Consider the following 40,877-nt stretch of genomic DNA (forward strand, 5'->3'; position numbering starts at 1 on the left):
GTTCAAGACGGTATCTACAGGTTTCGCGTCCTCTGTAGGAGCTGCTGCGATCTTTTAGCTCAGGCGCTTCTGGAAGAAGAAGTGCTTGTGCCCCGGCGGGTAATCGGCAATGTGCCCGATCTCGCTGTAGCCGCACTTCTTGTAGAACTCCGGCGCCTGGAATTCGAAGGTTTCCAGCCACAGACCGACGCATTCCTTTTCGCGCGCAAGGTCTTCGGCCATCTGCATCAACCTGGTGCCCATGCCTTGTCCCCGGGCCTGTTCCGGCACCGCCAGCAAGTCTATGAACAACCACTGATAAAACAACCGGGCGTAAACGCCGCCGACGATTTCGTCGTTGTCGTCGCGTATCAGCAAAGCGATATGTTCCGGTGGCGGGCTTGCAGACTTCGAGGCGTTGTAGGCGCGCAACGGCACGAGGATCGCCTCGCGTTCTTCGGCGCTGGGGTTGTGCTTGCGTTCGATACGCAGGTTCATGGCTATATCCTTATGGCAGTGAAGCCGCAGCCTATCCCGGTTGCCGTGATTGTTCCATCCCCGGGAAAGTTGAACCGTCGCCAGCGCCCAGCTGTCATTCCTTAAGACGCGTCACTCCAGACGCCGCTGATGAGGACAACGCCCCGTGAACATTTTTGAAGCCTTGCGCGAAAGCCACGAACGCCAACGGACCTATGCCAAGGCGCTGATCCATACCAGCGGCGATACGCCTGAGCGGGTCGAGGCGTACAAGCAACTCAAGTCAGAATTGCAGGCTCACGCCACGGCCGAAGAGCGGCATTTCTACATTCCGCTGATGAAGTTCGACAACGGCGTCGACCTCAGCCGTCATGGCATCGCCGAACATCACGAAATGGACGAAATGATGGAGGCGCTCGATGACACCGAAATGTCCAGCCCGGCCTGGCTGGTGACCGCGAAGAAGCTCTCGGAGACGGTGCATCACCACCTCGAGGAAGAAGAGCAGAAGTTCTTCCAGATGGCCGGCAAGTTGCTCGACGACAAACAGAAAGAGTCGTTGGCCGGGCAATACGAGAAGGAGTACAAGGCGCAGCTTGCTTGAAGAGGCGGGTTTTCACCTAACATGTGCACTCTCTGACAAATAACAGGACGCGTTGTCATGTCGAACACAGCCGAGCGGGTCAACATCCTCGAGTCCCAGGTGTTGTCCCACGACTGGTACCTGCTGAAGAAAATCACCTTCGATTACCAACGCAACAACGGCGAGTGGCAACGCCAGGTGCGGGAGGTCTACGACCGTGGCAACGGCGCGGCGATTCTCTTGTACAACCGCGAAAAGAAAACCGTGGTACTGACCCGGCAATTTCGCCTGCCGGTATTCGTCAACGGTCACGACGGGCTGTTGATCGAAGTGGCGGCGGGGTTGCTGGAAGGCGCGGCGCCTGAAGACCGCATCCGTGATGAAGCGGAGGAGGAAACGGGTTACCGCGTGCACCATGTGCAGAAGGTGTTCGAGGCGTACATGAGCCCCGGTTCGGTGACGGAAAAACTGCACTTCTTCATTGCCGAGTACGACGCCAGGTCGAAAGTCAGCGACGGTGGCGGGCTAGAGGCGGAAACCGAAGAGCTGGAAGTGCTGGAGTGGGCGTTCGACGACGCCCTCGAAGCGTTCTACCGTGGCGAGATCTGCGACGCCAAGACCATCATGCTGTTGCAGTATGCGGCGATGAAAAACCTCTTCAATCAACCCTGATCTCCCCCGTAGGAGCTGCCGCAGGCTGCGATCTTTTGATCTTTTCAATGCAAGATCAACAGATCGCAGCCTGCGGCAGCTCCTACAAGGTCAAAAGCCGGGCAGGCGTGCGGTGCCGGGCGTTTGCCCGCCTTCAAGGGTGAGCAACAACGCCTTCGCCTCCAGCCCACCGGCAAACCCGGTGAGCTTGCCCGACGCACCAATCACCCGGTGACACGGCGCCACGATCGAAATCGGGTTCTTGCCATTCGCCGCACCCACCGCCCTGACCGCCGCCGGGTTGCCGATCTGTTCGGCGATCTGGCTGTAGCTGCGGGTCTCGCCGAACGGGATGGTCAGCAGCGCCGCCCAGACCTTTTTCTGAAATTGCGTGCCGGCAAAGTCCAGTTCCAGTTCGAAGCGATCGCGGGTGCCGGAAAAATATTCGCGCAGCTGCGCGGCGGTACGCACCAGGATCGGGTTGTCCGGCGCCTCGCTCATCGGGCCGAGGCGCACCCGCCCGGGTTTGTCGTTTTCCCAGAGGATGGCTGCCAGTCGCGAACCGTTCGCCACCAGCTTCAACTGGCCGACCGGGGAAGCCACGGTGATGCAGGTATAGGTCATGCCAGGGCTCGCAGGAAATTGCTGAACAAGCGTTAAGGATACTGCCTCGACGAGGAGGCGCAATACGTAATCCCGACCATACTTGCTCACTGCTTTTGAAGCGTTCCCCCTGGTTAATAAAAAGAAGAGACCGACTCATGAAGTACGAACCTTTTGCCAAATCGCTGATTGCGACCTCATTGGCTCTCAGCTGCCTGACTGCTCACGCTGCCTCCGTAGCCCCGGCGACGGGGGAAAACGGCATGGTGGTCACCGCCCAGCACCTGGCCAGCCATGTGGGCGTGGATGTGCTCAAGAGCGGCGGCAACGCTGTCGACGCAGCGGTCGCGGTCGGCTATGCGCTGGCGGTGGTGTACCCCGCGGCAGGCAACCTCGGTGGCGGCGGTTTCATGACCATTCAGTTGGCGGACGGGCGCAAGACCTTCCTCGACTTCCGTGAAAAAGCGCCGCTGGCCGCCACCGCCAACATGTACCTGGACAAGGACGGCAACGTCGTTCCCGACCTGAGTACCCGTGGCCACCTGGCCGTGGGTGTGCCGGGCACCGTTTCGGGCATGGAACTGGCGCTGTCCAAGTACGGCACCAAGCCGCGCAAGGAAATCATCGCCCCGGCCATCAAGCTGGCCGAAGACGGTTTCGTGCTGGAGCAGGGCGACGTCGATCTGCTGGACTACGCCACCGACATGTTCAAGAAGGACATCAAGGATTCCGGCTCGATCTTCCTCAGCAACGGCGAGCCGATGCAGGTTGGCCAGAAGCTGGTGCAAAAGGACCTGAGCAAGACCCTGCGGGAAATCTCCGAGAAAGGCGCCGACGGGTTCTATAAGGGCTGGGTGGCCGACGCCATCGTCACTTCCAGCCAGGCCAACAAGGGCATCATCACCCAGGCCGATCTCGACAAATACAAGACCCGCGAACTGGCGCCCATCGAGTGCGACTACCGTGGCTACCACGTGGTCTCGGCACCGCCACCGAGCTCCGGCGGCGTGGTGATCTGCGAGATCATGAACATCCTCGAAGGCTATCCGATGAAGGATCTGGGCTATCACTCGGCCCAGGGCATGCACTATCAGATCGAAGCGATGCGCCACGCCTATGTGGACCGCAACAGCTACCTGGGCGACCCGGATTTCGTGAAGAACCCGATTGCCCACCTGCTGGATAAAAACTACGCGACCAAGCTGCGCGAAGCGATCAACCCACAAAAAGCCGCGGTATCGAGTGAACTCAAGCCCGGCGTAGCGCCCCATGAAGGCAACAACACCACGCATTACTCCATCGTCGACAAGTGGGGCAACGCGGTGTCGGTGACCTACACCCTCAACGACTGGTTCGGCGCGGGCGTGATGGCGAGCAAGACCGGGGTCATCCTCAACGATGAAATGGACGACTTCACCTCGAAAATCGGCGTGCCGAACATGTACGGCCTGGTGCAGGGCGAGGCCAACGCCATCGCACCCGGCAAGGCGCCGCTGTCGTCCATGAGCCCGACCATCGTCACCAAGGACGGCAAGGTGGTGATGGTGGTCGGCACTCCGGGTGGCAGCCGCATCATCACCGCGACCTTGCTGACCATGCTCAACGTGATCGACTACGGCATGAACATCCAAGAAGCGGTGGATGCACCGCGTTTCCACCAGCAGTGGCTGCCGGAGGAAACCAACCTGGAAGCCTTCACCACCAGCCCGGACACAGTGAAGATCCTCGAAAGCTGGGGGCACAAGTTTGCCGGTCCGCAGGACGCCAACCACCTGGCGGCGATCCTGGTCGGTGCACCGTCCCTGGGTGGTAAGCCGGTGGGCAAGAACCGTTTCTACGGGGCGAACGACCCACGGCGTAACACCGGGTTGTCGCTGGGTTACTGAGGGTTGTGTCCGGAGGGGGACGGGCTTATGTTCGTCCCCTGAACCATCGACCGTTCAAGGAAGGAAATCATGACCACTGCGTTGTTAATCATCGACGTCCAGCAGGCTTTGTGTTCCGGTGAGTACGAGTGCTTCGAGATCGGCCGGGTCATCGACACCATCAATGACTTGTCTGCGCGGGCGCGCAAGGCCGCCGTGCCCGTGGTGCTGATCCAGCACGAAGAAGTGGGCAGCCCGCTGGCGCATGATGTTCCCGGCTGGCAACTGGCCGCAGGGCTGCAAACCTCGCCGAAGGATCATCGCGTGCGCAAGACCACCCCGGATTCGTTCTACAAGACCCACCTGCAAAAACTGTTGCCGGTGCAAGAATTCGAGCGCCTGGTCATCTGCGGCTTGCAAACCGATTACTGCATCAATGCCACCGTGCGCCAGGCCCTGACACTGGGCTACGACGTGGTGCTGGCGAGCGACGCACACTCCACCGTCGACAACGGCAACCAGACCGCCGAAGACATCATCGCCGAACACAACAAGGACCTGAAGCGCCTGACCGGCTCCGTGGCGCGGATTGATGTGATCCCGGCCAAGGACATCCATTTCTGAAACCACCACATTTCCCCTGTGGAAGCGAGCTTGCCCGCGATGAGGCCAGCACATTCAACATTGATGCTGGCTGACCCACCGCCTTCGCGAGCAGGCTCGCTCCCACAGTAATCCCGGTTGCCCGCAGATGTTGCGTACACCCACCACCCCCTGTGGGAGCGAGCTTGCTCGCGATGGCGTCATTACAGCCAGAATCTGTGTTGGCTGACCCACCGCTATCGCGAGCAAGCTCGCTCCCACAGTAATCCCGGTTGCTGGCAGATTTTGCGTACACCCACCAACCCCTGTGGGAGCGAGCTTGCTCGCGATGGCGTCATTACAGCCAGCATTGATGTTGGCTGACCCACCGCTATCGCGAGCAATCTCCCACAGTAATCCCGGTTGCTGGCAGATGTTGCGTACACCCACCAACCCCTGTGGGAGCGAGCTTGCTCGCGATGGCGTCATTACAGCCAGCATCGGTGTTGGCTGACCCACCGCTATCGCGAGCAAGCTCCCACAGTGATTTCGGTTGCTGGCAGATGTTGCGTACACCCACCCCCCCTGTGGGAGCGAGCTTGCTCGCGATGGCGTCATTACAGCCAGCATTGATGTTGGCTGATACACCGCTTTCGCGAGCAAGCCCGTTCCCACAGGGCCCTACACCGCTCCGAAAATCTCGATCAGCTCGTTGAGGAACGCACTCACCAGGTCCTTCTGACGAGACGAATGCCGCACCGCCGCATGAAAGCTCACCTCATAACGCAGCAGCTCCGGGTTCAGCGGGTGCAATTGCCCCAGCTGTTCATGCCGGGTCGCGTAGTGCTGCGGCAGAAACCCCAGGTGCTGGCCGGACAGGATCAGCAGGGCCGCGCCGTCCATGCTGTCGGTGAGCACGGTCAGGCGTTCGATGGAGGTGGGGGCCGGCATCTCCGGCAACGGATGGCTCGGCCAGACCCAGTCAAAGCCGCTGACGTCTTCACGGGTCAGTGCGCCGACCTGGCCGAACAGCGGATGCGAGGGTGCGCAGTAGGCAATCTGGGTTTCCGGGAACAGCGGGAAGTAATCGATGCTGGGCAAGCGGTGCCAGAAGTAACCAATGGCCAGGTCGATATGGCCGTTGATGATTTTCTCTTCCAGCAGGGACGACGACAGCTCGGTGAAATGGAAGTACAGCCCTTCGTGCCGAGCCCGCAAACGGGCAATGGCCAGGCCGATTTTCTTGTTCGCCACCGGATCGATTTGCCCCAGCAGGCCGATGTTGATGCTGCCCGAGACTTTGCGGTTGATGTGCTGCACCTCGACCCGGAAACCTTCGGCCGCCGCCAGCAAGCGTCGGGCCGCCTCGATGAACTGCGTGCCTTTGGGCGTGACGGAAAACCCGCCACGCCCGCGCTCGCACAGACGGAAACCGACCCGCGCTTCCAGCGTCGCCAATTGCGCGCTGATCGTCGGTTGCGTGGTGTTGAGGGCGGTTTGCGCCGCCGAGATGCCGCCCGCCTCGACGACGGTCAGAAATACCCGGATCAGGCGCAGATCCAGCTCCGTTACAGTTCCCAGCATGAGGGCTCCCGATTGTCGATTACATAGGTGCTGATCTATGTGAACAGTGTGCCTGCGATATTTTATTGCCCGGACTCACGCCCTACATTGCCGTGAAACCAGCGTCATCGTCAGATTTTTATGGAGTTTCACCCGATCTGGACGTCGTAGCGAGCGCTGTAACCACAAAAACAACAAACACCAGCATAGGAACAATCGTATGTCAGGTTCCCCAGTGTCTGCGCGCGCCGCCGAGGCGAGTGGCGGATTGGCCATCGAAGGCCACTCCATCGATTACATTCCGGAAAACGAACGTCACGCCAAACTCAGCAGCCAGGGGCCGTTCTGGTTCCTGGGCAACTTCCACTTCTTCACCATCTCCATCGGTTTTGTCGGCCCGAGCCTCGGCTTGTCCGCGCTGTGGACCATGCTCGCCGGTGCCCTGGGCATCATGTTCGGCACCATTTTCATGGCGTTCCACGGCTCCCAGGGCCCGGAAATGGGCCTGCCGCAAATGATCCAGTCCCGCGCCCAGTTCGGCTATCGCGGGGTGATCCTGGCGTTGATGGCGACCATGTTCGTGTTCGTCGGATTCAACGTGGTGAATATCTCGCTGATCATGAACGGCCTGGAACATGTGTTCGGCATCGACCCGACCATCGTCGCCGTCACCGTGGTGCTGATCGGTGCGCTGTTGTCGATCTACGGCCACGACCTGATGCACAAGGCGTTCAAGTGGGCCTTGCTGGCGACCTTGCCGCTGTACGCCCTGGTGACCATCGCCCTGATGTTCGGTGCGGGTCAGGAAGGTGTCACGCCGGCGACCGATCTGGGCTTCAACTGGGTGGCCTTCGCCACGCTGTTCGCCATCGGTGCCAGCTACAACATTTCCTATGCGCCCTACGTGTCCGACTATTCCCGTTACCTGCCGAAAAACACCAGCCGGGTGAAATTGATCGCGGCGGTGTTCATCGGTGCCTCGTTGTCCGGCAGCTGGATGATCGGCCTCGGCGCCTGGCTGGCGCAGCAGTTGAAAGCAGCGGATGCACTGGTGGCGTTGAACCAGGTCGGTTCATCCATGGTGCCGGGGTTGGGTAATCTGCTGGTGATCGTCTCGGTGGCGGGCTTCTTGCCGATCATCGCGCTCAACACCTACAGCGCCATGCTGACGCTGCTGACCGGTGTCGACTCGATCAAAAAAATCTCCCCGACACCCCGCGCCCGCGTGCTGTCGATCAGTGTGATCAGCGTGATTCTGTTGACCTGCGTGCTGTCGATCAAAGGGGACGGCATCGCGCTGCTGAACACCTTCCTGGTGCTGTTGCTGTACTTCCTCGTGCCGTGGACCGCCGTCAACCTGGTGGACTACTTCTTCGTGCGCAAGGGCCGCTATGCGATCCCGCATTTCTTCACACCGAAGGGCATCTACGGCGCCTGGCAATTTCGCGGCATCGTTTCGTACCTGATCGGCTTCGCCGCGATGGTGCCGTTCTTCTACATCTTCGATGCCGCCGCCGGCAAAGAGGTGTTTGTCGGCCCGCTGGCGCGGGTACTGGAAGGCGTGGACATCGCCTGGCTGGTGGGCCTGGTGGTGTCGGGGCTGACCTATTACCTGCTCAGCCGTTCGATTGATCTGGCCGCCGAACGCCGGGTGATCGACGCCCTGAGCGAGAGCGACATCGTCGCCATGACCCATTCATCTGCGGAGGCAGGGCGTTGAACAACGCAAAAAATACCGTGGTCGCTTGTTGCCAACTGGCACCGAAAATAGGTGACCTGACCTATAACCGCACACTCACCGAGCGCGCGATTCGCCAAGCGGCCTTTCAGGGGGCGCAGGTCGTGGTGTTGCCCGAACTGGTGCAGAGCGGCTATGTGTTTGCCGACCGCGACGAAGCGCTGAGCCTGGCGGAAACCGTTGACGGTCCGACCTTGCAGTTGTGGCAGGCCCTGGCCCGTGAGCTGAATCTGGTGATCGTCGGCGGCTTCTGCGAACGCCTGCCCGGCGATGAGCTGGCCAACAGCGCGGCGATGATCGACGCCCAGGGCCTGCGCGCGGTGTACCGCAAGGCGCATCTGTGGGATGCCGAAAAGGACATCTTCACCGCCGGCGATGCGCCGCCGCCGGTGGTCGAAACGCTGCATGGACGGCTCGGCATGCTGATTTGCTACGACCTGGAATTCCCTGAGTGGGTGCGCCTTCCGGCGCTGGCCGGCGCCGATCTGTTGTGCGCGCCGGTCAACTGGCCCGACGGTCCGCGGCCGCAAACCGAGCGCCCGGCGGAAGTCCTGCGGGTGCAGGCCAATGCCTCGGTGAACCGCCTGTTCATTGCCGCGTGCGATCGCTATGGCCATGAGCGCGGGGTCGGCTGGGTGCAAGGATCGGTCATCGTCGATGCCGACGGTTACCCCTTGGCCGGTCCGGCGGAGCAGGGCGGCGAGCAGATCCTGCTGGCGACGCTGAACCTCGCCGAAGCGCGCAACAAGCGCATCAGCGCCCGCAACGACCTGCATCAGGACCGCCGGCCACAGCTGTACGGGCTGCACAGCACTTTGTAACCGATGATGTCATTGCGTGCTGGACGCCCGTCAGGGGCCTATGGCATCGTCGAAACGAAAGGCCATGCAGTGAACGGGATCTCAATGATGGGGGCGGGAAATAAAGTCGACGGTGACGCAACGATGGTCACGCTCAAGGCGTTCAATCATTGCGTACTGCACCTTGGCCGGCTGGCGCGGGAGAGCGGGGCGTCGCGATTCATCGCCGATGGCCTGCAGGCATTCGGTCAACTGGTGCCCTTCGCCTCTGCCTGGTGGGGCGAAATGTCTGCGCCAGGTCCTGAGGTGCCCATGCAAAGCTGGATGCATGGCAGCATCAATCTTCCTGAATCCTTTGCCGCCGAATGGCATCCGGTGGCGGCCAACGATCAGTTCTCCTACGCCACGCTCAATCGTCCCGGTGAAGTGGTGCGCGACAAGGGTTTCACCGACCCTTGCGAGGCAGTCAATGATTTCGCCCGGCGCTTCGATCTCTATCACTTGATGAGCATCACCTACGAATTGCCCGAAAGCGGCCTGATGTTTTTCGTCTGCCTCTACCGGGGTGAGGATGAACAGGCGTTCGAGGAGAACGAAGCCGAGCTGTTTTTGGCGTTCTGCGATCACCTGTTCCAGCTGTGGCGGTTTCAAGTGCAGGACATGATTCGCTTCGACAGCGAAAACGGCGCGAGTGATTTTGGCATCGCGCGCATGGACGGCAGTCTGCTCTATGTGGGGGCCAGGTTGTGCGTTGCCATCCAGCGCGAACTGCCCGGCTGGAGCGGTTCCACGCTGCCACCCGAGGTGATCGCGCAACTGTCCAGAGCCCCCTGCGTGATCCGTCTGGGCCGCTGCGCCCTGACCCTGAGCCCCAACGCCGAACACGTCATCCTGTCCCTCGAAGCCCCCTCGGGCGGGGACGGCCTGGCACCTCGGGAGCGCACGGCGGCGATGCTGTTCGCCGCTGGCCACTCCTACAAGGAAATCGCCAGAATGCTCGCCTTGAGCCCGTCTACCGTGCGGACCTACCTGCGCAATTGCTACTTGCAGCTCGGTGTGAAAAGCAAGGTGGAGCTGGGCTCTGTCCTGCGTTCGCCGGGTGCGCTGACGGAGTCCGTGCGCCGGGATTAATCCCTGCCGTTTCAATTATTTGCCTGACCCCTCCTCATTTGCAGAGGTCCATTCGAACGCTGCGCCCTATAGGGTAGGCCCTGTCTATGCAAGGGCTTGTGCAGCCGTTCGGGCCGCTTCAAAACAATAAGAACAGGGGTGAGGCATTTGAGACTTTCCAGGCTTTTTGTCGCCATTGCGGCGACCACGACATTTTCCGGCATGGCGTTGGCGGCGACACCCGCCGACACGGTCATGCGCAATGGTTACGTCTACACGGTCGATGGCCAGAATTCCGTGCAGCAGGCCATCGCCATTTCGGGCGGCAAGATCGTCTACGTCGGCAGCGATGCCGGGGTCGACGGCTACATCGGCAAGCAGACACAACTGATCGACCTGGCCGGGCGCATGCTGATGCCGGGCTTCGTCGATGCGCACATGCACCCGGGGGATGGCGGTCGCGCCATGACGCTGTGCGACCTGAAATACCAGACCATGACCCGCGCGCAGTTTCAGGCGAGCATCCAGGCCTGCCTCGATGCCGAGAAGGACAAGGGCCCGGATGTCTGGCTCGAAGTCGGCAGCTGGGACCGGATGGGTATGACCGGGCTTGACGGCGACGCCGACAAATCGACCCTGGACGCGCTCAAGACCCAGCGTCCGATCCAGGTGCGCTCCACCGATTTTCACACCGTGCTGACCAACTCTCGCGGCCTGGAACTGGCCGGGATCAACAAGAACACCGCCGACCCCGAAGACGGCAAGTACCGACGTGACAGCGCCGGCAACCCGAACGGCATCTGCGAGGACGGCGCCGCCGAGTCTCTGGCCGCCGTGGTGCCGCCCGCCACCGACGCGGAAAAACTCAACCAGACCCGTGCGGCCCTCGACGCCATGCGCCAGCAGGGCATCACCAGCTTCTTCGATGCCCTGTCGGGGCCGGAAAGCGGCAAGGCCTTCACCACTCTGCAAAAGTCCGGCGAACTGACCGCCCGGGCCTTGCTGGCGATCAAGCTGGACCCGGCCGCCGCGGCCGCCGACCCGGTGAAAACCATCGCCGAGGCCAAGGCCCTGGCCAGCACCTACGACCAGGGCGAAGTGCGTGTCGCGCCGGGCGTGAGCATGCGCCACGTCAAACTGTTCATGGACGGCATCATCAATGCCCCGGCGGACACCGGCGCCATGTTGACCCCGTACCTGCACAACAGCGGCACCGACAAGGCGCCGAAGTGGACGCCGGGCAAGAACCTGGGCGAGCTGTACTTCCCGCCGCAGGTGCTCAATCCGTTGGTGCTGCAAGCGGTCAAGGCCGGTCTCGATCCGCACCTGCACGCCACCGGCGAGCGCGCGGTGCGCGATGCACTGGACAGCGTCGCCTATGTGCGCAAGGAACTGCCCGGTCAGGACTTCCGTCCGGCCATTGCGCACGCCGAGTCGGTCGATTCTGCCGACTATCCACGCTTCAAGGCACTGGACGTCACGGCCACCATGTCGTTCCAGTGGGCGCAGCAGGCGCCGTCCACGGTCGACGGCACCAGCGATCACCTCGGCGCCGAGCGTTTCGAGCGCATGGAGCCCTCGGGCAGCATCGCCCATGCCGGCGGCCGTGTGGCGTTTGGCAGCGACTGGCCGGTCGATCCCCTCGATGAGTTCCTGGCGCTGAAAGTCGGTGTCACCCGCTCCGGCGACCCCACCAATCCGCACAGCTATGGACCTAAATATGCCGGGCGACTCAACAGCGATCCGGCCATGTCGCGAGCCGAGGTGCTGCGCAGCATCACCCTCAATGCCGCCCAACAGCTGAAGCTGGAGGCGGTGCTGGGCTCGGTCGAAGTCGGCAAGTTCGCTGACCTGATCGTGCTCGACAAGAACTTCATGCAGGTGCCCGAGGAGGAACTGGGTCGCAATGACGTGCTGCTGACGCTGGTCGGCGGCAAGGTCGTGTGGGCCAAGGCGCCGTTCCTGGGGCTTGCGCCGCACGTGGTTTCCCAGGCTGTTACTTCCCGATCCGCCCAATAAAAACTAGAGAGCGTTCCGATGCGATTGATTCCAAACCTGTTGGCCGCCGCGCTGGCCTTGTCGTCGGTGCAGGCCATGGCCGCCGCTGACCTGGTGTTGTTCAACGGCAAGGTCTTTACCGCCGAACCCGGCCAGGCGCTGGTGCAGGCTGTTGCGGTGCAAGACGGCAAGATTCTGAAAGTCGGCAGTAATGCCGAAATCAACGCCCTGGCCGATGCCGGGACCCAGCGCATCGACCTGGCGGGCAAGGTGTTGATGCCAGGCATGATCGACACCCACAGCCACCCGGTGGTGGGGGCGTTCGACAGCATGAAGGCCAACCTGCTGGACGAAGTCAAACCGCTGCCCGAACTTGAGCAGTGGTTGATTGAAGAGGACAAGGCCGGGCGCGCCCGGGCTGGCGATGTGATCAGCGTCGCCGGGGTCAGTTCGGCCTATTGGGAAAAAAGCCGTGAACTGGGCAAGGTGTTCAATCAGGGGCGCTGGGCCGATCAGCCTGTCGTATTCAGCGGCATCGACGGCCACACCGGTTGGGCCAACAACGCGATGCTCAAGCGTCTGAACATCGACGCGGCACTGGTCAAGAGCCTGCCGGAGAAAGAGCGCGGTTACGTCGGCCATGAAGCGGACTTCACGCCGAATGGCTACTTTGCCGAATCACGCTGGGACGTGGTGCGCAGCGCAATTCCCGCGCCCAGCCAGGAGACCATGCTCAAGGCCGCGAAAGAGGCGGTGCGGGTCAACAACCAGTTCGGCATCACTGCGTGGATGGACGCCGCGGCGAACGGCGGCAGTGAAGACTCACTGTTCGATTTCCATGCCACCGCCGAAAGCGTCGGCGTCCTGCCGTTGTACAAGGCGCTGGCGCAGAACGGCGAACTCAGCGCCCATGTCGCCGCGTTGATGGTCACCAACCCGAAGAGCAAACCGGCCGACCTGGAAGTGATCGCCACGGTGATGAAGCAGTTCGAGGGCGTGCCTAACCTGACGTTCCCCGGCATCAAGGTCTTTGTCGACGGCATCCTCGAGTTCCCGGGGCAAACCGCTGCGGTCATCGTGCCGTACAAGAACAGCCACAAGGACGGACAACTGCTGACCGACCCGGCGCACTTCGGTGAACTGGTGGTGGCGGCGGAAAAACGCGGCTGGATCGTGCACATGCACGCCGTCGGTGACCGCGCGGTGCGTGAAGCGCTCAATGGCGTGGCCTATGCGCGCAAGCTCAGCCCGACCCCGGTGCCGCACAGCATCGCGCACCTGCAACTGGTCAATCCCAAGGAGTTCCCACGCTTCAAGCAACTGGGCGTGATCGCCTCGATGCAACTGCTATGGGCCACCGGTGAGTCCTACACCGTCGAACTGGTCAAGCCCTACATCAGTGCCTTTGCCTACGGTTACCAGTATCCCGCGCGGTCCCTGCATGACGCCGGTGCAACGATTGCCGGTGGCAGCGACTGGCCGGTGTCGAGCGCCAATCCATTCAACGCCATTGCCCAGGCCAGCACGCGCAAGGGGCCGTTGGGCGTACTCAATGCCAAGGAAAGCATCGACCGCCAGAGCATGTTCTATGCCTACACCCTCAACGCGGCGAAAACCCTGCGCCTGGACAAGCAGATCGGTTCGCTGGCACCGGGCAAGCAGGCTGACCTGATCATCCTCGACCGCGACGTGTTCAAGGTCAGCGATGACGACCTGTTCGACACCAAAGTCCTGAACACCTTCTTCGCCGGCAAGCAGGTCTACGCCCCCGCGTCCTGACCTGCGAACACCCGACACACGCAAAAACCGCCAGCCCCTCGCAGCGCGAGGGGCCTGGCATCGCCATGCCTGAAATTCCCCGTACGCCATAACAACAAGAGAACTGTATGAACGCACTTTCAGCATTGACCCTCGCCGCCCTGGCATTGGCCCCCCTGAGCAGCCACGCCCTGGCCCTCAACGATGACTTCAGCCTTGACATGACCCTGGGCGTCGTCAGCGACTACCGTTCCCGTGGCATCTCGCAAACCCTGGGTGATCCGGCCGTGCAGGGCGGGGCAACGCTGCTGCACAGCAGTGGCCTGTACATCGGCGCCTGGACCTCCAACGTGGATTTCGGTGGCGGCTTCGATACCCGGCAGGAGCTTGAGTACTACGCGGGTTACTTCTGGCAGGCGACCGAGGCCATCAGCCTGGACCTGGGCTACATCAAGTACGACTACCCGAAAAACTCCGAATTCAACCTCAGTGAGGTGTACGCCATTGTCGATGTGTATGGCGTCAAGCTCGGTGCCTATTACTCAAAGGACACGCCGAACTTCTTCGGCGAGGACCAGGACACCCTTTACACCTACCTGGGCTACAAAATCGATCTGCCGGCTGAAGTCGGCCTGGACCTGCGCTTTGGACGCAACGATGTGAAAGACCCCGCGTTCTGGTCCGCCAGTGGCGATAACCGCGAGTCTTACTACGAGTGGGAGGCCAAGCTGACACGCGACTTCGTCGGCGTGACCTGGGGCCTGAGCTACGTCGACACGGACTTGTCGAAAAGCGAGTGCAGCAGTTGGTATGGCTATGATGACCTGTGCTCGGCCACGGTCGTTGCCAGCGCCACCAAGACCTTTTAAATACACCCCCCGACAACAAAAACAGTTCCTCAAAGGAAACACCGTCATGAGTGCGCAACGCAGTCCCCTGATCGAGACCCGCTCGATCGATTTCATCCCCGAGGCCGAGCGTCACGGCAGCCTCTACAGCCAGTTCACCCTGTGGCTTGGCGCCAACCTGCAAATCACCGCCATCGTCACCGGTGCGCTTGCCGTGGTACTGGGTGGCGATGTGTTCTGGTCGCTGATCGGTTTGCTGATCGGACAGGTGCTCGGCGGCGCCGTGGTGGCGCTGCACGCGGCGCAAGGGCCGAAGCTCGGGCTGCCGCAGATGATCTCCAGCCGCGTGCAGTTCGGGGTGTATGGCGCGGCGATCCCGATTGTCCTGGTGTGCCTGATGTACCTCGGTTTCAGCGCCACCGGCGCGGTGCTGTCGGGGCAGGCGATCGCGCAGTTGATCAGTGTCAGCGACAGCGCCGGCATCCTGATTTTCGCGGCGTGCATCGCGTTCCTGACGATCTTCGGCTATCGGGTGATTCACCTGGTCGGGCGGGTGGCTAGCGTGCTGGGCATCATCGCCTTCGCCTACCTGTTCACCCGGTTGATGACCCTCAACGACATCGGCCTGCTGCTCGACAACCGTCATTTCAGCTGGAGCACGTTCCTGCTGGCGGTGTCGCTCTCGGCGTCCTGGCAGATCGCTTTCGGCCCTTATGTGGCAGACTACTCGCGCTACCTGCCGAGCAAGACGTCGTCGTGGAAAACCTTCGCCGCTGTCGGTCTCGGCACGGTGCTGGGGGCCCAGGCTTCGATGGTGCTCGGGGTGTTCGCCGCTGCACTGGCCGGGGCGAATTTCCGTGGGCACGAAGTGGCGACCATTGTCGGCCTGGGCAGTAGCGGGGTGATCGCCTCCTTGCTGTACCTGAGCATTGTCTTCGGCAAGGTCACGGTGTCCACCCTCAATGCCTACGGCAGCTTCATGTGCATCGCCACCATCATCAGTGGCTTTCGCCGCCGCCTGGAAATCAGCGCCCGCCAGCGCATGCTGTTTGTGCTGCTGATCGTCGCGGCGTCCACCGCGCTGGCATTGGCCGGGCAGTACTCGTTCCTTAACTCGTTCAAGTACTTCATCCTGTTCCTGCTGACGTTCTTCACCCCGTGGAGCGCGATCAACCTGGTGGACTACTACTTCATCAACAAGGAACGCTACGACATCCCGGCGCTGTCCGACCCGACAGGCCGCTACGGTCGCTGGAACGTGCTGGGGATCAGCGTCTATGTGATCGGCGTGTTGATTCAGTTGCCCTTTGTCGACACCCATTTCTACTCCGGGTCGATGGTTGCGCAACTGGGCGGCGTGGACATTTCGTGGATTGTCGGGTTGTTGGTGCCGGGGGGGATCTATTACGCGCTGGCCAAGCCGTCGATGGGGGCTGTGGTGGCTGACCGGGGTTAACACCCGCATTTGTGGCGAGGGGGCTTTTGTGGCGAGGGGGCTTGCCCCCGTTGGGGCGCGAAGCGGCCCTAAAAGATGGGCCTGCTGCGCAGTCCAACGGGGCGGTGCGGCGATCCGACAAACCCCCTCGCCACAGGGTCCGGTGTTTACTGGCGTTCGGGGAGTTTCCAGCGCTCACGCAACTGCTCGTACTGCGCTTGCGGCAATTGCACCAGCACCGGGGATTTGCCAGGGTCCAGCCAATCCAACAGCCGCGCAATATCTGCCGGGTCCATGGCCGTACAGCCACGTGTCGGCGCCGTGGGGCCGCGCCAGATGTGGAAGAAAATGCACGAGCCGGCAGCGGGAGAGGCCGGGGTGTTGTGCTGGATGACAATGCCCTGGCGGTACAACTCATCCGGGCGGCGCATCCGTTCGGAGCTGCTCCAGTCCTTTTCGACGACCGCGCCGTCGACCAGTTCGTTGTAGCGAGTCGATTGGCTGTCATCCACGCATTCGATGCTCGGTGTCAGCGACAGATAGGGCAGGCGGGTATCGGCCGAAGGCGCGTAGCCAAACGCCGTGCCCAGCTTGAACATGCCAGCTGGCGCCTTTCCATCGCCTTCCTGTTTGACCGGTCCTTCAGGTGGGCCGCTGTCGAGCAGCCCCTTGCCCCAGCCCATGCCGTTCTTGCCGAGAACGACGGCAAAGGGCGCTTCGAATTTCTGCAAGGTCTGCCCGTGCCGTTCATAGCGCTGGGCAGTGCCCTGGATGTCATTCCAGCCTTTACTGGTGACCACGATCAGTTGGTCGCTGCCGTCGAGTCCCTGGGCCATGACGGCCAGCGGAAAAAACGCCATCAACAGGGCCTTGAGCAGAATGTTCATGGCGTCAACGGCGTGATCGGGAAGTCCATGACGTCCGGCTTCGGCGGATTGCCGCTGTACGTGAAGTGCCACCATTCGGCCGAATAACCCACAAAGCCTTCCTTGGCCATGGCATCGGTCAGTCGCTGGCGATTGGCCCTGGCCGTGGCGTTGATCAGCGCCGAGTCGGTGTGCGCGCGCTCATCGAAGCAATCGAAACCGGTGCCCATGTCGAGCGCGCCGTCGTGCCAGCGCTCGCCGTAAGGGGCGGTGCAATCCACCGGTTTCACCGAAGGCGTCCAGGTGTCGGCGGGCAGGGCGTCGGGGCCGGTCATCGTCAGGTCGACGGTGTTGCCCCGGGAGTGATTGGACACCCGGGCCACATACCCCAAGCGCCAGAAGTCCTGCTTGTCGACCCGTGGATAGAACTCGGTCTTGAGCGGGTCGCCGGGTTCGCTGGCGAAACGGCCCATGTCCGCCACCGCGCGGGTCGGGCGATAGCAGTCGAATACCTTCAAGCCGTAGCCTTCGGCTTTCAGTGCGCTTTGCACTCGGGCCAACGCCTTCGCCGCGTCCTGCGATAGCAGGCATTCCGCCGCCTGGTAGCCGTCGAGCGGGTGCCCGGTGAAATTGTGTGCGCTGGCGTAGCGGATGTCCTGCACGATGCCCGGGTCGACGCTGCGCACATACAGCATGTGCCCGGGTTTCGAGTCGTCGGCCATGCACGGCAGGGCAAGGCTCAGGCACAGCAACAACAGACAGGGTGAACGCGACATCGGGACGGCTCCATGCATGACCAGTCACTCCATCATGGCTGGAAACCGCCGGCACCTCCATGAAGTTGTTGATCGGCGTGATAGGACGAACGCACCAGCGGCCCGGACGCGACGTTCTTGAAACCCATGCGCGCACCTTCTTCGGCGAACCAGGCAAAGGTGTCCGGGTGCACGAAGCGCTGCACCGGCAGGTGACTGCGCGAGGGCTGCAGATACTGACCAAGGGTCAGCATGTCGATGTCGTGCTCGCGCATGCGCTGCATGACTTCGATCACTTCCTCGTCGGTTTCGCCCAGGCCCAGCATCAGGCCGGATTTGGTCGGTACGTGGGGCACGGCGAGCTTGAACTTCTGCAGCAGGTCCAGCGACCACTCGAAGTCCGAACCAGGGCGCGCGGCCTTGTACAGGCGCGGTACGGTTTCCAGGTTGTGGTTGAACACATCCGGCGGCTCAGTGGCGGTGATCGCCAGGGCCACGTCCATGCGTCCGCGATAATCCGGCACCAGGGTCTCCAGTTGCACGCCGGGGGACAGCTTGCGGATCTCGTGCAGGCAATCGACAAAGTGTTGGGCGCCGCCATCGCGCAAATCGTCGCGATCCACCGAGGTGATCACCACGTACTTCAGGCGCAGTTCGGCGATGGCCACGGCCAGGTTCATCGGCTCGTTGACGTCCAGCGGCCTGGGCCGGCCATGGCCGACATCACAGAACGGGCAACGCCGGGTGCAGATGTCGCCCATGATCATGAAGGTCGCGGTGCCACCTGAAAAACACTCGCCGAGGTTCGGGCACGAGGCTTCTTCGCAAACGCTGTGCAGCTTGTGCTTGCGTAGCAGCTGCTTGATCCGCTCGACCTCGGGAGAGATCGGCATGCGCACGCGAATCCAGTCGGGTTTGCGCGGGAATTCATCCGTGGGAATGATCTTCACCGGAATCCGCGCAACCTTGTCCGCGCCGCGCAGTTTGGTGCCGACTTCCACTTTGGCCGGGTGGTTGCCGGTCGATTCGACAATGGCGTTCATGGTTATTTCCTTGTACATCAGCGTACAGAACCTGAGGGAGACCCTGTGGGAGCGAGCTTGCTCGCGATGAGGCCATTACATTCAGCATTGATGTTGAATGAATGTCCGCCATCGCGAGCAAGCTCGCTCCCACAGGTTTTTTCCCACAGGGTTTTGTGTTGTGTGCTTAGTCGCGGTAAACCGGGAAGTCCGCGCACAGGGCGGCCGCCTGGCGGGCGACATTGGCTTCGATGTCGGCATCGCCCAGGTGATCGAGGATGTCGCAGATCCACCCGGCCAGGGCGATGCTTTGCGCTTCCTTGAAGCCACGGCTGGTGATCGCCGGCGTACCGATGCGCAGGCCGGAGGTCACGAAGGGCGATTGCGGATCGTTGGGCACGGCGTTCTTGTTCACGGTGATGCCGGCACGCCCGAGGGCGGCGTCGGCGTCCTTGCCGGTCAGGCCCTGGCGGATCAGGCTGACCAGGAACAGGTGGTTGTCGGTACCGCCGGAGACCACGTCATAACCGCGCTCGATAAACACCTGTGCCATGGCCTGGGCATTGCGGATCACCTGCGCCTGATAAGTCTTGAATGCCGGCTCCAGCGCTTCCTTGAAGCACACGGCCTTGGCGGCGATCACGTGCATCAGCGGGCCACCCTGGCCACCGGGGAACACCGCGGCATTGAGCTTCTTCTCCAGTTCCGGGTTGGCCTTGGCCAGAATCAGACCGCCACGGGGGCCGCGCAGGGTCTTGTGCGTGGTGGTGGTGACCACGTCGGCGTAGGGCAGCGGGTTCGGGTACAGACCGGTCGCCACCAGCCCGGCGACGTGGGCCATGTCGACGAAGAAGTAGGCGCCGACCTTGTCCGCAATCTGACGAAAGCGCGGGAAATCCAGGGTCTTCGAATAGGCCGAGAAGCCGGCGATGATCATCTTCGGCTGGTGCTCGATCGCCAGACGCTCGACTTCGTCGTAATCGATCAGGCCGCTGGTGGTGTCGATGCCGTACTGCACGGCGTTGTACAGCTTGCCGGAAAAACTCACCTTGGCGCCGTGGGTCAGGTGGCCGCCGTGGGCCAGGCTCATGCCGAGCACGGTGTCGCCCGCTTGCAGTAACGCCAGATAAACTGCGGCGTTGGCCTGGCTGCCGGAGTGCGGCTGGACGTTGGCGTAGTCGGCGCCGAACAGTTGTCTGGCGCGATCGATGGCCAGTTGTTCGACCACATCGACGTGCTCACAGCCACCGTAGTAACGCTTGCCCGGATACCCTTCGGCGTACTTGTTGGTCAGGCCGCTGCCCTGGGCCTGCATGACCCGCTGGCTGGTGTAGTTCTCCGAGGCGATCAGTTCGATATGGTGTTCCTGCCGCGCATCCTCGGCATTCATCGCCGCCAGCAGTTCGTCGTCGTAGCCTTTGATCTGGTCGTGTTTGCTGAACATGGTGTGGTCCTTTTTCCGGATTCGTGGGGGCTTCAAGCGTCGGCGTGTTCGGCGGTCAGGCGTGCATAGGCGTCTTGATCCAGCAAGTCGCTCAACGCCTCGACATCGACCGGTTTGAAGCGAAAGAACCAGCCTTCGCCCAACGGGTCTTCGTTGACCCGTTCCGGGCTGCTCTCCAGCGTGTCGTTGACCTCGACCACCTCACCGTCCAGCGGCATGCCGATACTGCTGGCGGCTTTCACCGACTCCAGCACCGACACTTCAGCGCCGGCACCGAAGGCGCCCAGTTCAGGCACCTGAACGAACACCACATCCCCCAGCGCCTGCTGGGCAAACGCCGTGATGCCGACGGTGACCAGGCCATTGCTCTCAAGGCGCAACCATTCGTGATCGACGGTAAAACGCAATTGGCTCATATCAACTCCTTATTGTTTTAAGGCTCGTGGCGGGGCGACGAGCGGGGTTGGAGGAGTGATAGCAAGGGCGGTGCCAAGGTTTATTAGTTGTTTTAAATCAATGGTTTGAGGTGATTTTATTAAGCGTGAGAGATTTCGTCCGTATTGAAATCAATACAGGCAAACAGGGCAGTGGGCGCAGACGCCGTAATTGCGGGTGGGAAAGGTTTTGTCTTGATTTCGCTACGCTGTATCGATTTGCGAACGACGATCTTGCGCACGACTTAGTCCCCTGTGGGAGCGAGCTTGCTCGCGATAGCGGCATGACAGTCACATTGATATTGACTGACACTCCCTCATCGCGAGCAAGCTCGCTCCCACAGGGGAATGTGTTGTCGGTGACAATGCGTTCTGACAGATAACTCAGGGCTTGCCGGGAATCCCATATTTGCGCAGGCGAATCGCGATGGCGCTATGGGACGTCTGCAGCCGCGCAGCGAGCAACCGACTGGACGGATAGCTGCGGTAAAGCTGTTCCAGCAGGTTCTTTTCAAAGTCACCAACGGCCTCTTCCAGGCTGCCCACTTCACCGTCGTTTTGCCGCTCTACGGCGGTGCGGGCGATGTCGAGGTCGTCGATGTCCACCAGCGGATTTTCGCAAATCGCCGCCGCGCGAAAGATCACGTTTTGCAGTTGCCGCACGTTGCCCGGCCAGCGGTTGCCGAGCAGGGCGCTGAAGGTGCTCGGTGCCAGGCGACAGGCCGGCCGCTGGATCTGCGCGCAGGCCTGTTGCATGAAGTGATTGGCCATCAGCAGGATGTCGTGACCGCGCTCGCGCAGCGGCGGCACTTGCAGGTTGAGCACGTTGAGGCGGTAGAACAGGTCTTCGCGGAAACGTCCTTCGGCGACCATTTTTTCCAGGTCGCGGTGGGTCGCGCTGAGCACCCGCACATTGACCCGTACTTCCTTGTCGCCCCCCACCCGACGGAAGCAGCCATCGCTCAAGAAACGCAGCAACTTGGCTTGCAGGTAAGGCGACATTTCCCCCACTTCATCGAGAAACACCGTGCCCTGGTCGGCCAGTTCCAGCAGGCCGAGCTTGCCACCCCGTTGCGCGCCGGTGAAGGCCCCGGGGGCGTAGCCGAACAGCTCGCTTTCAGCGAGGCTCTCCGGCAGTGCCGCGCAGTTCAGGGCCAGGAATGGCGCGTCGTGCCGTGGGCTGATGGCATGGCAAGCACGGGCCACCAGCTCCTTGCCGGTGCCGGTTTCACCCTGGATCAACAGTGGCGCATCCAATGCTGCGACCCGTTGCGCACGGGCCTTGAGCGCGCGGATCGGCGGCGATTCGCCGAGCAGTGCATCGAAGCCTTCGGCATGGTCGTGGTGCAACGCCGACAGGCGTTCGCCGATGCGATTGGGTTGATACAGGGTGAGCAGGGCGCCGGCGTCGGTGATCGGCATCGCGTCGAGGAGCAAGGTCTGCCCGCCGAGACTGACCTCGTGCATCGGCAGGCGGAAATGATGGGCGATCAGGGTGCGCTGCAAATCGGCATCGTCGAACAGGGCGGTCAGCGACTCACCGGCCGGTTCGCGGCCGCACAGGGCGATCAGCGCCGGGTTGGCCAGCAGCACATGACCACGGTCATCCACCGCCAGCACCGGGTCGGAACTGGCTGCTAGCAAGGCGTCCAGTTGCAGGCGCCGGCGTTGCCCCGGAAGGATGTCGACCAGGGTCACGGCCTGCACGCCGCGCACATCGAAAAGGGCTTCGCGCAGCTCTTCGAGCACCTCGGTGCCGAGGGTCGGCGCATCGATGTAGACGTTCGGAGGGACCATCTCCACGGCGTCCAGGTTGAAACTGCGTCCACCGAGCAAGGCCAGCACTTCCTGGGTGATGCCGACGCGGTCGATGAAGGTGACGTGGATGCGCATGACGGGCCTGCAAGGTTGTCGAACTAAAATCAGTATGCCCGGCAAATTTTCAATTTGGCGAGTGGCATATCACGGCTTGGCGGTTTTACGGGCGCTGGCGGCCAGGTCCTCAAGGAACGCCTGGAGGATGGGTGGCGGTGCCGTACCGCGCCGGGTGATCACATCGAAGGGTGACTTCAGGCGCAGGCTCGCGGCTGCCAGTTGATGCATCTCGCCGCTCTTGACCCACTGGCTGGCGAAGTGCTCGGGCAGGAAGCCGACATAGGCGCCGGAGATGATCAGGATGGCCGAAGCCTCGATGTTATCGACGGTGGCCGCCGCCTTGCTCACGCCCAGGTGTTCGAGGTCGTATTGCTGCATGTAGCCGCGCACGACGATGCGCCCGGCAGCGACTTCTTCGAGCAGTTCCTCACCTTCTGCCAGGCTGCCAAACAGCGGGTGGCGCCGCCCGCAATACAAGCCCAGGGCTTCCTGGTACAGCGGCGATTGCAGCAGCCCCGGCACATGGATCGGGAAGTGCCCGATGGCGAGATGAAGTCGACCGTCGAGCACCCGCTCTTCGAGTTCCGCCGGGGTGCCGACATACACGTTCAAGTGCACGTCATGGCCCCGTGAGACGAAGCGCTGGGTGGTGCGCGGGATCGGCGAGTCGGGGTCGGTGATCGTGGTGTCGATGATCCCCAGGTTGAGCTTGCCGCTGATGTGCTGCTTGAGCACGTCGGCGTCCATGCAGAAGTTTTCCACCGCCGACAGCAGGCGCTGGGTGGCTTCATGAATCGCCACGCCCTGTTCGGTCAGGCGAAAGCCGCTGCGCCCGCGCTGGCAGAGTTTGACCCCCAGGCGGGTTTCCAGGTGGGTCATCTGCTCGCTGATGGTCGACTGCCCGGCGTTCAGCGCCGCCTGCGCGGCCGAGAAACCGCCGCAACGGACAATCGTGGCAAACACCCTGAGCAGTTTCAGGTCGACATCGTGCAGCTGGATCATCTTGGACCTCCGGCCTGTGGACGCATCGGGAATGCCGATATGAGTATCTGATGTTTAGCATTTTTTCCACGAAAACCTGCGCCCATAGTCTTTCCAACGGCGGTCGCCTTGCAGTCCGCCAGGCCGATAACAAGAAGTGGAGAGGCTAGAAATGTCGAACAACGGTTATGAATCCGGTCGCCTGAACCTGCCATTCGTAGGTCATTGCACCTTTGGCAAATCCCCGGTGTGCACCGATTGGGACGCGCTGGATGCCGACGTCGCGGTGCTCGGCGTGCCCAACGACATGGGCACCCAGTGGCGTTCCGGCGCACGCTTCGGACCCCGCGGGATTCGTGAAGCATCGACGCTGTTTTCCTTCGGCCACGCCGGTGCCTACGATCACGAAGATGACGTGATGTACCTCACCGCATCGGATGTGCGCATGGTCGACGTCGGTGATGCCGACATCGTCCACACCGACATGGCCACCAGCAACAAGAACACCGAATACGCCGTGCGCAAGATCCTCGACGCTGGCGTGATGCCGGTGGTGCTCGGCGGCGACCACTCGGTGCACGCGCCGGTGATCAAGGCCTTCGAAGGCCGCGGCCCGATCCACATCATCCACTTCGATGCGCACCTGGATTTCGTCGACGAGCGCCACGGTGTGCGCTACGGCCACGGCAACCCGCTGCGCCGCGCTTCGGAAATGAACCACATCGTCGGCATGACCCAGATGGGTATTCGCAACGTGTCGTCGTCCAACCGCGACGACTACGAAGCGGCCCATGAAGCCGGCTCGAAAATCCTCTCGGTACGTGACGTGCGCCACCTCGGCGTCGAGGGTGTGCTGGCGCTGATCCCGCAGAACATCAACTACTACATCACCATCGACATCGACGGTTTCGACCCGTCCATCGCCCCCGGCACCGGCACCCCGAGCCACGGCGGCTTCCTCTACTACGAAGTGCTGGAAATCATCCAGGCCCTGGCCAAGCGCAGCAAGGGCAACATCGTCGGCATGGACCTGGTGGAAGTGGCGCCGGTGTACGACCCGACCGGCATGACCTCGATCCTCGCCGCGCAACTGCTGCTCAACAGCATCGGTTTCATCTTCCACGAGCGCGGCAAGGTGCGTGCAGCCGCCGAGAGCGAAACCACTCCAGCCTGATATCGAAACCAAAAAGCTCAGAAACCAGAGCCCCGGCAGGACCTGACTGCCGGGCAGAGAGAATAAAAATGGACACGATCGTCAAGAGTTACCTGCAAAAATTCGGCGTCAGCGAAGCCACCCAGACCTTCCTCAGCAAGGTCCAGAAGATGTTCATCGGTGGCGCCTGGGTTGAATCCGGCAACGGCGAAACCTCCGATGTGATCGAACCCTCGACCGAAGGCTTGATCACCCGCATTCCCATGGGCACTACCGATGACCTGGACCGCGCCGTGCAAGCCGCCCGCGCCCAGTTCGACGGCGGCGCCTGGCGTCAGGCCAAACCGGCCGAGCGCGAGCGCATGATGCAGCGCCTGGCCGACCTGATCGAACAGAACGCTGCCGAACTGGCGGAAATCGAATCGATCGACATGGGCAAATCCGTGGCCTTCGCCAAGGACGTGGACATCCAGGGCACCGTCGATACCCTGCGTTACTTCGCCGGCTGGGCCACCAAGCTGCACGGCCGTACCGTCGAACCTTCGTTGCCGGGCAATTACCTGGCTTACACCCGCAAGGAGGCGGTCGGCGTGGTCGGCGCCATCGTGCCGTGGAACTTCCCGTTGCAGACCATGGCCTGGAAGCTCGGCGCGGCGCTGGCGACCGGTTGCACAGTGGTGGTCAAGCCCGCCGAACTGACTTCGTTGTCGGCCCTGCGTTTCGCTGAACTGGTGCAGGAAGCGGGCATCCCCGACGGCGTGATCAACATCGTCACCGGGCGCGGCAGTGTGGTCGGTGCGGCCATGGCCACCCACCCCGGCATCGACAAACTGACCTTCACCGGCTCGACCCCGGTCGGCCAGACTGTCGGCCGTGCAGCGCTGGATGACATGAAGCGCCTGACCCTCGAACTCGGTGGCAAATCACCGGTCATCGTCTGCGCCGACGCCGACATCCCGGCCGCCGCCCAAGCGGTCGCCAACGGCGTGTTTTTCAACTCCGGGCAGGTATGCGACGCCGGTACACGGGCCTATATTCATAGCAGCGTCTACGACCAATTCCTGGGTGAGCTGATCGCCTATACACGCACCCTGAAAATGGCCCCGGGCCTGGACCCGGACTGCTTCATCGGCCCACTGGTTTCGGCCCTGCAAAAGCAGCGCGTGACAGAGTACATCGAGACCGGCAAGGCCGAAGGCGCGAAACTGGTCTACGGCGGACAAGCGGTCGATGGCCCTGGCTTCTTCGTCGAGCCGACCATCTTCGCCCATTGCCGCAACGACATGCGCATTGTCCAGGAAGAGATCTTCGGGCCGGTGCTGGTCACCGCACCCTTCGACGATGAAGAAGAGGCCCTGGCCCTGGCCAACGACTCGCCTTACGGCTTGGCGGCGGCACTGTATTCCAACGACCTGGGCAAGGTGCACAGCCTGATCCCGCGCCTCAAGGCCGGTTCGGTCTACGTCAACGCCCACGGCACCCTCGATCCGTCGATGCCGTTCGGTGGCTACAAGCAGTCCGGGTTCGGCAAGGACCTGGGCGCCGAGCAGCTCGATTACCTGCTCGAAACCAAGGCAGTCTGGATCACGCTGCCAGGCTGACGCTGATCAGTTAAGACAAGGAACAATGCAATCCCTGTGGGAGCGAGCTTGCTCGCGATAGCGGACTGTCAGCCAACATCAATGTTGCATGTCACGCCCCCATCGCGAGCAAGCTCGCTCCCACAGGTTTTGCGCCAAAGTTGAAAGCAATTGCACCTTTGAAATTCGGGAACGGCAAGGACGCGCCCCGGGAGTCGTTCCCCCCGAAAGAACGCGGTTATCTCGTCATGATCTTCCAACAATAAGAGACCATCATGAACACTAACGCCAAGTCAGCCCCGAGCGTGTCCGGCCTCGATGACAAACCCGTCGTCGAAAGCCATTCGATCGACTTCATCCCCGAGAACGAACGCACCGACAAACTGTCGAGCCAGGGCCCGTTCTGGTTTCTCGGCAACTTCACCTTCTTCACCATGACCATCGGCTTCGTCGGCCCGAGCGTCGGCCTGACCGCGCTCTGGACCACCCTGGCCGGCACGCTGGGCATCATGTTCGGCACGCTGTTCATGGCGTTTCACGGTTCGCAAGGCCCGCACCTGGGCCTGCCGCAGATGATCCAGTCCCGCGCGCAGTTCGGTTATCGCGGGGTGATCCTGGTGCTGCTGGCGACGCTGTTCGTGTTCGCCGGCTTCAACATCGTCAATCTGGTGTTGATGATGCAGGGGTTGCACACGCTGTTCGGTTTCAGCCCAGCGGTGATCGCGGTGGCGGTGACCATCCCGGCGGCGGTGCTGGCAATCCTCGGTCATGACTGGATGCACCGCAGCTTCAAATGGGCGTTGTTCCTGTCGTTGCCGCTGTATGGCCTGGTGACCATGGCGGTGCTGATGGGCTGGGTGCCGGATGCGGTGCTGCCGGCACTCGCGGAAGGCGAAGTGGCCCGTGAGCCGCTGGGTTTCAACTGGACCGGTTTCATTGCGCAGTTTGCGGCGGCCGCCAGCTACAACATCGCCTACGCGCCTTATGTGTCGGACTACTCGCGCTACCTGCCGAAAAATACCTCCAGCGGCAAGCTGATCGCCGTGGTGTTCCTCGGGGCTTCGCTGTCCGGCGCGTGGATGATTTCCGTGGGTGGCTGGCTGGCCGATCACCTGCATACCACTGACGTGCTGGTGGCCCTGGGGCAAGTCGGCAACACCGTGTCGCCACTGATGGGCACGGCGGTGGTGGTCGTCACCATCCTGGCGTTCCTGCCGGTGATCGCGATGAACATCTACAGCGCCAAGCTGACCACGCTGACCTGCGTCGACTCGATCAAGCACATCGAGCCCACCCGCAAGGCACGCATCCTGGCCATCGGCTTCGTGATCCTGCTGCAACTGGGCGTGGCCCTGAGCATCCAGAGTTCGGGCAAAGGCCTGTCGGTGCTGGGGATCTACCTGGTGGTGATGCTGTACTTCCTGGTGCCCTGGACCTCGGTCAACCTCACCGATTACTTCTTCGTGCGCAAGGGTCGCTACGCCATCCCGCACTTCTTCATGCCCCACGGCAACATCTATGGCAGCTGGGGACTGCGCGGCATCGCCGCCTATGCCATCGGTTTTATCTCGATGATCCCGTTCTTCTACATCTTCGACGGCGTTGAACAGCGCGAGGTGTATGTCGGCCCGCTCGCCAAGGCACTGGGCAGTATCGACATCGCCTGGCTGGTCGGGCTGATCGTCTCGGGCCTTGCCTACTACTGGCTGAGCCGCTCGATAGACCTCAAGCGCGAAGAAGCGGTGATCCAGCAGATCGAGAAAACCTCCCCGCAATACACCACCGGCGACACGCTGACCCACAAACAGCAGCCACTGCCGGTATTCACTGAATCGACGGTCGGGAGATAAGCATGACCACGCAAAAATACGACTACATCATCATTGGCGCAGGCTCGGCAGGTTGTGTGTTGGCCAACCGCCTGAGCGAAGACCCGGCCACCTCGGTGCTGGTCCTGGAATTCGGCGGCAGCGACAAGAGCGTAGTGATCCAGATGCCCAGTGCCTTCTCGATCCCGATGAACACCAAGAAGTACAACTGGCGCTACGAGACCGAGCCGGAGACTTTCCTCAACGGCCGGCGCATTCACTGCCCACGGGGCAAGGTGTTGGGCGGATCGTCTTCGATCAACGGCCTGGTGTACATCCGTGGCCATGCGCTGGATTTCGACGAGTGGGAATCCCTGGGTGCCGAAGGCTGGGGCTATCGCAACTGCCTGCCGTACTTCAAGCGCGCCGAAAGCTACGAGTCGGGCGGTGACAGCTATCGCGGGCAGACCGGACCGCTGCACACCACCAACGGCAACCACATGAAAAACCCGCTGTACGGCGCCTGGGTCGAGGCCGGCGCGGAGGCGGGCTACATCAAGACCGAAGACTGCAACGGCTACATGCAAGAGGGTTTCGGCGCCATGCACATGACCGTGAAAAACGGTGTGCGCTGCTCCACGGCCAATGCCTACCTGCGTCCGGCCATGGGCCGTCCGAACCTGACGGTGATCACCCATGCGATGACCCGCCAGGTCATCCTCGAAGGCAAGCGTGCGGTGGGGGTCATGTATGACCACGGCGGCCAGACCCACCAGGTGCTTTGCAACCGCGAAGTGCTGATCTCGTCCGGCCCGATCGGCTCGCCGCACCTGCTGCAACGCTCCGGCATCGGCCCGGCGGACGTCCTGCGCAAGGCCGGGATCGGCGTGCGCCATGACCTGCCGGGGGTAGGGGAGAACCTGCAGGATCACGCCGAGGTGTACATCCAGTTCGGTTGCAAGGAACCGGTGACCCTCAACAGCAAGATGGACCCGCTGAGCAAGCTGATGATCGGTCTGCGCTGGCTGCTGTTCAAGGACGGCCTGGGCGCCACCAACCACTTCGAGGCCGGTGGCTTCATTCGCTCCGAGAAAGGCCTGCGCTGGCCGGACATCCAGTTCCACTTTCTGCCGGCAGCGATGCGCTACGACGGCAACAAGCCGATCAAGGGCCATGGTTTCATGGTGCTCACCGGTCCCAACAAACCGAAAAGCCGTGGTTACGTGCGCGTGCGCTCAGCCGACCCGTACGAGCATCCGGAGATTCGCTTCAACTATCTGGAGCGGGAAGAGGACCGCGAAGGCTTCCGCCGCTGCATTCGCCTGACCCGCGAGATCATCGGCCAGAAAGCCATGGACCGCTTCCGCGACGGCGAAATCGCCCCCGGCGCGCAGGTGACCAGCGATGAAGACCTCGATGCCTTCGTGCGCGACAACCTGGAAAGTACCTACCATCCCTGCGGTTCGTGCCGCATGGGCGAGGACGACATGGCGGTGGTTGATTCCGAATTGCGCGTGCGCGGCATCGCCGGTCTGCGGGTGATCGATTCGTCGGTGTTCCCGACCGAGCCGAACGGCAACCTCAATGCGCCGACCATCATGCTGGCCGAGCGGGCGTCCGACCTGGTGCGTGGCGTGCAGATGCTGCCGGCGTCGGATGTGCCGGTGGGGTTGGTGGAAGGTTGGGAAAGCAGCCAGCGTACGTCGTTGCCGGGGCGTAATGTGCGGGTCTGACGGCAACCCGCAATCAATGTGCAAACCTAATGTGGGAGCGGGCTTGCTCGCGAAGGCGGCAGCACACTCAACAGAGATGTGACTGATCCACCGCTTTCGCGAGCAAGCCCGCTCCCACAGGGATCTCGGTGCTTTCAGGAAAATAGTGCGTCGTTGTTTCCTGGCCATTGCTAGTCTGTAAATCCTTGAGACCGCAATGGAGCACCCTCATGGCTATTCAGGCCCTGCGCGCCGACGCATCGCATATCGACCAGATCGCCCCTCTGTTTGACGCCTACCGGATGTTCTACGAGCAGCCGTCGAACCTGGCGCAGTCGCGCGCCTTCATCGCCGAGCGCATCGCCCGGGATGAATCGGTGATTTTTCTTGCCCGGGACACCGACGGTGAAAACCTCGGCTTCGTCCAGCTGTTCCCGACCTTTTCCTCGATCGATGCCCATCGCACCTGGCTGCTAGGTGACCTGTTCACCACGCCCGCGGCCCGGGGCAAAGGCGTCGGCACCTTGCTGATGAACACCGCCCGGGATTTTGCAAGGCTGGCCGGTGGCAAAGGCATGACCCTGGAAACCGCCACCGACAATGTCACCGCCCAGCGCCTGTATGAATCCCTGGGCTGGGTGCGCGACCCCGGTTACTACACCTACTGCCTGGATCTGAAAAAAGACTGAGTCAGCAAGCCTTTCAGGCAAACACCGGCCGCATGAACGAACGCTCGTAGCTGAGGATGAATTTCCGGTCTTCGGCGTATTTGAACGCCGCGATGCACGCCGGATCGTTCATCGATTGCTGCCGGTAATGTTCGTAGGCTGCCAGGCTGGGAAAGGTGAACAGCGCCAGGGCGATATTGTTGGCGCCCTCCGAAGGCAAAAAGTAGCCGTGGTGCTGGCCGCCGAACTTCTCCACCAGGGGGATCCACAACTTGCCGTAGTGCTCGAAGGCGTCGAGCTGGTAGGGGTCGAGCACGTATTTCAGGTAGCAGGTCACCATTGTTTCACTCCTTGATCAGGTTTTCAGGGCAGTCGCCACTGTAATCAACAGTGGGCGCCCGGCACAGCCGCTTGTTCGACATTGACCGGTAAGTTTGCGCCAGAGGCCTGTGCTGGCGCCGCCGCACTATTGGTTCAGTCAATAGTCACCATCAAGCATCGCAAGTTCTGTTTTTTGCGCAAAGGCGGAAAATTGCCGGCATTGAACACGCTGCTCAAGGAACCTGCGCGATGAAAATCTTGACCCGACTGGCTGTGATTGCCCTGTTGCTGGGCAGCGTTGCGTCTACCGCATCGGCCTTTGCCGAGGACGCACGCGCCTGCCACCTGCCGCCCATCACCGGTAGCCAGGGCGGCTTGCAATACGGTCAGACGGTCGGGGTGCTCTACAGCGAAAACACCGTGGAAAACCTGCAATACCTTGAGCAATACCACTCGGTGGCCGTCAATGGCGCGAAGAACGCACTGGATGCACGAATTCGCCAGGCCTTCGTCGACAGCTCCGATCCGCAACTGGCCATCGACTGGCTGCTGAGTTCGTTGCACAAGACCTTTCTGTCGGTGACGGTCTACGACAGCCTCGATGCCCTGGTGCAGGCCCATCCCGATGTCGTGGTGATGCTCGATACCCACAACCAGTTGCTGACCCAGCGTAACGACCGGGTCGAGGCGCGTTTCGCCGCGCGGTTCTACGACGCCAGCCTGCAATACATCGGCAAGGCCGAAGGCACGGTGGAAAAACAGCTGCCGTCGGTGTGGGTGCATGACAAGACCGCGCCCGAGATTGCCGCGCAAATCGAACAGCAACGCGACCTGCAACTGACCGCGTTGAAACATTTCGATGCGTCGTTGAGCGCGCTGGTCTCCGCCGGATTGACCGCAGCAACCCATTAACCAGCCAATTCACCATAGATTGCATTTCAGGACCTGACTCATGCGCACTTTTTTTGCCCCGACCCTGGCCTTCGCCTCGCTGTTGCTGGCCGGTTGCGCCACGCCGAACAATCCGACGCTGACCTTGCAGACCAGCAAGTCGCCCGAGGAATACACCCACTGCGTGGTGCCGAAGTTGCAGCACGATGCACTGGCGCCCACGGTGTCGCAGACCCAGCGCAGCTTCCGGATCGTCGTATCGAGCAAAGTGGCGGCGGACAACGTGCTTGAAACCTACAAGGCCTCGAACGGCGGCAAGGTGTTCCTGTACGAGCGCAAGCTGCTGGCGTCGACCTTCGTGCCGTCCAGTTTCGAGCGTGCGGCGCAGGAATGCCTGTAAGCGCCATTTCAGGCAAAAAAAAAGCCGCCGGGAGAGGCAGCAGAAAGTTAAAGCACGCATTGGATGAGCTGAGTATGGCGGTCGGTGCATGACAATTCGATGACAAATGAACAATTGTGGCGAGGGAGCCTGTCGGATCGGCACATCGTCCCTGCCGTTTTCCTGGCCTCCAGCGCCGGGTTATGGTTCGATACCGTGAAAACCCGCCCCGCGCCCGGTCCCGTGCCGGCATCCTCTGCACCGGCGAGACCTACAAGCAAGTGGTCAAGCTGACCTTCGCCAAGGGCGCATCGCTGGACGATCCGTCGAAGCTGTTCAATGCAAGCCTTGAAGGCAATACCCGCCGTGCCATCGATGTTCGCGAGGGCGAGCAGATCGATGAAAAGGCGCTGACGGCGTTGATTCAGGCGGCGATTGAACTCAACACCTCGCACAGCAAAAAATAAGTCAGTACACAGATCCCCTGTAGGAGCGAGCCTGCTCGCGATGGTCGTCAACGATAACGCGGCGAGCCTGACACCCCACGGCGCCTTCGAATTCATCGCGAGCAAGCCCGCTCCCACAGGGGCCGTGCCCACTTGACCATTTTGGATATCCTCAGCTGCCATGTTCCAATAGCGAGCATTCGCAGACTGGAACCGCAACATGAAGAAAATCGCCGCCCTGACTTTCGCCCTGGCGCTCACCGCCGGCCTGTTCAGCACACCCACCCTGGCTGAGGGCGATGTCCAGGCCGGGGAGAAGGTCTTCAAGCGCCTCTGCAGCGGCTGCCATCAGATCGGCGAATCGGCTCGCGCCTTCTTCGGCCCGCAGCTCAATGGCGTGATCGGTCGCCACTCCGCCGTCACCACGGACTATGTGTATTCCGACGCGATGAAGTCCGCCAACCTGGTCTGGGATCGCGAAACCCTGATCGCCTACCTCGAAGCGCCGAAGAAAGTGGTGCCCGGCACGCGCATGATTTTCTGGGGGCTGAGCGATCCGGAAAAAATCGAAGACCTGTTGGCCTATCTGCAAACGTTTCCGGCGCAGTAATCACTCGCCCAGGTTCTCCACCAGCCATTGAGTGAAGCTGCGTGCCATCGCCGTGTTCTCGCTGTCACGGTGGGTCAGCAGCGCCCAGTTCGGGCCGCGGATGGTTTGTTCCACCATCGGCTGCAACAGCCCGGTGGCCCGCGCCTGCCGGCTCAGCAACTGGCTCACCAGCGCAATGCCGAGCCCGGTGCAGGCGGCGTCCAGCAGCAGCCCTGGATCGGAAAAGTTCAGCCCCTGATCCATCTGCCCCACATCGATGCCCGATTCCACCGCCCAGTGGCTCCAGTCCATTTCCCGCTCGCCGTGCAGGGTGGTGCGCTGTTCTGTCGGCACCGCCAAAAGGCTCGGGTGACACGCCGGATAGAGGCGGTCGGCGTGCAGCACCTTGAAACTGCATTCGGCCTGGGAACTGATGTCATCGCGCACCGCCAGGTCGATGGTCTGGCTGGCCATGTCCGGCACCTCATCGGTGCTGAAGATCCACAGATCGACCTGCGGATGCTGGCGACGGAAATCCCCCAGACGTGGCAACAACCAGTGCCGGGCGAACGCCGGGGTGGTGTTGAGCACCAGTTGATTGGGTTTCTGGTATTGCCCCAGCCGGCGAATGCCCACCGCCAGCTGCTGCAACAACGCCTGGGTGGTGCTCAGCAGATCGTGACCGGCATCGGTCAGGCTGACGCTGCGCCCGCTGCGATAGAACAGCGGTTGTTCCAGGTACGCCTCAAGGCTGCGGATCTGCTGGCTGATCGCCGACTGGGTGAGGTGCAACTCTTCGGCGGCCTTGTGAAAACTGCCCAGCCGGGCGGCGGCTTCGAAGCCGCGCAGGGTGCTCAGGGGCGGCCAGTGTTTGAGCATATCGATAAGCTCCTCTAATCAGATGTCTGCAAAATCCATCGTTTGTTGGCCCGTTTTTCCAGCCGTAGCATGCATGCCAAGACCGCCAAGGGCGTTTTCATTGAACACAATGACTTAACTCAGAGGTACTTGTCATGCAGCAGAACGGTATTCAAAACAGCGGTTGGACGATGCCGGCCGAATGGGTCACCCACGCCGCCACCTGGATGGTCTGGCCGCACAACAAGGCCCTGTGGGAGTCGGGCTGGCGGGTGACGCTGCCCCAGGTTCAAGAAGACTTCGCCCGGGTGGCCAACGCCATCGCCCGTTTCGAGCCAGTGAAACTGGTGGTCGATCCTTCAGCCGTCGCCAGCGCCAAAGCCTTGTGCGGGCCGAACATCGAGTTGATCGAACTGGCGGTCAACGACAGCTGGTGCCGCGACTCCGGCCCGAGCTTCGTCTGCCACCCGCAGCAAGGCCTGGCCGGTGTGAGCTGGCGCTTCAATTCCTGGGGCGGCAAATCGGCCCACGATCTGGACGAAAGCCTGGCCCGCCGCGCGCTCAACCATCTGGGACTGGAGTGTTTTGGCACTGCGCTGAGCAACGAGGGTGGCGCCATCCATGTGGACGGCGAGGGCACGCTGATCACCACCGAGTCGGTGCTGCTCAACCCTAACCGCAACCCGGGTGTGACCAAGGCCGAGATCGAAGAGATCTTCACCCGCCTGTTGGGCGTGAAGAAAACCATCTGGCTGCCGGGCGATCCGGACTACGTGACCGGTGACATGACCGACGGCCACGTCGATGGCGTGTGCGCCTTTGCCCGCCCTGGCGTGTTGCTGGTGGACGCCACCCACGACCAACAATCGGTGTACGCCGAAGTCGCCCGGGAGAACCGTCGCGCCCTTGAACTGGCCACCGACGCTCAAGGCCGAAAATTCGAGCTGATCGAGCTCTATGAAGCCACCGATGCGGTGGACACCGAGGCCGAAGTGTTCTGCGCCTCCTACACCAATTTCTACATCGCCAACGGCGCGGTCATCATGCCGGCCTACGGCATCGATGCCGACAAGGTCGCTGCCGAAGTGCTGGCGCAGGCGTTCCCCGGTCGTGAGGTGGTGCCGGTGCGGATCAACCATCTGGCCCATGGCGGCGGCGGTGTGCATTGCATCACCCAGCAACAGCCGGCCTGGCCGGTGCGGGGTTGATGCCATGACACTGTTGACCATCGCCACTACCCAGATGCCCTGCACCTGGGACCTGAAACACAACCTCGACCAGGCCGAGCAACTGGTCCGCGAGGCCGCGGCCAAGGGCGCGCAGGTCATCCTGTTGCAGGAGCTGTTCGCCACGCCGTACTTCTGCATCGAGCAACACCACAAGCACCTGGCCCTGGCCGAGGAGTATCGCGACAGCCACGTGCTCAAGCGCTTTGCCGCATTGGCCAAAGAGTTGGGCGTGGTGCTGCCGCTGAGCTGGTACGAGAAGGCCGGCAATGCCTACTTCAATTCGTTGAGCGTGGCCGACGCCGACGGGCGCCTGTTGGGCGTGTACCGCAAGACCCATATTCCCAACGCCATCGGCTATCAGGAGAAGGAATACTTCAGCCCCGGCGACAGCGGGTTCCGGGTCTGGGACACCGCGTTCGGGCGCATTGGCCTGGGTATCTGCTGGGACCAGTGGTTCCCCGAGACCGCCCGCTGCCTGGCCTTGATGGGCGCCGAAGTGCTGTTGTTCCCCACGGCCATCGGCTCGGAACCTGGCTGCGCCACGCTCGATTCCCGCGATCACTGGCAGATGACCATGCGCGGCCACGCCGCCGCCAACCTGCTGCCGGTGGTGGCCGCCAACCGTGTCGGCCGGGAAGCGGCGACCACCGACCCGACCCTGCAAATGAGCTTCTACGGCTCGTCGTTCATCTGCAATCACAAGGGCAAGTTGCTCGCCGAAGCCGACCGCGACAGCACCGGCGTGCTGGTCCACACCCTGGACCTGGCGGCCATGCGCGAAGACCGCCTGACCTGGGGCATCTACCGCGACCGCCGTCCGGACATGTACGGCGCCTTGCTGACCCAGGACGGTCGTCAGATCCACTCACGCTGGGCAACCCAAGGGGTGTGACATGAATACGATCAACAAGCTGTGCCTGGCCATGGGGCTGGCGCTGACCTGTGCGGTGCCTGCGCTGCATGCCGAGGAGAAAACCCTGCGGCTGTACAACTGGGCCGACTATTTTGCCGAGGACACCCTGAGCAGGTTCACCGCCGAAACCGGGATCAAGGTGATCTACGACGTCATGGACGGCAGTGAAACCCTGGAAGCCAAGATGCTCGCCGGCGGCAGCGGTTACGACCTGATCTTCCCCGGTGACACCGTGGCCGAACGCCTGGTGCGCGCCGGCAGCCTGCAACCCCTGGATCAGTCCAGAATCACTGCCCTGAACGACGTCGAACCCGGGTTGCAGAAGCTGCGCTCGCACTATGAGCATTCGACCAAAGCCACGGTCCCCTACACCTGGGGCACCATCGGCCTGACCTACAACGCCGAACAGATCGCCCAGCGTGCGCCGGACGCACCGGTCAACAGCCTGGACATGCTGTTCAAGCCGGAGCTGGCGGCGAAGTTTGCCGATTGTGGCATCTCGATGATCGACTCGCCGGACGAAGTGCTGGCGGTGGTGCTCAACTACCTCGGCCGCGACCCGCGCAGCGGCAAACCGGCGGACCTGGCGGCGGCCAGTGAGTTGTTGATGAAGATGCGGCCGTACGTGCGCAAATTCCAGTCGCAACCGGTGACCGACCTGGTCAACGGCAACCTGTGCATGTCCCTCGGCTACAGCGGCGACATGACCCAGGCGCAGCGCACGGCCGACAGCGCCGGCAAGAAAACCACCTTCCACTACCGCATTCCCCGCGAAGGCACCACGGTGTGGATGGACACCATGGCCATTCCCGTCGACGCCCGGCACCCGGAATACGCCTACGCTTTCATCAACTTCGTGATGCGCCCGCAAAACATGGCGGCCATCAGCAACTTCACCGGCTACCCGACCTCCAACGCCAAGGCAAGGCCGGACGTCGATGCCGCGATGCGCAACAACCCGGACATCTACCTCGATGAAGCCACCTACGCGCGGCTGATTCCCGGCAAGGACATCCCCCAGGCCGACATGCGGGCACGCATGCGCACCTGGACCAAGTTCAAGACTGCTACGGTCAATTGATCACCGGCCGGCCCACGGGCCGGCCAAACCCCGGATTTCAGGAAAACACATGCCGACACGTCGAACATTCATCAAGCAGGTATCGGTCATCGCCGGACTGGGCGCGGTGGCGTCCATGGGATTGGGCTTTGCCGCTCTGCCGGTGCGCGCGGCCGGCAAAGGCAACGGGTACATGCCCGATGAAGGTGAAAAACACCTGCGGGCCTTCATCGCCTTCGGGGCACAGGCCATGATCTGGGAGGACTTCACGCCCCACGTGCAAGACGCCCTTGGCCGGATCGCCCGCAGCATCGCCGAGTACGAGCCGGTCACGGTGTTCTGTCGCCAGAGCGAACGGCGCCTGGCCGAAGCCAAATGCGGCAGCCGCAACACGACCTTCGTGATCACCGAACTGGACGACATCTGGATGCGCGACATCGGCGCCAACTTTGTCGTCGATGACAACGGCAACCTCGGCGCCGTGGACTTCAACTTCAACGGCTGGGGCAACAAACAGCAGCATGAGGACGATGCGCAATTGGCCGCCCTGGTCGCGCAAAACGCCAAGGCCGAGTACCAGCGCAGCGAACTGGTGGGCGAGGGCGGTGGCATCGAAGTGGACGGCCACGGCACCGGGATCATGACCGAAAGCAGCTGGATCAACCGCAATCGCAACCCCGACTGGAGCAAGGCCGAGGTCGAAGCGGAACTGAAGGAACGCCTGGGCCTGCGCAAAATCATCTGGCTGCCGGGCATCAAGGGCAAGGACATCACCGACGCCCATGTCGACTTCTATGCGCGCTTCGTCAAACCCGGGGTGGTGATTGCCAACCTCGACAACGACCCCGAGTCCTACGACTACAAGGTCACTCGCGCCCATCTGCAGATCCTGGAAAACGCCACGGATGCCGATGGCCGCAAATTGCAGGTGCATACCGTTTCGCCACCGCTCAACCCGCGCAACAGCCAGTTCAGCAAGGACAACCAGGACTTCGCCGCCGGCTACATCAACTACTTCGTGATCAACGGCGCGATCATTGCGCCGCAGTTCGGCGACGAAGAAGCCGATGACAAAGCCTTCGACCTGCTGTCCGAACTCTACCCGGACCGCAAGGTGGTGCAACTCGACATCGACGCGATCTCCGCAGGCGGTGGCGGCATTCACTGCGTGACCAGTCACCAGCCGATGGTGTGATGATTTCAGGCTGTACACAAAACCTGTGGGAGCGAGCTTGCTCGCGATGAGGGAGTGTCAGTCAACATCTGGCTCACTGACCCACCGCAATCGCGAGCAAGCTCGCTCCCACAGGAGTTTTGGGGGATCGGGAAATCAGGCCCTGCTGGCCTTCAGATAAGCACCCAGGCGCCGCCCCATTTCCTCACCCAACGCCTGCAAGCCACTCAGCGGCCGCACCATCACCTCAAACTCGACAATCCTGCCCTGTTCGTTGAAGCGGATCATGTCGATGCCCTTGAGCTCTTTCTCGCCGACCCTGGCGCTGAATTCGAGAATCACGTTCAAGCCATCCGCCGTCGCCAACTCGCGGTGATAGGCAAAATCCTCGAACACAGTCATGACCGTGTTGAGGATCATCGACACCACCGGCGCCCCCGGATACGGCGTGTGCGCCATCGGCGAACGGAACACCGCCTGCGGATCGAGCAATTCGGGCAAGCCACTCAAATCGCGGTTGCCGATCATCGCGTGCCACTGCTTCAGGGACGCGGCGACATTGGGGTTCAGGTTCAGCTCAGACATCTTCAACTCCTGTTTTTATTGTTGTGGTGCGAAAGCGTTGATCGATAACCCTGGCGGCATCGTCGGCCCATTGACGATAAAGCATCGGCCCCGGATGAAAACCGTCGCTGGCCATCAAGCCCGGTTCGGGCGCCAGCGGGGTGGTCAGCATCGTGCATTGATCCACGCCGGCGGCCAGATCCGCAAGCCGTGCGTTGAAACGACTTGCCCTGAACCCCAGAAACCAGCGCAGCGGCTGTGGCAGGGCGGGGAACAAATGCATCGGCGGAAGCGGCGACACCACAACCTGCCTCACCTCGAACCTGTCGCACAACAGCGACATCAATCGCTGTTGCCGAGCGAGCCACTGATCCAGGGGGAGCGAGCTGGTGACATCGTTGACGCCAATCGACAACAGCGCCACATCAAACGGCTCGGGGGCGTGCTGTTCGAGCAGCTCCAGCAACCCTTGCGAATCCAGGCCGGTGCGCGCCCAGAGTTTCCACGACACCCGGTAATCCTCGGCCAGGCGCTCCACCAACCGACCACTGAGCGCCTCACCTTGAGTCGCCGCCCCCACACCCGCCGCGGCGCTGTCGCCGACAATCAACAAGCGCAGAACGTCGCCGCTGCCGGCCTCGCCCTGGCGTTCACCTTCGGCCTCCGGCAGCCTCGGCGTCACCCGTCGCGTGTACAGGCCCTGCATCAGCAGCAATGGGCCGAGCAAAATTTTGGCGAGGGTTTCAACCCGGCTCATATGACGTTATCGCCCCGCAATACACAGCTCCCCGGTCGCACGAATCATTGCCTGCCCATGCAGGTAATCCTTGATCAGCGCCGAGCGTTCGGTGGCCAGCCATTGCGGGCAGTTCGGGTCGTTGCGGTAGGGCAGGAACGCGGCGTACTGATTGAGCAGCAGGTTCTGCAGCTTGTCGAGTCTGGGTCGGATGTCGTTGTTGAGGTCCGGCCGTGGCGTGTCCGGTGCCTTGTGCGCCGCTTGCCATTGCGCGAGCCGGCCGTATTGCACCAGTTTGCTGGCTTCGATCTGGGCAGCGATCAAGTCGGCGATATCGTCGGGGTCGAGCTTGCGCTGGTCCGCCTGCTTGCGCGCGTTGGCGATGACTTGCGCTTCCCGGGCATTGTCCTGGACCGGTTTGCCGCTGTCCCACTTGGTCAGCGCCACCAGCTCACTGATGTTCAAGCGCTCGTTCATGGTCGCCAGCAAGGGTTGCAGGGCATCGGGTGCCGGGGGCGTCGTGCCGGCCTGGGCACCGCCAGCGAACAAACCGAGCAGGGTGCAGGCCAGCCAGTGCGAAAGACGTGGGGAACGGGGCATGGACAGAATCTCCTTTGACGCAGAAATCACTCCGGCTTGTGTATCACAAGTGCGGCCAGGGAACGACAGGTTGCGAATGATTCAGGCCAGCAGCCGCTCAATCTGCGCCAGTTCCCAGGTGCTGAGCAAACTCACCGGGTCGGTGCCGAAGCGCTGTCCGTTGTCGAACACATACTCGCGGCCATCGGGGCATTGGCCGTGCAGGCAGTGGCGCAAGTGGCCGGCGTCGACATCGAGCAACAGGCGCCAGCCGTCGATGTCGACCTGTACAAGGTTCGACGTGCAATATTCATCGATACGCTTGAATGTACGAATGCCCTGGGCGGCATCGCGCAACGGCTGGTAAACCTCGCGGGCGGTGAGGGCGGGCACAGGTGTCTCCGGGGTGAAATCGGGGGGAGGCACAGGATAGATCATCAGCCTGCTCATGAGGCCTAATGCTGTTCACTTAAGAGATAGAGCGAGCAATAAATAACCTGTGGCGAGGGAGCTTGCTCCCGCTGGACTGCGCAGCAGTCCCCTGCTCTTTAGGGAAAAGAAGGGGCCGCTTCGCGCCCCAGCGGGACGGTGCGGCGATCCGACAAGCTCCCTCGCCACAGATACGGTGTTTGTCCTTAAGTGAGCAGCATTAGGCTCATGAGACCGGGCTTCACGCTGCGAGCCACCAGCGGCCCTGCAACAATGAAACAGCCCGGAGTTTCGGTCTAAACCACCTGCACATTCTGAGCAGTACTCGCCACGGCATGACAACCGCAGGCCAGGAGATGGCCTTGCAATACCACCGGAATGCCGTTCATACGCCGGCGCGGATGCCCTTCGACGAAGGCAA

The 40,877-nt window shown here is 62.0% G+C and carries 39 protein-coding genes and 2 pseudogenes; 24 read left to right on the plus strand and 17 right to left on the minus strand.

Going from position 1 to position 40,877, the window contains the following annotated elements; all coding sequences use genetic code 11:
• Window positions 1–54 precede the first annotated feature (54 nt).
• A complete protein-coding gene (locus tag PMI26_RS00955; RefSeq protein ID WP_007980610.1) occupies window positions 55–477 on the minus strand; it encodes a GNAT family N-acetyltransferase in 423 nt (140 codons plus the stop codon).
• A gap of 145 nt (window positions 478–622) precedes the next feature.
• Here PMI26_RS00955 and PMI26_RS00950 point away from each other — a divergent pair, with 145 nt between their 5' ends.
• Together PMI26_RS00950 and PMI26_RS00945 are read left to right on the plus strand one after the other, a co-directional pair.
• Window positions 623–1,060, plus strand: coding sequence for a hemerythrin domain-containing protein (locus PMI26_RS00950; RefSeq protein ID WP_007980611.1), 438 nt, complete (start codon window positions 623–625; stop codon window positions 1,058–1,060).
• Window positions 1,061–1,117: 57 nt separating this feature from the next.
• Window positions 1,118–1,711, plus strand: coding sequence for an NUDIX domain-containing protein (locus PMI26_RS00945; RefSeq protein WP_007980612.1), 594 nt, complete (start codon window positions 1,118–1,120; stop codon window positions 1,709–1,711).
• A gap of 90 nt (window positions 1,712–1,801) precedes the next feature.
• Here PMI26_RS00945 and PMI26_RS00940 read toward each other — a convergent pair whose 3' ends face one another.
• The gene (locus tag PMI26_RS00940; RefSeq protein ID WP_007980613.1) at window positions 1,802–2,314 is read right to left on the minus strand and encodes a methylated-DNA--[protein]-cysteine S-methyltransferase; all 513 of its coding nucleotides are present in this window, start codon (window positions 2,312–2,314) and stop codon (window positions 1,802–1,804) included.
• A gap of 137 nt (window positions 2,315–2,451) precedes the next feature.
• Between PMI26_RS00940 and ggt the strand changes: the two genes are divergently transcribed.
• Window positions 2,452–4,179, plus strand: a complete 1,728-nt coding sequence (gene ggt / locus PMI26_RS00935) for a gamma-glutamyltransferase (RefSeq protein WP_007980614.1) — start codon at window positions 2,452–2,454, stop codon at window positions 4,177–4,179.
• 69 nt (window positions 4,180–4,248) lie between these two features.
• The gene (locus tag PMI26_RS00930; RefSeq protein WP_007980615.1) at window positions 4,249–4,782 is read left to right on the plus strand and encodes a cysteine hydrolase family protein; all 534 of its coding nucleotides are present in this window, start codon (window positions 4,249–4,251) and stop codon (window positions 4,780–4,782) included.
• A gap of 639 nt (window positions 4,783–5,421) precedes the next feature.
• Here the strand turns inward: PMI26_RS00930 and PMI26_RS00925 are convergent.
• Window positions 5,422–6,324 carry a LysR family transcriptional regulator gene (locus PMI26_RS00925; RefSeq protein WP_007980619.1) on the minus strand — a complete coding sequence of 301 codons (903 nt, stop codon included), beginning with the start codon at window positions 6,322–6,324 and terminating at the stop codon, window positions 5,422–5,424.
• Between the two features lie 199 nt (window positions 6,325–6,523).
• Here PMI26_RS00925 and PMI26_RS00920 point away from each other — a divergent pair, with 199 nt between their 5' ends.
• From PMI26_RS00920 to PMI26_RS00890, 7 genes are all read left to right on the plus strand, one after another.
• Entirely contained in the window at window positions 6,524–8,023 is a 1,500-nt protein-coding gene (locus tag PMI26_RS00920; protein ID WP_007980622.1) for a purine-cytosine permease family protein, read from the plus strand.
• The gene (locus tag PMI26_RS00915) at window positions 8,020–8,862 is read left to right on the plus strand and encodes a nitrilase family protein (protein ID WP_007980624.1); all 843 of its coding nucleotides are present in this window, start codon (window positions 8,020–8,022) and stop codon (window positions 8,860–8,862) included. Before PMI26_RS00920 ends, PMI26_RS00915 begins: the two co-directional genes overlap by 4 nt.
• An 87-nt stretch (window positions 8,863–8,949) precedes the next feature.
• A complete protein-coding gene (locus PMI26_RS00910; RefSeq protein WP_033048500.1) occupies window positions 8,950–9,972 on the plus strand; it encodes a helix-turn-helix transcriptional regulator in 1,023 nt (340 codons plus the stop codon).
• Between the two features lie 201 nt (window positions 9,973–10,173).
• Window positions 10,174–11,970 (plus strand): amidohydrolase, encoded by a 1,797-nt coding sequence (locus PMI26_RS00905; protein ID WP_007980628.1) that lies wholly within the window; start codon window positions 10,174–10,176, stop codon window positions 11,968–11,970.
• Window positions 11,971–11,988: 18 nt separating this feature from the next.
• On the plus strand, window positions 11,989–13,728 hold the full coding sequence (locus PMI26_RS00900) for an amidohydrolase (protein WP_007980631.1): 1,740 nt from the start codon (window positions 11,989–11,991) through the stop codon (window positions 13,726–13,728).
• Window positions 13,729–13,835: 107 nt separating this feature from the next.
• A complete protein-coding gene (locus tag PMI26_RS00895) occupies window positions 13,836–14,576 on the plus strand; it encodes a TorF family putative porin (RefSeq protein WP_007980633.1) in 741 nt (246 codons plus the stop codon).
• Between the two features lie 46 nt (window positions 14,577–14,622).
• Window positions 14,623–16,011 carry a purine-cytosine permease family protein gene (locus PMI26_RS00890; RefSeq protein WP_007980636.1) on the plus strand — a complete coding sequence of 463 codons (1,389 nt, stop codon included), beginning with the start codon at window positions 14,623–14,625 and terminating at the stop codon, window positions 16,009–16,011.
• A gap of 146 nt (window positions 16,012–16,157) precedes the next feature.
• Here the strand turns inward: PMI26_RS00890 and PMI26_RS00885 are convergent, their stop codons facing one another.
• From PMI26_RS00885 to PMI26_RS00855, 7 genes are all read right to left on the minus strand, one after another.
• Window positions 16,158–16,877 (minus strand): L,D-transpeptidase family protein, encoded by a 720-nt coding sequence (locus tag PMI26_RS00885; protein ID WP_007980637.1) that lies wholly within the window; start codon window positions 16,875–16,877, stop codon window positions 16,158–16,160.
• Window positions 16,874–17,632, minus strand: a complete 759-nt coding sequence (locus tag PMI26_RS00880) for a M15 family metallopeptidase (protein WP_033048502.1) — start codon at window positions 17,630–17,632, stop codon at window positions 16,874–16,876. The genes PMI26_RS00885 and PMI26_RS00880 overlap by 4 nt, the downstream gene beginning before the upstream one ends.
• Window positions 17,633–17,664: 32 nt before the next feature.
• Entirely contained in the window at window positions 17,665–18,654 is a 990-nt protein-coding gene (gene lipA / locus PMI26_RS00875; RefSeq protein WP_007980651.1) for a lipoyl synthase, read from the minus strand.
• 166 nt (window positions 18,655–18,820) lie between these two features.
• Window positions 18,821–20,077 (minus strand): serine hydroxymethyltransferase, encoded by a 1,257-nt coding sequence (gene glyA / locus PMI26_RS00870; protein ID WP_007980653.1) that lies wholly within the window; start codon window positions 20,075–20,077, stop codon window positions 18,821–18,823.
• Window positions 20,078–20,109: 32 nt separating this feature from the next.
• Complete coding sequence (gcvH, locus tag PMI26_RS00865) at window positions 20,110–20,493, minus strand: glycine cleavage system protein GcvH (protein WP_007980655.1); 384 nt, start codon at window positions 20,491–20,493, stop codon at window positions 20,110–20,112.
• A gap of 402 nt (window positions 20,494–20,895) precedes the next feature.
• Window positions 20,896–22,404 (minus strand): sigma-54-dependent transcriptional regulator, encoded by a 1,509-nt coding sequence (locus PMI26_RS00860; RefSeq protein WP_007980657.1) that lies wholly within the window; start codon window positions 22,402–22,404, stop codon window positions 20,896–20,898.
• Between the two features lie 69 nt (window positions 22,405–22,473).
• On the minus strand, window positions 22,474–23,388 hold the full coding sequence (locus PMI26_RS00855; protein WP_007980658.1) for a LysR family transcriptional regulator: 915 nt from the start codon (window positions 23,386–23,388) through the stop codon (window positions 22,474–22,476).
• A 151-nt stretch (window positions 23,389–23,539) separates the two neighbouring features.
• Here PMI26_RS00855 and speB point away from each other — a divergent pair, with 151 nt between their 5' ends.
• From speB to PMI26_RS00830, 5 genes are all read left to right on the plus strand, one after another.
• Entirely contained in the window at window positions 23,540–24,541 is a 1,002-nt protein-coding gene (gene speB / locus PMI26_RS00850) for an agmatinase (protein WP_007980660.1), read from the plus strand.
• 68 nt (window positions 24,542–24,609) lie between these two features.
• Window positions 24,610–26,121, plus strand: coding sequence for an aldehyde dehydrogenase family protein (locus PMI26_RS00845; protein ID WP_007980663.1), 1,512 nt, complete (start codon window positions 24,610–24,612; stop codon window positions 26,119–26,121).
• A gap of 254 nt (window positions 26,122–26,375) precedes the next feature.
• The gene (locus PMI26_RS00840; protein WP_007980664.1) at window positions 26,376–27,950 is read left to right on the plus strand and encodes a purine-cytosine permease family protein; all 1,575 of its coding nucleotides are present in this window, start codon (window positions 26,376–26,378) and stop codon (window positions 27,948–27,950) included.
• A 2-nt stretch (window positions 27,951–27,952) separates the two neighbouring features.
• Window positions 27,953–29,641, plus strand: coding sequence for a choline dehydrogenase (betA, locus tag PMI26_RS00835; protein ID WP_007980667.1), 1,689 nt, complete (start codon window positions 27,953–27,955; stop codon window positions 29,639–29,641).
• A 209-nt stretch (window positions 29,642–29,850) separates the two neighbouring features.
• Entirely contained in the window at window positions 29,851–30,309 is a 459-nt protein-coding gene (locus PMI26_RS00830; protein ID WP_007980669.1) for a GNAT family N-acetyltransferase, read from the plus strand.
• Between the two features lie 13 nt (window positions 30,310–30,322).
• On the opposite strand, the gene PMI26_RS00825 is transcribed toward PMI26_RS00830, so the two are convergent.
• Window positions 30,323–30,628, minus strand: coding sequence for an NIPSNAP family protein (locus tag PMI26_RS00825; protein WP_007980671.1), 306 nt, complete (start codon window positions 30,626–30,628; stop codon window positions 30,323–30,325).
• A 230-nt stretch (window positions 30,629–30,858) separates the two neighbouring features.
• On the opposite strand from PMI26_RS00825, the gene PMI26_RS00820 reads away from it, so the two are divergent.
• From PMI26_RS00820 to PMI26_RS00805, 4 genes and pseudogenes are all read left to right on the plus strand, one after another.
• A complete protein-coding gene (locus tag PMI26_RS00820; RefSeq protein ID WP_007980673.1) occupies window positions 30,859–31,521 on the plus strand; it encodes a hypothetical protein in 663 nt (220 codons plus the stop codon).
• A gap of 40 nt (window positions 31,522–31,561) precedes the next feature.
• Window positions 31,562–31,900 carry a hypothetical protein gene (locus PMI26_RS00815; RefSeq protein ID WP_007980675.1) on the plus strand — a complete coding sequence of 113 codons (339 nt, stop codon included), beginning with the start codon at window positions 31,562–31,564 and terminating at the stop codon, window positions 31,898–31,900.
• A 218-nt stretch (window positions 31,901–32,118) separates the two neighbouring features.
• Window positions 32,119–32,346, plus strand: a pseudogene (locus PMI26_RS00810) (DUF1801 domain-containing protein); the annotation flags it as partial.
• A 199-nt stretch (window positions 32,347–32,545) separates the two neighbouring features.
• A complete protein-coding gene (locus tag PMI26_RS00805) occupies window positions 32,546–32,935 on the plus strand; it encodes a c-type cytochrome (RefSeq protein ID WP_007980681.1) in 390 nt (129 codons plus the stop codon).
• Here PMI26_RS00805 and PMI26_RS00800 read toward each other — a convergent pair whose 3' ends face one another.
• Complete coding sequence (locus PMI26_RS00800; protein WP_007980683.1) at window positions 32,936–33,793, minus strand: LysR substrate-binding domain-containing protein; 858 nt, start codon at window positions 33,791–33,793, stop codon at window positions 32,936–32,938.
• A gap of 134 nt (window positions 33,794–33,927) precedes the next feature.
• Here PMI26_RS00800 and PMI26_RS00795 point away from each other — a divergent pair, with 134 nt between their 5' ends.
• Genes PMI26_RS00795 through PMI26_RS00780 form a run of 4 tightly spaced genes read left to right on the plus strand, consistent with a single transcriptional unit; the run spans window position 33,928 to window position 38,169 of the window.
• The gene (locus PMI26_RS00795) at window positions 33,928–34,980 is read left to right on the plus strand and encodes an agmatine deiminase family protein (RefSeq protein WP_007980686.1); all 1,053 of its coding nucleotides are present in this window, start codon (window positions 33,928–33,930) and stop codon (window positions 34,978–34,980) included.
• 4 nt (window positions 34,981–34,984) lie between these two features.
• Window positions 34,985–35,893, plus strand: coding sequence for an N-carbamoylputrescine amidase (aguB, locus tag PMI26_RS00790; RefSeq protein WP_007980688.1), 909 nt, complete (start codon window positions 34,985–34,987; stop codon window positions 35,891–35,893).
• Between the two features lies 1 nt (window position 35,894).
• Complete coding sequence (locus PMI26_RS00785) at window positions 35,895–36,995, plus strand: extracellular solute-binding protein (RefSeq protein WP_007980690.1); 1,101 nt, start codon at window positions 35,895–35,897, stop codon at window positions 36,993–36,995.
• Between the two features lie 49 nt (window positions 36,996–37,044).
• Window positions 37,045–38,169, plus strand: coding sequence for an agmatine deiminase family protein (locus PMI26_RS00780; protein WP_007980692.1), 1,125 nt, complete (start codon window positions 37,045–37,047; stop codon window positions 38,167–38,169).
• Between the two features lie 135 nt (window positions 38,170–38,304).
• On the opposite strand, the gene PMI26_RS00775 is transcribed toward PMI26_RS00780, so the two are convergent.
• The 5 genes and pseudogenes from PMI26_RS00775 to PMI26_RS32085 all read right to left on the minus strand — a co-directional run.
• Window positions 38,305–38,733: a nuclear transport factor 2 family protein gene (locus tag PMI26_RS00775; protein WP_007980695.1), complete on the minus strand. Its 429-nt coding sequence runs from the start codon at window positions 38,731–38,733 to the stop codon at window positions 38,305–38,307.
• Window positions 38,726–39,469, minus strand: coding sequence for an SGNH/GDSL hydrolase family protein (locus PMI26_RS00770; RefSeq protein WP_007980696.1), 744 nt, complete (start codon window positions 39,467–39,469; stop codon window positions 38,726–38,728). Before PMI26_RS00770 ends, PMI26_RS00775 begins: the two co-directional genes overlap by 8 nt.
• A 6-nt stretch (window positions 39,470–39,475) precedes the next feature.
• Window positions 39,476–40,048, minus strand: a complete 573-nt coding sequence (locus PMI26_RS00765; RefSeq protein WP_007980699.1) for a chorismate mutase — start codon at window positions 40,046–40,048, stop codon at window positions 39,476–39,478.
• Between the two features lie 81 nt (window positions 40,049–40,129).
• Window positions 40,130–40,420: a DUF7693 family protein gene (locus PMI26_RS00760; RefSeq protein ID WP_033048506.1), complete on the minus strand. Its 291-nt coding sequence runs from the start codon at window positions 40,418–40,420 to the stop codon at window positions 40,130–40,132.
• 332 nt (window positions 40,421–40,752) lie between these two features.
• Window positions 40,753–40,877, minus strand: a pseudogene (locus tag PMI26_RS32085) (PAAR domain-containing protein); the annotation flags it as partial.

The sequence above is a fragment of the Pseudomonas sp. GM33 genome (assembly GCF_000282295.1).
Lineage (GTDB): Bacteria > Pseudomonadota > Gammaproteobacteria > Pseudomonadales > Pseudomonadaceae > Aquipseudomonas > Aquipseudomonas laurylsulfatiphila.

Excerpts from the sequence above, each read along its gene's own strand:
- PMI26_RS00785 (WP_007980690.1), top strand. The coding sequence starts at position 35,895 with ATGAATACGATCAACAAGCTGTGCCTGGCCATGGGGCTGGCGCTGACC.
- ggt (WP_007980614.1), top strand. The coding sequence starts at position 2,452 with ATGAAGTACGAACCTTTTGCCAAATCGCTGATTGCGACCTCATTGGCT.
- PMI26_RS00925 (WP_007980619.1), bottom strand. The coding sequence starts at position 6,324 with ATGCTGGGAACTGTAACGGAGCTGGATCTGCGCCTGATCCGGGTATTT.
- PMI26_RS00805 (WP_007980681.1), top strand. The coding sequence starts at position 32,546 with ATGAAGAAAATCGCCGCCCTGACTTTCGCCCTGGCGCTCACCGCCGGC.
- PMI26_RS00780 (WP_007980692.1), top strand. The coding sequence starts at position 37,045 with ATGCCGACACGTCGAACATTCATCAAGCAGGTATCGGTCATCGCCGGA.
- aguB (WP_007980688.1), top strand. The coding sequence starts at position 34,985 with ATGACACTGTTGACCATCGCCACTACCCAGATGCCCTGCACCTGGGAC.
- PMI26_RS00800 (WP_007980683.1), bottom strand. The coding sequence starts at position 33,793 with ATGCTCAAACACTGGCCGCCCCTGAGCACCCTGCGCGGCTTCGAAGCC.
- PMI26_RS00940 (WP_007980613.1), bottom strand. The coding sequence starts at position 2,314 with ATGACCTATACCTGCATCACCGTGGCTTCCCCGGTCGGCCAGTTGAAG.
- betA (WP_007980667.1), top strand. The coding sequence starts at position 27,953 with ATGACCACGCAAAAATACGACTACATCATCATTGGCGCAGGCTCGGCA.
- PMI26_RS00765 (WP_007980699.1), bottom strand. The coding sequence starts at position 40,048 with ATGCCCCGTTCCCCACGTCTTTCGCACTGGCTGGCCTGCACCCTGCTC.
- PMI26_RS00880 (WP_033048502.1), bottom strand. The coding sequence starts at position 17,632 with ATGTCGCGTTCACCCTGTCTGTTGTTGCTGTGCCTGAGCCTTGCCCTG.
- PMI26_RS00815 (WP_007980675.1), top strand. The coding sequence starts at position 31,562 with ATGCGCACTTTTTTTGCCCCGACCCTGGCCTTCGCCTCGCTGTTGCTG.
- PMI26_RS00900 (WP_007980631.1), top strand. The coding sequence starts at position 11,989 with ATGCGATTGATTCCAAACCTGTTGGCCGCCGCGCTGGCCTTGTCGTCG.
- PMI26_RS00820 (WP_007980673.1), top strand. The coding sequence starts at position 30,859 with ATGAAAATCTTGACCCGACTGGCTGTGATTGCCCTGTTGCTGGGCAGC.
- PMI26_RS00845 (WP_007980663.1), top strand. The coding sequence starts at position 24,610 with ATGGACACGATCGTCAAGAGTTACCTGCAAAAATTCGGCGTCAGCGAA.
- glyA (WP_007980653.1), bottom strand. The coding sequence starts at position 20,077 with ATGTTCAGCAAACACGACCAGATCAAAGGCTACGACGACGAACTGCTG.
- PMI26_RS00905 (WP_007980628.1), top strand. The coding sequence starts at position 10,174 with ATGGCGTTGGCGGCGACACCCGCCGACACGGTCATGCGCAATGGTTAC.
- PMI26_RS00885 (WP_007980637.1), bottom strand. The coding sequence starts at position 16,877 with ATGAACATTCTGCTCAAGGCCCTGTTGATGGCGTTTTTTCCGCTGGCC.
- PMI26_RS00775 (WP_007980695.1), bottom strand. The coding sequence starts at position 38,733 with ATGTCTGAGCTGAACCTGAACCCCAATGTCGCCGCGTCCCTGAAGCAG.
- PMI26_RS00890 (WP_007980636.1), top strand. The coding sequence starts at position 14,623 with ATGAGTGCGCAACGCAGTCCCCTGATCGAGACCCGCTCGATCGATTTC.
- PMI26_RS00770 (WP_007980696.1), bottom strand. The coding sequence starts at position 39,469 with ATGAGCCGGGTTGAAACCCTCGCCAAAATTTTGCTCGGCCCATTGCTG.
- PMI26_RS00860 (WP_007980657.1), bottom strand. The coding sequence starts at position 22,404 with ATGCGCATCCACGTCACCTTCATCGACCGCGTCGGCATCACCCAGGAA.
- PMI26_RS00920 (WP_007980622.1), top strand. The coding sequence starts at position 6,524 with ATGTCAGGTTCCCCAGTGTCTGCGCGCGCCGCCGAGGCGAGTGGCGGA.
- PMI26_RS00955 (WP_007980610.1), bottom strand. The coding sequence starts at position 477 with ATGAACCTGCGTATCGAACGCAAGCACAACCCCAGCGCCGAAGAACGC.
- PMI26_RS00840 (WP_007980664.1), top strand. The coding sequence starts at position 26,376 with ATGAACACTAACGCCAAGTCAGCCCCGAGCGTGTCCGGCCTCGATGAC.
- PMI26_RS00795 (WP_007980686.1), top strand. The coding sequence starts at position 33,928 with ATGCAGCAGAACGGTATTCAAAACAGCGGTTGGACGATGCCGGCCGAA.
- PMI26_RS00895 (WP_007980633.1), top strand. The coding sequence starts at position 13,836 with ATGAACGCACTTTCAGCATTGACCCTCGCCGCCCTGGCATTGGCCCCC.
- lipA (WP_007980651.1), bottom strand. The coding sequence starts at position 18,654 with ATGAACGCCATTGTCGAATCGACCGGCAACCACCCGGCCAAAGTGGAA.
- PMI26_RS00910 (WP_033048500.1), top strand. The coding sequence starts at position 8,950 with ATGGGGGCGGGAAATAAAGTCGACGGTGACGCAACGATGGTCACGCTC.
- PMI26_RS00825 (WP_007980671.1), bottom strand. The coding sequence starts at position 30,628 with ATGGTGACCTGCTACCTGAAATACGTGCTCGACCCCTACCAGCTCGAC.
- speB (WP_007980660.1), top strand. The coding sequence starts at position 23,540 with ATGTCGAACAACGGTTATGAATCCGGTCGCCTGAACCTGCCATTCGTA.
- PMI26_RS00830 (WP_007980669.1), top strand. The coding sequence starts at position 29,851 with ATGGCTATTCAGGCCCTGCGCGCCGACGCATCGCATATCGACCAGATC.
- PMI26_RS00855 (WP_007980658.1), bottom strand. The coding sequence starts at position 23,388 with ATGATCCAGCTGCACGATGTCGACCTGAAACTGCTCAGGGTGTTTGCC.
- PMI26_RS00930 (WP_007980615.1), top strand. The coding sequence starts at position 4,249 with ATGACCACTGCGTTGTTAATCATCGACGTCCAGCAGGCTTTGTGTTCC.
- gcvH (WP_007980655.1), bottom strand. The coding sequence starts at position 20,493 with ATGAGCCAATTGCGTTTTACCGTCGATCACGAATGGTTGCGCCTTGAG.
- PMI26_RS00945 (WP_007980612.1), top strand. The coding sequence starts at position 1,118 with ATGTCGAACACAGCCGAGCGGGTCAACATCCTCGAGTCCCAGGTGTTG.